Origin of the sequence: Pseudomonas sp. G34 (assembly GCF_031119625.1) — a bacterium.
Taxonomy (GTDB): Bacteria; Pseudomonadota; Gammaproteobacteria; order Pseudomonadales; family Pseudomonadaceae; genus Aquipseudomonas.
Genome location: NZ_JAVHZV010000017.1, coordinates 1 through 56,424 on the forward strand (window position 1 = coordinate 1; position 56,424 = coordinate 56,424).

Consider the following 56,424-nt stretch of genomic DNA (forward strand, 5'->3'; position numbering starts at 1 on the left):
GCCTGGCTCGGCGCACCACTTTAAGGGTTGTCCCCATTTGTGGGAGCGCGCCATGCGCGCGACGATCACGGGCATGGCCCGTTCCCACATGAGATAAGCGGCGCCTTCCACGACGCAGGATGGGCTTTAGCCCACAGCCGGCTCAACTTCTCTACTTGGCGTCCCGGCGGCGGCGCAGCAGTGCCCAGCCGGCGAGCAGGCTGCAGAGGATGATCAGCGGCCACGAGCGCCATTGCAGGTAGGGCGTCAGGTGCTGCATGGGCTGCACCTGGCCGTACAGCGTGGCCTGTTCGAATTGCGCCAGGCGCTCGGTGATGCGCCCGAACGGGTCGATCAGCACGGTCACGCCGTTGTTGGTGGCGCGGATCATCCAGCGACCGGCTTCCAGGGCGCGCATCTGCGCCATCTGCAGGTGCTGCAGCGGGCCGATCGATTTGCCGAACCAGGTGTCATTGCTGACCGTCAGCAGCAGGTCGCTCTGCGCGGCCATTTCAGCGGCGAACTCCGGGTAGACCACTTCGTAGCAGATGAAGGTCGCGATGCGATGCCCTTTGGCTTCCAGCAGCGGCTGGCCGTGTTCACCACGGGCGAAGTCGGACATCGGCAGGTCGAAGAAGGCGATCAGCCCGCGCAGCATGTCCTGCAGCGGTACGTACTCACCAAACGGCACCAGGCGCTGCTTGAGGTAGTCACCGCTGCCCTGGCCGACCACGCTGACAGCGTTGTAATAGCGCATCTCGCCCTCGGCGTTGGGCTGGCGGATCGGCACCCCGGTGATCAGCGCACTCTGCCGGTCGCTGGCGAAGCGATCCATCATGCTCAGGTAGCCGATGGCCTGCTCCTTGAGCACCGGCACCGCGGTTTCCGGCCACACCAGGATGTCCACCGGCTTGCTGGCGAAGCTCATGTCGCGGTACAGCGCCAGCTGGGCATTGAGCTGGGCCGGGTCCCACTTGAGGTTCTGCTCCACGTTGCCCTGGATCGCCGCGACGCTCAGCGGCTCGCCGGCCGGAGCGGTCCAGGGGTGATCCTTGAACGCCGCGCCGAGCAGCCAGGGGGCGATCAGCAGCACCAGCGCCTCGGCCAGTTGCGGCTTGTTGCCGTACAGGCGCGGCAGGTTGACCAGCAGCGCCGCGCTCAGCGCCAGGGCGAACGACAGCAGCCACACGCCGCCGATCGGCGCCAGGCCGGCCATGGGGCCGTCGAGCTGGCTGTAGCCGGCATAGAGCCACGGAAAACCGGTAAGGAACCAGCCGCGAAACGCCTCCTGCGCCACCCACAGTGCGGCGAACGCCAGGGCATCAGCCAGTGGCGCGCTGTCGCGGCGCAGGCACAGGGCCCACAGCCAGGCGGCGAGTGCGAAGAGCAGGCCAAGGCCGGCGACGAAACCCAGGGTCAGGAACGCCGCCAGCGGCGGCGATGCCGCGCCGTAGTCGTGAATGCTCACATACACCCAGCTGGTGCCCGACGCGAACAGGCCGAAGCCGTACCACCAGCCGCGCCAGGCGGCCTGGCGTGGGGTCAGCGCGCGCAGGCCGCGGTAGAGCAGGGCGATCGACAGCAGCGCCAGCGGCCAGATGCCGTAGGGCGCCAGTGCCAGGGTGGTCAGCGCGCCCGCCAGCAGGGCGATCAGGTTGCCGGGCCAGCCGGGTTGGAACAGTCGGTTCATCGAGGGACTCACAATCGAAACAAGCAAACACCCCGCCGGAGGGCGGGGTGTCAGGTCAGCGGGCCAGCGGTGTCAGGCGCAGCAGATGCACCCGGCGGCTGTCGGCATTGAGCACGCGAAAGCGGAACTCGCCGATCACCGTCACTTCGTTGCGCTTGGGCAGGTGGCCGAAGGCGCTCATCACCAGGCCGCCGACGGTATCGAACTCGTCGTCGGAGAAATCGGTGGTGAAGGTTTCGTTGAAGTGATCGATGGGCGTCAGCGCCTTGACCAGGAAGTCGCCACTGGGCAGCGGCTTGACGTAGCTGTCTTCCTCGACGTCGTGCTCGTCTTCGATATCACCGACGATCTGCTCGAGCACGTCCTCGATGGTCACCAGGCCGGCGACGCCACCGTATTCGTCGATCACCACCGCCATATGGTTGTGGTTGGCGCGGAATTCGCGCAGCAGCACGTTGAGGCGCTTGGACTCGGGCACGAAGGTGGCCGGGCGCAGCATGTCGCGGATGTTGAAGTCGGGCTGGTCGGCCAGCAGCAAGGGCAGCAGATCCTTGGCGAGCAGAATGCCGAGCACGTCGTCGAGGGTTTCGCCGATCACCGGGTAGCGCGAGTGCGCCGCTTCGATGATGACGGGCAGGAATTCCTTGGGGGACTGGCTGGCCTTGATGGTCACCACCTGGGAGCGCGGCACCATGATGTCGCGAACCTGCAGGTCGGCGACCTGGATGGCGCCTTCGACGATGGCCAGGGCCTCGCTGTCGAGCAGTTTGTTCTGGTGGGCATCGCGCAGGACTTCCAGCAGTTCCTGGCGGTTTTTCGGCTCATGAGCAAAAGCCTGGGTCAGTTTGTTCAACCAGGACTTCTGCTCGTTGCTCGATCGGTCTTCGCTCATGGCGTTTTACTCGGGATCCCTATAGTCATTCGTCGCCGGCATACGGGTCGGGGTGACCCAGCTCGGCGAGCAATAATCGTTCCAGCGCTTCCATTTCCTCGGCTTCCTCATCGTCGATGTGGTCGTAGCCCAAGAGATGCAAACAGCCGTGAATCACCAGATGCGCCCAGTGCGCCTCCGGGGTCTTGCCTTGCTCGACAGCCTCGCGCTCGACCACTGGCACACAGATCACCAGGTCGCCGAGCAGCGGGATATCGAGGAGCGGAATGCCGCCCACTTCATCCGGTACGTCGGCTGGAAAGGACAGCACGTTGGTGGCGTAGTCCTTGCCGCGCCAGGTGCGATTGAGTTCGCGCCCTTCGCCTTCGTCCACCAGGCGGATGGTCAGTTCCGAGTCGGCGCTGCGCTGGCGCAGGGCGATGGCGCACCAGGCCTGGAAATTGGCCAGCGTGGGCAGGTGGCCAGCCTCGCTGGCGACCTGCAGATCCAGTTCGATCATGGCTCGGAGCGTGCTCCCGGATCGTTGTCCGCCGGGCGGCGATCGAAGGGCTGGCGCTCGGCATCGAAGCGCTCGTAGGCTTCGACGATGCGCTGCACCAGCGGATGGCGCACCACGTCCTTGGGCTTGAAGTGGGTGAAGCTGATGCCCGGCACGCCCTTGAGCACGTCGATGACGTGGGTCAGGCCGCTCTTGGTGCCGCGCGGCAGGTCGACCTGGGTGATGTCGCCGGTGATCACCGCGGTGGAGCCGAAGCCGATGCGGGTCAGGAACATCTTCATCTGTTCCATGGTGGTGTTCTGGCTTTCGTCGAGAATGATGAAGCTGTTGTTCAGCGTGCGGCCGCGCATGTAGGCCAGCGGCGCGACCTCGATCACCTGCTTCTCGATCAGTTTGGCCACCTGCTCGAAGCCGAGCATCTCGTACAGGGCGTCATACAGCGGGCGCAGGTAGGGGTCGATCTTCTGCGACAGGTCGCCGGGCAGGAAGCCGAGTTTCTCGCCCGCCTCGACCGCCGGGCGTACCAGCAGGATGCGGCGGATCTGCTCGCGCTCCAGGGCATCCACGGCGGCGGCCACGGCAAGATAGGTCTTGCCGGTACCGGCCGGGCCGATGCCGAAGTTGATGTCGTGGTCGAGGATCGCCTTGACGTACAACTGCTGGTTGGCACCACGCGGACGGATCATGCCCTTGCGAGTACGCAGGGCAATGTTGAGGTTGGCGCTGGGGCTGTTGAGCTCCTCGATACCGGATTCCTGCAGGAACAGGTGCACCATGTCCGGCGACAGCTCGGTGGCGTCGGTTTCACGGTACAGGCGGCGCAGCAGGTTCTCGGCAGAAGTGGTCTGCCCGGGCTCGCCCAGCAGTTCGAACTGGTTGCCGCGGTTGCGGATCTCGATGCCCAGGCGCGATTCGATCAGGCGCAGGTGCTCGTCGAATTGCCCGCTGAGGTTGGCGAAGCGCTTGGCTTCGAAGGGTTCGAGGGTGAAACGATGAGGTGTCGAGGTGATATTCAAGGTCGTTTTGTGGCCGCCGTCGGCTGATATGGAAGGGAGAGAATAGCGCTAGCCAGGGATGAGTGAAAGCACGGCCGACAGCCGCGCTCAGAGCAAATATTGGGATGATCTTGCGAGCTAGAGCCATGCAAGGCAAAAACAGGCGAGGAACGGTCGGAGTCGCGGGCGACTTTACGTGCTTGTAAATGAGCATTACTCGCTTCGCTCGCCCTTCGGGCCGCACTGAAGTGCGTTAGCCGCAAGCGGCTTGCCGAGCCTGTTTTTAACGCAGCAGGGCCGACGCGCAGCTGATCATGGGTTATCAATGGCGCTCGATCAGGGTGCCGCGCAGCGAATGCGGCATCGCCTCGTCGATATGCACGTCGACGAACTGGCCGATCAGGCGCGGGTTGTCGCACGGGAAGTTGACGAAGCGGTTGTTCTCGGTCTTGCCCTGCAGCTTGCCGGGATCCTTTTTCGAGAAATCGCTGACCAGGATGCGCTGCACGCTGCCGACCATGCGCCGGCTGTTCTCGAAACCCTGCTGATTGAGGCGATGCTGCAGACGCTGCAGGCGTTCCTTCTTCACTTCTTCCGGGGTGTCGTCATGAATATCCGCGGCCGGTGTGCCGGGGCGCGAGCTGTACATGAAGGAGTAGGAGAAGTCGAAACCGACGTCCTCGACCAGTTTCATGGTCTGCTCGAAGTCTTTTTCGGTCTCGCCGGGGAAGCCGACGATGAAGTCCGAGCTGATCACGATATCCGGCACGGCAGCTCGCAGTTTGCGGATCCGCGACTTGTACTCCAGCGCCGTATGGTTGCGCTTCATGGCGGCAAGGATACGGTCGGAGCCGGACTGCACCGGCAGGTGGAGAAACTTCACCAGCTCCGGAATGTCGGCGTGGGCCTTGATCAGGGCGTCGGAAAACTCCAGCGGGTGGCTGGTGATGTAGCGAATACGGTCGATGCCCTCGACGGCGGCCACCAGATACAGCAGCTCGGCGAAATCGGCGATGCCGCCGTCGCGCGTTTCACCGCGGTAACCGTTGACGTTCTGGCCGAGCAGGGTCACTTCACGCACGCCGTTTTCGGCCAGGTGAATGATCTCGCCGAGCACGTCGTCCAGCGGCCGGCTGACTTCCTCGCCCCGGGTGTAGGGCACTACGCAGAAAGTGCAGTACTTGCTGCAGCCTTCCATGACCGAAACCATGGCGCTGGGGCCGTCGACCCGTGGCTCGGGCAGGCGGTCGAACTTCTCGATCTCGGGGAAGGAGATGTCCACCTGGGCGGTCTTGGTCAGCCGCGCGGCATCGATCATTTCCGGCAGGCGGTGCAGGGTTTGCGGGCCGAACACCACGTCGACGTAAGGCGCGCGGTCGCGGATCGCCGCACCTTCCTGGCTGGCCACGCAGCCGCCGACGCCGATCACCAGATCCGGGTTCTCCAGTTTCAGCTCACGCCAGCGGCCGAGCTGGGAGAACACCTTGTCCTGGGCCTTCTCGCGGATCGAGCAGGTGTTGAGCAGGATGACGTCGGCGTCCTCCGGACGATCGGTGACCTCCAGAGCCTGATGCTCGCCCAGCAGGTCGACCATGCGCGAGCTGTCGTACTCGTTCATCTGGCAACCGTGGGTTTCGATATAGAGCTTCTTGGTCATGGCGATTCGTCGGCGGTTAAAAAATGACCGCGGATTATAGGAGGGTTGGCCCCGTGAGGCCACAGGTGCTGGACGGGAGGGGCGCGGTGGGGGGCTTCACGTGCAGCTTCTGACCTTGTGCTATCCTGCGCGCCCCGTTTTTGCTGACTTCGAGTTTCATGACCAAGCGCGACCCCATCTACAAGGTGATCTTTCTCAATCAGGGCCAGGTGTACGAGATGTACGCCAAGCAGATCTTCCAGAGCGATCTGTGGGGCTTTCTGGAAATCGAGGAATTCGTGTTCGGTGAGCGTTCGCAGCTGGTGGTCGACCCCAGCGAGGAGAAGCTCAAGGCGCAGTTCGATGGCGTGGTGCGCAGCTTCGTGCCGATGCATTCGATCGTGCGCATCGACGAGGTGGAGCGCCTCGGCACGCCAAAGATCAGCGAAGCCAAGGGCGGCAGCAACGTGATGCCGTTCCCGATGCCGCCCATCCCTGAGAAGTGAGCGCTACGCAACGGCGGCGCTGATTACTTGAGCGGCGCGAACGGCGACAGGCTGTCGGCGGCCTGCAGTTCCTGCAGGTAGTTGCGGAAGATCTGCCCCAGTACCTGGGTGGCGACTTCCTGTTCGGCCCGGGGCATCTGCATGGCCACCTCGTCGGCACCATCCATCGCTTCATCCGAGCCGTTGACCGCGGCCATCTTCAGCACGATGTAGGCCTGCACGTTATTGGCCGCCACGCCTTCGCCACGGAAGAACATCATGCCCAGGCGATACTGCGCCTGGGCGTGGCCCTGCAGAGAGGCGTGTTCGAACCAGTTCAGCGCCTGGGGCAGGTCACGCTCGCCGGCGCGGCCTTCGTAGTAGAACTCGCCGAGTTCGTACTGGGCCTGGGCATCGCCACCGTCTGCGCTCTGTTGGCAGGCTTGCAGGGCGGCGGGCAGGTCTTCGGCGGCGACATTGAGCGAGCAGCTCCCGGTCGCCGGGATCAGCAATGAGTTTCCATCCGCCACGCCGAGCGTTGGCAGCAGGAGCAACAGGCAGCCCAGAGACAGGGTGCGGCCGGTGCGCTTCATGAAGATCCGGATACCTCGACAGGCTGACAGGTGGGAGGATGACGAGGCCAAATGGGCTCGGCATCACATTATGAAATAAGCAGCACTGTTCTTACAAAGTCTTTGCCGGCTTTTCTGCCTCAACCTTGCGCAAAAGTGTCACCAGATGGTCGGTTTGTGTGCGGCGGGTGGTTTCACAGAGATCTGCCCAGGCCTCCCGCCGTTCACCTCAGGCGCCGAACGGCACCGCTTCGATCACGCCTGCTTGAGGGCGGCGAAGGCGCGCTCGGCCGCATCCAGGGTCAGTTTCAGCTCGGTTTCGCCATGGGCGATGGAGGTGAAGCCGGCCTCGAAGGCGCTTGGTGCCAGGTATACACCACCTTCGAGCATCAGGTGGAAGAAGCGCTTGAAACGCTCGGCGTCGCTGGCCATCACGTCGTCGAAGGTGACGATATCGTCGGCGCCACTGAAGTATAGGCCGAACATGCCACCTGCCTGGGTGGTGACGAACGGGATACCGGCGGCATCGGCGCGATCCTGCAGGCCCTGCAGCAGGCGGCTGGTGTAGTCGGCGAGCTCGGCGTGAAAGCCCGGGCGGCTGATCAGCTTCAGGGTGGCCAGGCCGGCGGCCATGGCCAGCGGGTTACCCGACAGGGTGCCGGCCTGGTAGACCGGGCCGAGCGGGGCGATGTGCTGCATGATCGCGCGCTTGCCGCCAAAGCAGCCGACCGGCATGCCGCCGCCGACGATCTTGCCGAAGGTCGACAGATCCGGGGTGACGCCGTAGTGCGCCTGGGCGCCGCCGAGGGCAACGCGGAAACCGGTCATCACCTCATCGAAGATCAGCACCACGCCATGTTTGTCGCACTGCTCGCGCAGGCCTTCGAGGAAGCCCGGTGCCGGCGGCACGCAGTTCATGTTGCCGGCCACCGGCTCGACGATGATGCAGGCCACGCTCTGGCCAACGTCGGCCAGGGTCTGCTCGACCGCGTCGATGTCGTTGAACGGCAGCGTCAGGGTGTGCTTGGCGAAATCCGCCGGCACGCCCGCCGAGCTGGGCACGCCCTGGGTCAGCAGGCCGGAGCCGGCCTTGACCAGCAGGCTGTCGGAGTGGCCGTGGTAGCAGCCTTCGAACTTGATGATCGCGTCACGGCCGGTGTAGCCACGGGCCAGGCGGATGGCGCTCATGGTCGCCTCGGTGCCCGAGCTGACCATGCGCACCATTTCCATGGACGGCACGATCGAGCAGACCAGGTCGGCCATCTCGGTTTCCATGGCGGTCGGCGCGCCGTAGGAGAGGCCGTGGTCGAGCTGCTTGCGCACCGCATCGAGCACCTCCGGGTGGCTGTGGCCGAGAATCATCGGGCCCCAGGAGCCGACGTAGTCTACGTAGCGCTGGTCATCTTCGTCGGTGACGTAGGCGCCCTCGGCGTGCTTGAAGAACAACGGCGTGCCACCCACGCTCTTGAAGGCGCGGACCGGCGAGTTGACGCCGCCGGGGATGTGTTTCTGGGCGTTGGCGAACAGCGTTTCGGAGCGGGACATGGGGGTCTCCTAAGGTCAGTCAGTTCGCGTCGAACAGCGCGCTGAAGGCGCGCGCGCGGCGCTCGACCTCGGCGGGCGATTCGGCGGCGAACAGGGCATGGATCACGGCGATCATGCTGGCGCCGTGTGCGATCAGTGGTGCGGCGTTGCGCAGGTCGATGCCGCCGATGGCGACGATCGGCAGCGCCACGCGGGCCCTGGCGGTCGTCAGCAGGTCGAGGCTGGCGGCCGGGGCGCCGGGTTTGGTCAGCGAATTGAAGAAGCGGCCGAAGGCCACGTAGCTGGCGCCTTCGCCGGCCGCCTGTTCGGCCAGGGCCAGCTGGGCGTGGCAGGTCGCGCCGATGATCGCCTGGCGGCCAAGCAGGGCACGGGCCGCCGCCAGCGAGCCGTCTTCCTGGCCGAGGTGCAGGCCGACGCCGAGGCGGGCGGCCAGCTCGGCATCGTCATTGATGATCAGGGTGGCACCATGGCTCTCGCATAGCCTGCGCAGGGCTTCGGCCTCGCGCAGGCGACGGGCCTCGTCGGTGGACTTGTCGCGGTATTGCAGCAGGCGTGCGCCACCGGCCAGGGCCGCTTCCACGTAGGGCAGCAGCTTGCCACCGGCGAGCAATTGGCTGTCGGTGATCGCGTAGAGGCCGCGCAGGTGGCCGGGCGTCGCCATCAGCTGAGGTCCAGTGGCAGGCGGCGCGGCACGAACTGGCCACGGCCGGGTTGCTCGGCGTCGCGCAGGGTGCGCCAGGTGTAGTCCAGGGCGGTCTGTACCGCGCCGATCAGGTCCTGGCCCAGGGCCAGGCGCCCGGCCAGGGTGCTGGCCAGGGTGCAGCCCGAGCCATGGTAGCTGCCAGGCAGGCGCGCGCAGGTAAAGTCATGGCGGCTGCCATCGCGCAGGTACAGGCGGTTGTGGACGTCGCTTTCGTCGCCATGGCCGCCGGTGATCAGCAGGTACTCGATGTACGGCAGCAGCTTTTCGGCGCACTGGTCCGCGCTGCCATCCGGCAGCTCGGCGAGGATGCGCGCCTCGGGCAGGTTCGGGGTGGCGATGGTGGAAGCGGCGAACAGCCGTTCGCGCATGGCGAAGCCGACGTCCTCCTTGCCCAGGGCGCCGCCGCCACCGGCACGCAGCACCGGGTCGCAGACCAGCGGTACACCGGGCAGCTTGGCCATGATCATCAGCACGGTGTCGACCATTTCCACCGAGCCGAGCATGCCCAGCTTGACCGCGGCCACCGGCATGTCGGCGATCACCGCATGGGCCTGGGCCAGTACCCAGTCGCGATCCAGGACCCGGAAGTCGCTGACGTCGACGGTGTCCTGCACGGTCAGCGCGGTGACCGTCGGGGCCGCGTGGCAGCCCTGGGCGAGCAGGGCTTCGATGTCGGCCTGCAGGCCGGCGCCGCCGCTCGGGTCGTGGCCGGACAGGCACAGCACCACCGGGCGCGACGGGGCGAGGCGGGCGGTACTGCGGGGGTAATCGGGAAGGCCAAAGTCGATCATCTGTGTCGCGGGTTCCGGTTTACGGGTACGGCGGTGGCCGCGGTACCGGGTTGATCGGGCTCGCACCGGCACATGGCAGGCGGCATTTGCTGTGGCGCGAGCTTAACATTTTATGGGCGACGATGAGGCCGGGCCGGTTCGAGGGGCGGGGCATGGCTGGGGTAGCCGGCACCCCCAGGGGCTGTCGATGAGCGGTCAACAGAACCTGGGGCCTTGAGCCCCGCCAGGGGTGTTTGTACGATGGCCCTGCCTCGCGGTCGCGAGGCGTGCACGTTCCTTATCGGCAGGGCAGAAGGCGCCTGGCATGAACAATCTGTTGCGTTGTGTCGCGGTGCTGCTGTGCCTGCTGGCTGGCCTGGCCCAGGCCGAGCCGCGGGTGGTGGCGCTGAGCTGGGAGGCCACCGAGCACCTGCTCAAGCTCGATATCACGCCGATTGCCGTGGCCGATGCCGATCAGTACCGAACCGAGGTGGCGCGCCCGCCATTACCGGCCCAGGTGCCCAGCGCGGGCTCGCGGCGTGCGCCGGACCTCGAGCAATTGGCCGCACTCAAGCCGGACCTGATCGTCATCGGCGAGGCGCAGGCGGGCATGCGCGCGCAACTGGCACGCATTGCCCCGGTCACCGCCTATGGCAGCCTGTCCCAGGAGCACGACAGTTACCTGGTCGCCCGTGACGACTACCTGGCCCTGGCCCAGCGCTTCGGCCGCGAGGATCATGCGCTGCGCGAGCTGGCCGCGATGCAGGTGCAGGTCGATGAGCTGCATCGCCAACTGGTCGAGCATTTTCGCGGGCAGTTGCCGAAGGTCGTGGTGATCCGCTTCACCTCGCCGAACACGGTGCGCGTCGATGGCGGTGATTCGATGATCGAGCATGCCCTGCAGCAGTTGCACCTGCAGCCCGCCTACCCGCAGCCGCGCGAGGCGGTGGTGCCGGTGCAGGCCCTGGCCGGCATCGAGGAGGGTGTGGTGCTGTATGTCGAGCCGTTTGCCGGCCAGGCGCAGCTGTTCGCCACGCGCGAGTGGCGGGCCATGCCGTTCGTGCGTGCCGACCGTTTCGCGGCGATGCCCGGTACCTGGGCCCACGGCGGGGTGTTTTCCATCCAGTACCTGGCCGAGGCCATCACCAAGGCGTTGTTGAGTCTGCCGGCGCCCTGAGTCGAGGTTTGCTCGTCATGGCCCTTGCGATGTGCGATCACCCTCCCTAGAGTTGCCGGCATTCATACATATGTCGTGCCGTGAACGGCCGCATCACTTCCAAGGCGTGGGGCCTTGCGATGCGGCACAACAGGGCCATCTGCGGGGCTGCATGGGTTTTTTCCTGATCCTTCTTCTGGCGCTATGCCCATTGCTGGCCAGTGCCGCCGATCCGGCGGTATTCGACGAGCGCACCCGCGTGTTGCCGCTCGGCGAACACATGGCGGTGTTCGAAGACGTGCGCGGTGACAAGAGCATCGACGACGTCACGTCCAGTGCCCTGCAGGGCAGCTTCCGGCAGCATGACAAGGCGGTGTTGAACGCCGGCTATTCACGCTCGGCGTTCTGGTTGCGCATCGACCTGCAGTTTCGCCCCCGCGGCACTGCCAGCGCCAATCCGCAGAGCTGGCTGCTGGAACTCGCCTATCCGCCGCTGGATCACCTGGAACTCTACGAAGAGGGCGCCGATGGCCGCTTTCACCTGAGCCATCGCACCGGCGATGCGCTGCCGTTCTCCAGCCGCGAAATTCGCCAGAACAACTACCTGTTCACCCTCGACTTCCAGCCCGAGCAGGTGCGCCGCATCTACCTGCGCCTGGAAAGCCAGGGTTCGATCCAGGCGCCGCTGAGCCTGTGGTCGCCGGCCGCCTACCTGGAGGAGCAGCCGGCGCGCATCTACGTGCTGGGCATCATCTACGGCGTGTTGCTGGTGATGCTGATCTACAACCTGTTCATCTTCATCAGTGTGCGCGACACCAGCTACCTCTATTACATCCTCTACATCGCCTCGTTCGGCCTGTATCAGGTGTCGGTCAATGGCGCCGGCATCGAGTTCCTGTGGCCTGACAACCCCTGGTGGGCCAACGCCGCCACGCCGTTCCTGATCGGCGCGTCGGCCCTGTTCGGCTGCCAGTTCGCGCGCAGCTTCCTGCACACCCGCGGGCACAGCCCCTGGGTGGATCGCAGCCTGCTGCTGCTGATGCTCTGGGGCGTGCTGGTGATGGTACTGGCACTGTGCGCCAGCTACGCCCTGTCGCTGCGCCTGGCCACTGTGCTGGCCCTGGTGTTCACCCTGGTGGTGCCGATAGCCGGTGCGCTGGCCTGGTGGCGCGGCATGCGCGTGGCGCGTTACTTCCTGATCGCCTGGGCGGCGTTCCTGCTCGGTGGCGTGGTCAACACGCTGATGGTGCTCGGCTACCTGCCCAACGTGTTCCTGACCATGTACGCCAGCCAGATCGGCAGTGCCATCGAGGTGGCGCTGCTGTCCCTGGCCCTGGCCGACCGCATCAACGCCATGAAGGAAGAGCGCGCGCGCATCCTGCAGAGCGCCAGTGCCAAGCTGGAGGCGCTCAATCACCAGTTGGCCGATAGCAATCGCCTCAAGGACGACTTCCTGGCCACCGTGACCCATGAGCTGCGCACGCCAATGAATGGCGTGATCGGTTCGCTGGAACTGATGCAGACCCTGCGTCTGGATCCCGAGGTGGAGCAGTACCAGAAGACCGCGACCCGCTCGGCGCGGGACATGATGCAGATGGTCAACGACATCCTCGCCCTCACCGAGCTGCAGGCCGGCCGGCTCTATCCGCGCCGGGAAACCTTCAGCCTGCGCGGCTTGCTCGACGGCTTGTGCGCCAATTTCGAGGGCCGCGCCCGCGACAAGGGGCTGGATTTCAGCCTGGACCTCGACGAGCGCCTGCCCGATACCGTGGAAGGCGACGGCCAGAAGCTGGCCCAGGCACTGGGCTACCTGCTCGACAATGCCGTCAAGTTCACCGCCGTGGGCAAGGTACAGCTGCGCGTGCGCGGCACCGCCCAGTCAGCCGTGGACAGCCTGCCGCTGAGCTTCGAGGTGATCGACGCCGGTATCGGCCTGGAGAACGTCCGGGAAACCGACCTGTACCGCCGCTTTCATCAGCTCGACACCTCGATGACCCGCCAATACGGTGGTTTGGGCATCGGCCTGAGCATCTGCCGCCAGTTGGTAGACCTGCTCGGTGGCAGTCTCGCCTACGAGCCCAATCGCGCCGGAGCGGGTGGCAGCATCTTCCGTCTCGACCTGACCCTGGCGCTGCCGGTGCAGAGGCCCGCCGAGCAGCCGGCGGTACGGCGCAGCAGCGGTACCGCGCTACGCGCTGCCGAGCAGTGCACGGTGCTGGTGGTCGAGGACAATGCCATCAACCAATTGGTGATCCGCGGCATGTTGCTCAAGCTCGGCTACCGGGTGCGCACCGCCGACAATGGCAACGAAGCGCTGGAATGCCTGCAGCGCGAGCCCATCGACGTGGTGCTGCTCGATTGCCAGATGCCGGTGATGGACGGTTTCGCCACCTGCCGTGCCCTGCGCCAGCTGCCGGCCTGCGCCGAACTGCCGGTGCTGGCGATCACTGCCCACAGCCAGTCGGGTGACCGCGAGCGTTGCCTGGCAGCAGGCATGAGCGATTACCTGGCCAAACCGGTGAAATTCGACGAGTTGCGGGTATTGCTCCACGAATGGGTGCTGTGCCGCCCGGCCTGACCGAGGGGGCGATGCGGGGCTATGAGTAGCGCGCCAGCTCGCGGGCATCGTGGCTGCAGAAGATGGCCAGCTGCGGCTGCTGTAGTGACAGCGCACGCAGGCGGTGCTGGTTGAGCATCCGCTGGTGGTGGTCGGTGTCCATCAACCGCTGATACAGGCGCAGCCCGGGCGGGCATCGGCGCGCCGCCTGGCCGATCTCGTCGCGAAAGAAATAGGCGTCACCGGCGTGCAGCGCCCAGCCGTCTTCACCACGTACGGCGATACCCGCGTGACCGGCAGTATGGCCGCGCAGCGGAATCAGCAGGATGTCGTCGACCACGCTGCGCACCGACTGGAACCCGAACCACTGATCACCTTCCTCACGGTACAGTCGCCAGCGACTGACTCCATGCCATTGGACCGGGACGAAGCGTCGGCGCGGCAGAAATCCTCTCAGCTGTTGGACCGCAGCGTGCTCATCCTGCATCAGGTGAACGGTGGCGTTGGGAAAGTCGCCCAGGCCACCGGCGTGATCGAAGTCCAGGTGGGTGAGCAGGATGTGCTGCACGTCCGCCGCTTGAAAGCCCAGCTTGCGAAGCTGCGCAACGGCCGTGCGTGCGGGATCGAACTGGATATTGTTGAACAGCCGAAAAAACCGGCTCAGCCGCGTCGGGTCGCGCACGTCAGCTTCACCAAAACCGGTGTCGACCAGCACCAGTCCGTCACCATCGGTCTCCAGCAGCAGGCAGTGGCAGCACAGATGAGCCCTGGGGCCTTTGCTGAACCCGTCGAACAGCGCGCCGCCAAACGGGCACATGCAGCCGCAATCGAGATGATGGATCTTGATCATGGTTATTCCCGTGGCGCCGGGCATGCTGCGCCCGTCGGTCGCAAGGCAGCATGGCGAGACGGCAGGTCAATGATGCACGTGGGCACCAGTGGGGTCTTCGATCTGAAACACCTTGCCCTTCTGCCAGGCATCGGCGCCGGGCTGAACGGCGGGGCGTTCGATGTCGGCGCGGTTCCGGCGTTTTTTCGCGCTGTCGATGCCCAGGCGCTGGTCGCGCTCGTCGACCATGCGTGGATCCACCTGGCCATCGGCAGTGAAGCCCATCATCAACTGCGGCACGCCGAGCGGCAGGCTCTTCTGCTGATCGGTATGCCAGGTGTGCCAGGTCTTGCCGTAGGTGCGCACCAGCTTGCGCATCAGCGCATGCTCGGCGACCTCGGGAATGCCGGGGGCCACCAGCTGGCCGGATTTCACCTCATGCACGTGACTGTGCCACAGCGCCTTTTCGTCATCGGGCAGGGTCTTGAACAGCCGTTCGCTGATGATGTACTCGACTCCCATCAGCTTGGCGTCCCTGACGTTGCCGTCGTAGATCACGCACTGAATCAGCTCTTCGCTGAGGATGGAGCAGTAGTGGTGGGCTTCCATCTGGGCGTCCGGTCTGCCGTTGTAGAAGTGAAAACCGTCGAGGTAGGCGTTCAGTGCAGCGATGGGCGGTTGGGATTGCAAGGCGGCTGCGCCGGCTTCAAGCAATCGGGTGTCGGCTTTGCTGGGAGCGCCCTCGGTGCCGACATTGGAGTGGCTTGCGGTGCCGAGGCAGGCGCTCAAGGGCAGGGTCGCCAGCAGCGGCAACAGCGTCAGGCGGATTCGCATAAGCACGGCCGTCCTTCGTCATGACCAGGCTCGACAGGTGCCGAGCCTGGCGTTGAAATTACTGGCGAGTCTTGCTTTGCAGCTCTTTGGCCATTTCCAGGTGATGCTCCAGTTTGGGCAGGGTCTTCTTGGCCCAGGCGCTCACCTCGGTGTCGTCGGAGGCTGCGGCTTGCTGATACAGCTCGATGGCCTGCTCATGGGCGACGACCTGGTTGTTGGCGTAAGCCTCGTCGAAGTTCTCGCCATCGCGAACCTGCAGGATCATGGCCTTGGCCTTGTTCATCAGTTCGGCGTCATCGGAGACCTCGAGGTTTTTCTTCTCGGCCAGTGCCTTGAGCTCATCGTTGGCACGGGTGTGATCATCGATCATCGTCTGGGCGAATTTCTTCACCTCGGCATGGCTACCTTTCTCGAGCGCCAGTTTGCTGGTCTCGATCTCGGCGATGCCCTTGGCCGATGCTTCCTCGGCGAAGTCGTTGGCGCTGACCTTGTCGGCGGCCTGGACGAGGCCGGCGAAAGCGAAAATCAGTGCGGCGGTTGCGCCGATCAATACAGCTGTGCGTTTCATGATGACTCCTTGATAAGTCGAGTGACCGGGTGCCAACACCAGTTGTGGTAATCGCCGGGACCCGCTGTCGGTTGGCGTAGGTTGATAAAAAGCACCTGGAATTAACGAAGCGGTCTTTGTACAGGCCGCTTCGTTAATTAGTTTAAAACGGGAGGGTTATAGCCCTCCCGTTCTCCAGGCTTAGCGTCCGCCATGGCTGTTGGAACCACCTTTACGGCCCGCTTCGGATGCCTTTTCACGATCATTGGCAAAGTTGCCGCCAGAGTGCTGGCCGCCTTTTTTGCCGGCTTCGCTGGCTTTCTCACGGTCATTGGCGAAGTTGCCTGGGTTGTTATTTCCGGTATTAGCCATTTCTCTATCCTCTTGGTGTGGCCTGCCCTCAGCGGCAGGTAAAAGTTCGAGGCAGTGGTGAAGCGGAATGTTCGAATAAAAAAGTGCTGGTGGCGATGAATGGTAGAAGTGATGGTGTTGTGATAGTAAGTTGTATAAGTGTTGTATATAACGTTGTCTGTTTCGCTTGCTGTCAGTGTGCTGCTATTTCTTTCTTTGATTTTTTGCGCGTGGCGAACGCCATGGTTCATATGCAGTCAATTTTGGTGGGCGTGTTGTATGTGACACGCGATGAACCTAACGCCGCCAAGCGCTTTGCGCCATTGCACCGCGCAGGGCCTAGTCCGATAGCGAGGCATCACCATGAAAGGGCAGATATTTCTGATCAATTACATATGCGATAACCAGCCGATGCATCTCGAAGTGTCGTCCGATGCCGAGAGCATGACGGTCGAGCAGGCGCAACAGCATGTGCATGATGAAGGCGCCAGGGGCAAGATCACCGATGTGCAGGTCAGCAAGATCACCCGCACCCATGAGCCGGGTACCACGCCTGGGCATTATCAGCAGCCCTGAGCCCTGACGCAGAAAGCCGGCGCATGCGCCGGCTTTCTGTGGGGTGTGACAGGCAGCGCCTGGCGCTTAGCGCTTGGCCTCCAGGCCCGGGGTGTCAGAGCGGTCCAGGAAGGCCTGGCTCAATTCCGGCAAGTGCTCGCGCAGCCAATCGGCCATGGCGATTTCCTGTTGCAGGATCGTTTCGCAGTCCTGCTGGGTCTGTGTGTCGCCCACGGCTTTGGCGGCCGCGATCAGCACCGTGTAGGACGCGATCTCGAGGGTTTCGAATACATAACCCGACATGGCGCCCTTGACCACTTCATCGCTCATGGCCATGCCGCCCACGGCCTGACCGAAGGCCATCAGTTTGCCGCTCAGGTCCTTCATTGTGGAAGGCTCGCTGTCCAGGCGTAGCAATGCCTGCTCCAGCGTCTGGCGCTGGCCGATGGTTTCTTCGATATGTTTTTCAATGCGTGTGCGTAACTTCGGATAATTATGCAGTCGCTCTTTTTGTGCCGTCAGCATGCGTTCCGCTTGTTGTTCCATGGCATGCGCATCGCGCAGCCAGTTCATCAGGTGTTCAGGTTTAGTGGTCATGATCGACTCCGCCGTTTATGAGCAAGTCATGTTCCGAGGCGGTGACGGATACCAAGGTTCATTGCTTTTCGCCAATGGTATTAAACGAAGCGCTAATAAGCGAAACGGCTCGGTGGCGGAATGCCTGGACATTACCGTTTCGCTTAATTGTAAAGAGTGTTTTTCCTTGAACTTGGTGCGCACTTTTGCATTCGCTTATTACAAGCCCGAACAGGGCAAGGAGCAACTCCAAGCAGGGAATTATTATCGGTGAGGAGAACAGTTCATGTTCGTACATAACAAGCGATTGCAGTACACGGTACGCGTTGCCGGGCCCAATCCGGGGTTGGCAAATCTGCTGCTCGAGCAATTTGGCGGCCCGCAAGGCGAGTTAGCGGCGGCCATGCGTTATTTCACCCAGGGCTTGGCCGAAGACGATGCAGGCCGCAAGGATCTGCTGCTGGATATCGCCACCGAAGAACTCAGCCATCTGGAGATCATCGGCTCCATCGTCGGCATGCTCAACAAGGGTGCCAAAGGCGATCTGGCCGAGGCGGTGGAGGAGGAGGCCGAGCTGTACCGTTCACTGACCGAGGGCGGTAACGACTCGCACATCACCTCCCTGCTGTACGGCGGCGGCCCGGCCCTGACCAACTCGGCTGGGGTGCCCTGGACGGCGGCCTATATCGATACCATCGGCGAGCCGACGGCGGATTTCCGTTCGAACATCGCCGCCGAAGCCCGTGCCAAGATCATCTACGAGCGACTGATCAACGTCACCGATGATCCGGGCATCAAGGATGCACTGGCCTTTCTGATGACCCGCGAGCTGGCGCACCAGAAGTCCTTCGAGAAGGCGCTGCATGCCATCCAGCCGAATTTCCCGCAGGGCAAGCTGCCGGGCGTACCGGAGTTCACCAGCCTGTACTTCAACATGTCCCAGGGCGAAGAGGATCGCCGTGGCCCCTGGAACGAGGGCGATCAGTGGGAGTTCGTCGCCAGTCCGCAGCCCGCGGTCGACGGTGGCGATGGTACTGCGCAGGTGATGTTGCCGGCCAAGCAGGCTGAAACCTTGCTGCAGATGGCCAAGCGCACCGCATCGGATCCGACCCTGGATTCGATCACCGGTGCCGACCTCGGCTCTGGCGCCGCGCGTAAACCCGAGTAGAACCTGCCCCGACAGCCGTAGGGCAGGGCAACCGATCAGCCAGGCGAGCGATGCTCGGCCTGGCTTTTTTGTGCCTGAGCCTCGCCGGCCCTGGCCCGTGATTGCCGGTTACCGCTGATCCTTCGGGTTGAATCTTTTCCGGCGCAGGCTTCTCCCAATTGCATAAGGCCATGGGGGCGCACCCGCCATGGCCAAGCCAAGAATCAATGAGCGCCGTATCGCTTGGCGGGTGCTCCTGAACTGCCCACGCAAGGCTCCGACCATGACCACTTTGATGCCGATCTTCACCACATCCAGCCAAAGCTGTGATTTTCTCCAGGCCGGCCCGGCCCGCACGCTGTACGAGCGTCTGCTGCGCCCCGAGCTGGACGAGGGCGCGCTGAGCGAGGCGCGCAGCTTCCTGGACGGCCAGCTGGCCAAGGCCCAGGCGCTGCCCTGCGACGTGCCTGCGCAGCCCGAAGCGCTGCTGGACTGGATGCGCGGCGCCGCGCTGCGCACCACCGAGGCCTATGGGCAGTATCTGCAGGAGCGGCGCCAGGGTGCGCCACGGCGCTATTTCCAGAATCGCGGCCATGCGCTGTATTTCCTGCGCCATGTCGCCCCCACCAAACTGGTGGACGGCGCCTGGCTGTACGGGCTGCTCAAGCACTGGCAGGAGCTGCGTCTGCGCCCCTTGCTGCGCACCTACCTCGAGGAGTTGGGTGACGGCGTGCCGGCCATGAATCATGTGCTGCTCTACAAGCAGCTGCTCGCCCAGCATGGCTGTGACGAACTGGCCGAACTGGAAGACCAACACTTCCTGCAGGGGGCCCAGCAACTGGCGCTGGGCCACCTGGCCGAGGATTACCTGCCCGAAGTGATCGGCTACAACCTGGGCTACGAACAGCTGCCGCTGCACCTGCTGATCACCAGCTACGAGCTCACCGAGCTGGATGTCGACCCCTACTATTTCCAGTTGCACGTGACCATCGACAACGCCAGCACCGGCCACGCCCAGAAGGCCGTGCAGGCGGTGCTGGAAAACCTGCCGGTGATGGGCGATCGCGACGCGTTCTATCGCCGCGTGATGCGTGGTTATCAGCTCAACGACCTGGGTATCGGCTCCACTGCGGTGATCGGCGCCTTCGACCTCGAAGACGAAGTTTGCGCCATGCTCGAGCGCAAGCGCGAGGTGGCCACCCAGGTGCACTCCGATTACTGCCGAATCGAAGGGCGCACCGTCAATGAATGGCTGAGTGAGCCTGGCCAAGTGCGCGCCTTTCTCGATGCCTTGCAAAAGCGTGGCTGGATCCGCCGCGACCAAGACCCGCAGAACAGTCGTTTCTGGCAACTGGTGCAAGGGGATCGCGCCGCCATGTTCGGCGTGTTCAGCAGCTATGAGCTGCAGCTGCTGCATGACTGGATTGCCGGTAGCTGGGCACCGGCGCGTAGCCGTGGCCGTCCACGCCGGCGCCCCGCCGCAGCGGCCGGCGAACAGGCCGTGGGCCTGGATGACGAAGCCCAGGCGCTGCATGGGGCACTTCGGGCAATGCCGGCTCAGCAGCAGGCCGGCAAGCTGATCGAGCTGATGTCGCCCGCCAGCCACTTCACCCCGGCGGGGCTGCTGGCCACGCGCCTGTTCAATGCCTATCTCCAATAATCATGTCCGGGGCACCGATGCATAGCGAGCAAAACACTGCACGACAACAGGCGCTACTGGACCTTGGCCAGGCACTGGAGCGGCAAGGTTATCGATTCATCACCGCCACACCCTTGACCCATGAACGGGTCAACGCACGTGCCGAAAACCAGCAGGCGCGAGACCTGGCCGGCGTATTTGGCTGGAGCCGGCCGTTCGCGGCGCCGGTGGTAGGCGACGAACTGCTCGAATTGATGCGTGCAGGCGGCGTGCTTGTGCAGCAGGGCCAGCAGCTGGCCAGCGCGGTGCGCTGGTCCAGCCTGGGTGGCAAGCTGTTCGTGCATTCCGGCTACCCGACCGTGCAGACCGACGCCGTGTTCTTCGGCCCCGATACCTACCGCTTCGTGCGCGCCATCGACGCCTTTCTCGGCACGCCCGCGACCTCCAGGGTGTCGCGAGCGGTGGATATCTGCTGTGGTGCCGGCCCGGGTGCCCTGTGCATTGCCCAGGCAAGGCCCGCCGCCCAGGTGCTGGCGGTGGACATCAACCCACGGGCGCTGGAGTTCACGCGCATCAACGCGGCGCTGGCCAGGCTCGACAATGTCGAGGCGCACTACAGTGATCTGCTGAAAAACCTCGACGGCGAGTTCGACCTGATCGTCGCCAACCCGCCCTATATGCTCGATGCCGACAGCCGTGCTTACCGCGATGGCGGTGGCGAGCTCGGTGCCGGCCTTTCCGAAGCCATCGTCGAAGCGGCGATCGGCCGCCTGGCTCCCGGTGGCAGCCTGCTGCTGTATACCGGCGTGGCGATGACTGCAGCCGGGGATCCGTTTCTGGCCTACGTCAAACGTACCCTGAGCGATGCGTCGCTGGCCTGGCGCTACGAGGAGATGGATCCCGACGTGTTTGGCGAGGAATTGCTCAAGCCGGGCTATGAGCAGGTCGAACGCATCGCCGCGGTGGTGCTGACGGTTACCCGAACCGCAGCATGAGTCTGAGGGCGGTGGTCCGCCCTCAGCGCCCAGGCTTCAGGCGCTTTCGATAAAGCGGCGAATGCGCTGCGCCGCTTCCACGCATTCTGCCAGCGGTGCGACCAGCGCCATGCGTACGCGCCCGGCGCCCGGGTTGAAGCCCGCCACCTCGCGGGACAGGTACGAGCCCGGTACCACGGTCACGTGCTCCCTGGCGAACAGTGCGCGGGTGAACTCGGCATCATCGCCCGGTGTCTTGGCCCACAGGTAGAAGCCACCGTCCGGGCGTTGCACGTCCATCACGCCTTGTAGAATCGCCAGCACGGCGTCGAACTTCTCGCGATACAGGTCGCGGTTGGCGCGTACGTGCTCTTCGTCCTGCCAGGCGGCGATGCTGGCCAGTTGGGTCTGCACCGGCATGGCGCAACCATGGTAGGTGCGGTACAGCAGGAAGGCCTTGAGAATCTCCGCATCGCCGGCCACGAACCCGGAACGCAGGCCCGGCAGGTTGGAGCGCTTGGACAGGCTGTGGAACACCACGCAGCGTTTGAAATCGCTGCGGCCCAGCTCGGCGCAGGCGCTCAGCAGGCCGGCCGGCGGGTTTGCCTCGTCGAAATACAGCTCGCTGTAGCATTCGTCGGCGGCGATCACGAAGTCGTACTGGTCGGCCAGGGCGATCAGCTTCTTCAGGGTAACCAGCGGAATCAGCGCGCCGGTGGGGTTGCCCGGCGAGCACAGGAAGAGGATCTGGCAGCGTTGCCAGACCTCCGGTGCCACGGCGTCGAAGTCCGGGTTGAAGCCATGCTCGGCCAGGCATGGCAGGTAATGGGGCTGGGTGCCGGCGAGCAGGGCCGCGCCCTCGTAGATCTGGTAGAACGGGTTGGGGCTGACCACCAGGCCGTCGACGTCGCGCTGCGCCACGGTCTGGGTGAAGGCGAACAGCGCCTCGCGGGTACCGTTGACCGGCAGCACATGGCGGGCAGCGTCCAGCCAGCCGGCGGGTACCTTGAAGCGTCGCGTGCACCAGCTGGCGATAGCCTCGCGCAGCGCCGGGATACCCTGGGTGGTCGGGTAGACGGCCATCTGGTCGAGGTTGTCGGTCAGGGCCTGGGCAACGAATGCCGGCGAGCGGTGCTTGGGCTCGCCGATCGACAGGGCGATGGGCGAGCGATCTGCGGCGGGAGAGACGCCGGCGAGCAGGGCGCGCAGTTTCTCGAAGGGGTAGGGCTGCAGCTGGGCGAGGGCGTGGTTCATGATGATCCGACGGGTCCTTTGTGGGGCGGCGACAAAGCTGGCGACACTAGCACGTGAGCGGCCCCAGGAAAATTGCTTATCGGCGCCGAGCCGCCAGTGGTCGCGAAAATACCCAGCCTGCTGGCCAGCAGCGGGCCGATCCATGCGCCGCCTTTAAAGGCATGCCGAAAAGTGCCCCTGCAGCGCTCAAGCAGGCGCGTTTGCGCGCCATTCAGCGGGCTGACGTATCGTTCAGATTTTTTGTAAAGGCGCTAAAGACGCACCGCTTTGGGTCGATAGCCTGAGGGTAATTCCTCCGGCATCCCTACAAGCGAGAGCTCATTCATGCGCACCCTCAAGTTCAGCCACAAGATCATGCTGGCTGCTTCCCTGGTGGTCATTGCGGCCTTCGCATCCTTTGCGCTGTACAACGATTATCTGCAGCGCACGGCGATTCGCGACAACCTGGCCAACTACCTCCACGATGTCGGTCAGGTCTCGACCGGCAACATCCAGCACTGGCTCTCCGGGCGCATGCAGCTGCTGGATAACCTGGCCGAGTCGGTGCAGGACGATAGCTCGCCGGCGCCATTGGCCAGAAACCTGCAGCACCGCAGCGTGGCGTCCGCCTTCCTGTATGCCTACTACGGGCAGAACGACGGCACCTATACGCAGTTCCCACCCAGCGAGCTGCCGGCCGGCTACGATCCGCGCCAGCGCCCCTGGTACAAGAGCGCCGCTGGCGCCAGCGGCCCAGGCCTGACCGAACCTTACCTGGCGGCCGACCCGCGCGATGGCCTGCTGATCACCATCACCCGGCCGGTCAGTGTCGGCGGCACCCTGCAGGGCGTGGTGGGAGGTGATCTCAAGCTGCAGACCATCGACGACATCCTCAACTCCTTCGACCTCGGCGGCATGGGTTACGCGTTTCTGGTCGACGACAAGGGCACGGTATTCGTGCACCCGGACAAGAGCCTGGTGCTGAAGAAGCTCGGCGACCTGTTCCCGGGTGGCGCGCCGCGCCTTGAGGCGGGGCTGCAAAACGTCGCCGCGGCCGATGGCAGTGCGCGCATCGTCAGCTTCCTGCCAGTGCAGGGCCTGGCCGGGGTGCGTTGGTACGTCGGCCTGTCGGTGGACGAAAGCAAGGCCTTCGCGGCGCTGCGCGAATTCCGTATCTCGGCGCTGACCTCCACGGTCATCGGGGTGATCGCCATCCTGCTGCTGCTCGGCGCGCTGATCCGCATCCTGCTGCGCCCGCTGCACGTGATGAGCGATGCCATGAGTGGCATCGCCGAAGGCGAGGGCGACCTGACCCAGCGTCTGAAGATCGATTCCGGTGACGAGTTCGGCCAACTGGCCGGGGCCTTCAACCGCTTCGTCGAGCGTATCCACGAGTCGATCCGCGAAGTGGCTTCGACCACCCGCGAAGTGCATGCCCGGGTCAGCACCGTGGTGCAGGCCTCCAATGCCTCCATGGGCAACTCCAGCGAGCAGGCTGCGCGCACCGACAGCGTGGCCGCGGCGATCAACGAACTCGGCGCCGCGGCCCAGGAAATTGCCCGCAATGCCGCCGATGCCTCGGTGCAGGCCAGCGAGGCCCGCCGCGATGCCGAGGAAGGCCAGGGCATGGTCGAGCGCACACTGGGCTCGATGGGCGACCTGTCGGACAAGATCCAGGCCTCGGGCAACCATATCGAGCTGCTCAGCGAGAAGAGCAACGACATCGGCCAGATCCTCGACGTGATCAAGGGCATTTCCGAGCAGACCAACCTGCTGGCGCTCAACGCCGCCATCGAGGCCGCGCGTGCCGGTGAGGCGGGGCGCGGGTTTGCCGTGGTGGCCGACGAAGTGCGCAACCTGGCCCAGCGCACCCAGAGCTCGGCCCAGGAAATCCAGCAGATGATCGAGCAGCTGCAGGCCGGCGCCCGTGATGCGGTGGCGACCATGGGCGAGAGCCGCCGCTTCAGTGACGACAGCGTGCGCATTGGGGGGCAGGCCGGTGAGAACCTGCGTGGCGTGACCCGCCGCATCGGCGAGATCGACGGCATGAACCAGTCGGTGGCCACCGCCACCGAGGAGCAGACCTCGGTGATCGAAAGCCTGAACATGGACATCACCGAGATCAACACGCTGAACCAGGACGGGGTGCGCAACCTGCAGGCCAGCCTCAGCGCCTGTACCGAGCTGGATCAGCAGGTCGGGCGGCTCAAGCAGCTGGTCGACAGCTTCCGCATCTGACCCCCACAGCACGGGCCCCGAATGGGGCCCGTGCTGCATTCAGATGCTGATCTGCAGCGGGCTTGGGCTGCTGCTCGCCGACAGCTTGGTGATGATGGTCTGCTGCAGGCGCGCGCACAGCTCGGGGTCGGACAGCGGCTGGTTGTTGGCATCGGTGACGAAGAACACGTCTTCCACCCGCTCGCCCAGCGTGGCGATCTTGGCGTTCTGCACGGACAGGTCGAAATCCAGGAAGATGCGCCCGATCTTGGCCAGCAGGCCCGGGCGATCCGGGGCGGTCAGCTCGACTACGGTGACCGGCCGCTGGGCGTCGTTGTGAATGGTCACCTGGGGAGCGAAGGCGAAGTGCTTGAGCTGCCGTGGCACGCGGCGCTGGATGATGTTCGGGTACTCGTCCGGGTGCATCAGGGTATCGACCAGGCTCTGGCGGATCTGCTGGATGCGCTTGGGGTTGTCACCGATCGAGCCGCCTTCGGCTTCGAGCACGATGTAGGTGTCGAGGGTGAACTGGCTGGTCGAGGTGAGAATCCGCGCGTCGTGAATGTTCAGGTTCAACTGCGCCATGGCCGCCACCGTTACCGCGAAGAAGTCGTGCTGATCCGGTGCGTAGATGAAGATCTGCGTGCCGCCTTCGAACTCGCGCTGGGTGGTTTCCTTGATCAGTACCAGTGGGCCGCCGTCAACCGGCTGCTGGAGGATCGCATTGGTATGCCAGGCCACGTCCTCGGCGCTGTGGCGCAGGAAGTAGTCATCGCCCAGCTGCGACCAGAGCTGCTCGACATCATCCGGGTCGGTGCCGCCATTGACCAGGGTATCGAGCGCGGCGCTCTGGGTCAGGCGAATCTGCTCCTCGCGCTCCACCGGATTTTCCAGGCCGCGCTGCAGTGCGCGCTTGGTCTCGGTGTAGAGCTGGCGCATCAGGCTGGCGCGCCAGGAGTTCCATAGTGTCGGGTTGGTGGCGTTGATGTCGGCCACGGTCAGCACGTAGAGGTAATCCAGATGCGTCTGGTCGCCCACGAAGGCGGCGAAGTCGTTGATCACCTGCGGGTCGGACAGGTCCTTGCGCTGGGCGGTGGTCGACATCGCCAGGTGGTTCTGCACCAGCCAGACGATCAGCCCGGTGTCCCAGGCGGGCAGGTGGTGGCGCTGGCCAAAGGCCTCGGCATCCAGGGCGCCGAGCTCCGAGTGGTCGCCACCGCGGCCCTTGCCGATGTCGTGGTAGAGGCCGGCCAGGTAGATCAACTCGGGCTTGGGCAGCTTGTCGATGAGCTGGCTGGCCAGGGGGAATTTCTCCGCCAGCTCCGGCCATTTGAACTTGCGCAGGTGCTTGATCAGGTTGAGCGTGTGGGCGTCGACCGTATAGATGTGGAACAGGTCGTGCTGCATCTGCCCGACGATATGGCCGAACTCCGGCAGGTAGCGACCGAGGATGCCGTAGCGGTTCATGCGCCTCAGGTTGCGGTGGATGCCTTCCTTGCACTTGAACAGCTCGATGAACAGGCTGGTGTTGCGAATGTCGCGGCGGAATTCGTCGTCGATCAGGTAGCGGTGATCACGCAGCAGGCGGATGGTGTCGGCGCACACGCCATTGAGCTCAGGGTGCTGGGCCATCAGCACGAAGATCTCGAGGATGGCGAACGGCGTGCGCTTGAAGACGTTGGCGTGGGTCACCTCGATATAGCCGTCACGCACCTGGAAGCGGCTGTTCAGCTGCTTGGCCGGCGTGCTGTCGTCAGCACGGAGGATTTCTTCCTCGAAGTGCTGGTTGATCAGGTCGCTCAGCTCGGCGATGCCCATCACCACGCGGTAGTACTTCTGCATGAAGCGTTCGATGGTGCGCTTGGTATCGCTTTCGTTGTAGCCGAGCAGCTCGGCGACCTTGCTCTGGTGATCGAACAACAGCCGATCCTCGGCACGCCCGGCCAGCATGTGCAGGGCGTAACGCACCTTCCAGAGAAACTCCTGGCTGGAGGCAAGCAGGGCGTATTCGCTTTCCAGCAGGAAGCCCTGGCCGACCATCGCATGCAGGTTCAGGGTGCCGAAATGCCGGCGCGCCACCCACAGGATGGTCTGGATATCGCGCAGCCCACCGGGCGAGCCCTTGACGTTGGGTTCCAGGTTGTATTCGGTGTCGTTGTACTTGGCGTGGCGGGCCTTCTGCTCGTCGCGCTTGGCCAGGTAGAAGGCCTTGCTCGGCCACATCTGGGCGGTGGACGTGACCTCCTGCATGCGCGCGCGCAGGTGCTCGGGCCCGGCGATGGTGCGGCTTTCCATCAGGTTGGTGATGACCGTCAGGTCGGCGCGCGCCTCGACGCCGCATTCGGCCACCGAGCGCACGCTCTGGCCGACTTCCAGGCCGATGTCCCAGAGCAGGGTGAGAAAGCCTTCGATCGATTCGCGGAAGGTTTCCTGGTCATCGCTGCCAAGCAGGATCAGCAGGTCGATATCCGAATAGGGGTGCAGTTCGCCGCGGCCGTAGCCGCCCACCGCCAGCAGGGCGATCTCCGCCTCGCTGCTCCAGTTGAAGCGCTTCCAGGCTTCGAGCAGGATCTGGTCGGTGAAGCGTGCGCGGTCCTCGACCAGGCGGCGCACGTCGCGCTTGTCGCGAAAGCGCGCATCGAGCACCTCGTGGGCGCGGCGAATGGCTTTCTTGAAGGCGCCGATGGGGCTGGACTTGAGTGCCAGTTCCGCCTGGAACTGACCGCGATCGAACAACTCGGCGTCTAGCAGCGACATGCGGCGGCCTTCCTTCATCTATAGAGTGATGCTCGTATCAGGCTGAGGTGCGGGCGATGGTGTCGTCGCTGCGCAGGGTGAAGATCTCGTAGCCGTCGGCGGTAACCAGCAAGGTGTGCTCCCACTGGGCGGACAGCTTGCGATCCTTAGTGATGGCGGTCCAGCCATCGCCCAGTACGCGGGTTTCCGGGCGGCCCTGGTTGATCATCGGCTCGATGGTGAAGGTCATGCCTTCCTTGAGCTCCATGCCGGTGCCGGCGCGGCCGTAGTGCAGGACCTGCGGGTCTTCGTGGAACACCGAGCCGATACCGTGGCCGCAGAATTCGCGCACCACCGAGAAGCCGTTTTTCTCGGCATGCTTCTGGATCACTTCACCGATGTCACCCAGGCGCGCGCCCGGGCGAACCACCTCGATGCCCTTGTAGAGGCATTCCTGGGTGACGCGCGACAGGCGTTCGGCCCACTCCGGCACCTTGCCGACGTGGAACATGCGGCTGGTGTCGCCGTAGTAGCCGTCCTTGATCACGGTGATGTCGATGTTCATCACATCACCTTCCTTGAGCGGCTTGTCGTTGGGAATGCCGTGGCACACCACGTGGTTGAGCGAGGTGCAGATGGATTTTGGAAAGCCTGGGCGGCCCGGCGCTGCGCCGTAGTTGAGCGGGGCGGGAATGGCCTTCTGCACATCGACGATATAGTTGTGGCAGATGCTGTTGAGTTCGTCCGTGGTGACGCCGGGTTTGACGTGCTCGGCGATCATCTCCAGTACGTCGGCGGCCAGGCGACCGGCGATGCGCATTTTCTCGATTTCGTCGGGCGTCTTCAGGGTGACGGTCATGGTGATCTCGGTAGTTCTGTAAAGAGCGGCATGGTAACAGTTTGCGCCGGCAACCTTGAAGCGCTGGCGCGCAGCGGGGCTGGCGAGCAAGAGTGTGTCGGCATATAGCCTAAGGCCGGTTTGTGTGGTATAAAACGCGCCGCTTTACGGGGTAGCCCCCGAAAGCCTAACCCCACACACGTATCGACACGATTTCCTGGGTGCCCGCAAGGGTTGGAAATTGGGATGCGTGGAGGCCTAACCCGACTTATCAAGGAACTATCATGTCCCAAGTCAATATGCGCGATATGCTGAAGGCCGGTGTGCACTTCGGCCACCAGACCCGTTACTGGAACCCGAAAATGGGCAAGTACATTTTCGGCGCGCGCAACAAGATTCACATCATCAACCTGGAAAAGACCCTGCCGATGTTCAACGACGCCCTGTCGTTCGTTGAAAAGCTGGCTGCTGGCAAGAACAAGATCCTGTTCGTCGGCACCAAGCGTTCCGCTGGCAAGATCGTTCGCGAAGAAGCGGCTCGTTGCAACTCGCCGTTCGTCGATCACCGCTGGTTGGGCGGCATGCTCACCAACTACAAGACCATCCGTGCCTCGATCAAGCGTCTGCGCGATCTGGAAGTACAGTCCCAGGACGGTACCTTCACCAAGCTGACCAAGAAAGAAGCGCTGATGCGTACCCGCGATCTGGAAAAACTGGATCGCAGCCTGGGTGGTATCAAGGACATGGGCGGCCTGCCGGACGCTCTGTTCGTCATCGACGTTGATCACGAGCGCATCGCGATCACCGAAGCCAACAAGCTGGGCATCCCGGTCATCGGCGTTGTCGATACCAACAGCAGCCCGGAAGGCGTTGACTACATCATCCCGGGTAACGACGACGCCATTCGCGCCATCCAGCTGTACATGGGTGCCATGGCCGACGCCGTGATCCGTGGTCGCAGCAACACCGGCGGCGCTACCGAAGAGTTCGTCGAAGAAGCACCGGCTGCCGAAGCTGCCGAAGGCTAAGCGGTAACGCAGAGCATCTAGTGTTATGCGCTGCGCAAAAAGGGGGCTAGGCCCCCTTTTTGTCACTCACAGATTTGATTGCCCGCTAGCGGGTGATGGTTGAAGACCTACCAAGAGGATTTTCAAGATGGCAGAGATTACTGCAGCACTGGTCAAGGAACTGCGCGAGCGTACCGGCCAAGGCATGATGGAGTGCAAGAAGGCCCTGGTTGCCGCTGGTGGCGACATCGAGAAAGCCATTGATGACATGCGCGCCTCGGGCGCCATCAAGGCCGCCAAGAAGGCGGGCAACATCGCCGCTGAGGGCGCTATCGCCGCTCGCGTCGAAGGCGGCCGTGGGGTAATCATCGAAGTCAACTCGCAGACCGACTTCCTGGCCCTGCAGGACGACTTCAAAGGCTTCGTAAAAGACAGCCTGGATGAAGCCTTCACCCAGAACCTGACCGACGTCGCTCCGTTGATCGCTTCGCGCGAATCCGCTCGTGAGGCGCTGGTCGCCAAGTGCGGCGAGAACGTCAACATTCGTCGCCTGACCGCTGTTTCCGGTGAGACCGTTGGTGCTTACCTGCACGGCCACCGCATCGGTGTTCTGGTGGTTCTCAAGGGCGGTAACGACGAGCTGGCCAAGCACGTTGCCATGCACGTTGCTGCCTCCAACCCGGCCGTCGTTTCGCCGGATCAGGTCTCCGAGGAGCTGGTTGCCAAGGAAAAGGAAATTTTCCTGCAGCTCAACGCCGACAAGATCGCCGGCAAGCCGGAAAACATCGTCGAGAACATGATCAAGGGCCGCATCAACAAGTTCCTGGCTGAAGCCAGCCTGGTTGAGCAAGCCTTCATCATGGACCCGGAAGTCAAGGTCGGTGACCTGGTCAAGAAAGCCGGTGCTGAAATCGTTTCCTTCGTGCGTTACGAAGTGGGCGAGGGTATCGAGAAGGCCGAGAACGACTTCGCTGCCGAAGTTGCTGCTCAGGTTGCTGCCAGCAAGCAGTAACGGCATGCCGCTCAGCTAGTGCCCCAGAAGAGGCTGCCCGCTCACGCGCGCGGCCTCTTTTTCAAAGGGGATTTTTTTCGAAGCGATGGTCGGTGCCGGTGGCACTCACGGTCGTGAGCGCTGTCGAAGCGCTCGATATGACGTGCCACTTGGCGCGCACATTTTTCTTACGCCGCAGGAGAGAATGGTAATGGCTCAGCAGGTGAGTGGTCGTCAACCGCGCTACAAGCGCATTCTGCTCAAACTCAGCGGCGAGGCCCTGATGGGCTCGGAAGATTTCGGCATCGATCCCAAGGTGCTCGATCGCATGGCGCTGGAAGTCGGCCAGCTGGTCGGTATCGGCGTGCAGGTCGGGGTGGTGATTGGCGGTGGCAACCTGTTCCGTGGTGCAGCGCTCAGCGCCGCCGGCATGGATCGGGTCACCGGTGACCACATGGGTATGCTGGCCACCGTGATGAACGCCCTGGCCATGCGCGACGCCCTGGAGCGCTCGAATATCCCGGCCCTGGTCATGTCGGCCATCTCCATGGTCGGCGTCACCGATCACTACGATCGCCGCAAGGCCATGCGCCACCTGAAGACCGGTGAGGTGGTGATTTTCGCCGCTGGCACTGGTAATCCGTTCTTCACCACCGATTCGGCAGCCTGCTTGCGCGGTATCGAGATCGACGCCGATGTGGTGCTCAAGGCAACCAAGGTGGATGGTGTGTACACTGCCGATCCGTTCAAGGATCCGCATGCGGAGAAATTCGATCGTCTCACCTATGACGAGGTGCTGGATCGCAAGCTGGGCGTGATGGATCTGACGGCTATCTGCCTGTGCCGTGATCACAACATGCCGCTGCGTGTTTTCAATATGAACAAACCGGGTGCCCTGCTCAATGTGGTGGTGGGCGGCGCCGAAGGTACTCTGGTCGAGGAAAGTAAAGAATGATCAACGAAATCAAGAAGGACGCCCAGGTTCGTATGCAGAAGAGCCTGGAATCGCTGGCTCACGCATTCAGCCGCATTCGTACCGGCCAGGCTCACCCCAGCATCCTCGGCGGCGTGATGGTGCCGTACTACGGCGCGGACACCCCGCTTAACCAGGTCGCCAGCGTAACCGTCAAGGATTCGCGCACCCTGCAGGTCGTGGCCTTCGAGCGCAGCATGCTGAGCGCCGTCGACAAGGCCATCCAGAGCTCCGGGCTGGGCTTCAACCCCACCAACCTGGGCGAGCTGCTGCTGGTGACCATGCCGGCGCTGACCGAGGAGACCCGCAAGGGCTTCACCAAGCAGGCCCGTGATGCCGCCGAAGACGCCCGTGTAGCGGTGCGCAACATCCGTCGCGACGCCATGAGCCAGCTCAAGGATCTGGTCAAGGAAAAGGAAATCAGCGAGGACGAAGAGCGTCGCGCCGCTGACGACGTGCAGAAGCTGACCGACAAGTTCGTGGCCGAGATCGACGTCGCTGTGAAGCAGAAAGAAGCGGACCTGATGGCCGTCTGACGGCCAGGAAGTCGCCATGGACAATTCCAAAGTCGGTGCCGTGATGGCCGTTCCACGGCACGTGGCGATCATTATGGATGGTAACAACCGCTGGGCGCGCAAGCGCCTTATGCCCGGTGTCGCCGGGCATAAGGCGGGCGTCGATGCGGTGCGCGCGGTCATCGAGGTGTGCGCCGATTCCGGCGTGGAAGTGCTGACCCTGTTCGCCTTCTCCAGCGAGAACTGGCAGCGCCCGGCCGACGAGGTGGGGGCGTTGATGGAGCTGTTCCTCAGCGCCCTGCGCCGTGAGGCCCGCAAGCTCGACGAGAATCGCATCAGCCTGCGCATCATCGGTGACCGTTCGCGGTTCCACCCCGAGTTGCAGGCCGCCATGCGCGAAGCCGAAGCGGCCACCGCCGGTGTGGCGGGCGAGAAGCGCTTCATCCTGCAGATCGCCGCCAACTATGGCGGCCAGTGGGATATCGCCCAGGCCGCGCAGCGCCTGGCGCGTGAAGTGCAGGGTGGGCATCTGCAGCCCGAGGACATCACCCCGCGCCTGCTGCAGGGCTGCCTGGCCACCGGTGAATTGCCGCTGCCCGATCTGTGCATTCGCACCGGCGGCGAGCACCGGGTCAGCAATTTCCTGCTCTGGCAGATGGCCTACAGTGAACTGTACTTTTCCGACCTGCTGTGGCCGGACTTCAAGCACGACGCCATGCGCGCAGCGCTGGCGGATTTCGCCAAGCGTCAGCGGCGTTTTGGCAAAACCAGTGAACAAGTCGAAGCCGAGGCCCGCGCCTGATGCTCAAGCAACGAATCATTACGGCGCTGATCCTGCTGCCGATCGCCCTGGCAGGATTCTTCTTGCTCGAAGGTGGCGCGTTCGCGCTGTTCATCGCCGTAGTGGTCGTGCTCGGTGCCTGGGAGTGGGCGCGCCTGGCGGGTTTCGACGCCCAGCCGCTGCGTATCGCCTATGCGGCGCTGGTGGCGGTGCTGATTTATCTGCTTTACAGCGCGCCCGCGCTGGCCCCATGGCTGCTGGCAATCGGTGTGCTGTGGTGGGCGTTCGCGACCTTTCTGGTGCTCAACTACCCGGATAGCAGCCGCTACTGGGGTGGCCTGCCGGGGCGCCTGCTGATCGGCCTGCTGATTCTGCTGCCGGCCTGGCAGGGGCTGGTGGTGATCAAGCAGTGGCAGCTGGCCAACTGGCTGATCCTGGCGGTGATGGCGCTGGTCTGGGTGGCGGACATCGGCGCCTACTTTTCCGGCAAGCGCTTCGGCAAACGCAAGCTGGCGCCGCGGGTCAGCCCTGGCAAGAGCTGGGAAGGGCTGATCGGCGGTCTGCTGCTCAGCCTGCTGCTCACCGTGGTGGTCGGGCTGTACCGCGACTGGTCGTTCGGTGTATTCCTGCTGGCGTTGCCGGCCGCTGCGCTGGTGGTGCTGATTTCGGTGGTCGGTGACCTCACCGAAAGCATGTTCAAGCGCCAGTCCGGTATCAAGGACAGCAGCAACCTGCTGCCAGGCCATGGCGGTGTGCTCGATCGTATCGACAGCCTGACGGCGGCGGTGCCGGTGTTCGCCATGCTGCTGTTGCTGGCTGGCTGGGGCACATTGTGAGTCAGGTTCAGCAGATCACCGTGCTCGGTGCTACCGGCTCCATCGGCCTTAGCACCCTCGATGTCATCGCGCGCCACCCCTCGCGCTACCAGGCATTCGCCCTGAGCGCCTTCACTCGCCTGGCCGAGCTGGAGGCGCTGTGCGTCATCCATCGCCCGCGTTTCGCGGTGGTCGCCGATGCAAAGGCGGCCAGCGAGCTGCAGGCGCGCTTGCAGCATGCCGGGCTCGCTACCCGGGTGCTGTCGGGCGAGGCCGGGCTGTGCGAGGTCGCCGCCCATGCCGAGGTGGATGCGGTGATGGCCGCCATCGTCGGTGCGGCAGGTCTCAAGCCGACCCTGGCGGCGGTCGAGGCCGGCAAGAAGGTGCTGCTCGCCAACAAGGAAGCCCTGGTGATGTCCGGCGCGCTGTTCATGCGTGCGGTTCGTCAGAGTGGCGCCGTGCTGCTGCCCATCGACAGCGAGCACAATGCGATCTTCCAGTGCCTGCCGCAGGATTACGCGCGGGGCCTGCAGCCGGTTGGCGTGCGGCGCATCCTGCTCACCGCATCCGGTGGGCCGTTTCGTGAGGCTTCGCCCGAGTCTTTGCACGCGGTGACGCCCGAGCAGGCCTGCGCCCATCCGAACTGGTCGATGGGCCGCAAGATTTCCGTGGACTCGGCCAGCATGATGAACAAGGGCCTGGAGCTGATCGAAGCCTGCTGGCTGTTCGATGCGCGCCCCGAGCAGGTCGAGGTGCTGATCCATCCGCAGAGCGTGATCCATTCGTTGGTCGATTATGTCGACGGCTCGGTGCTCGCCCAGTTGGGCAACCCGGATATGCGCACGCCCATCGCCCATGCACTGGCCTGGCCGCAGCGCATCGACTCGGGCGTTGCGCCGCTGGATCTGCTCGCCGTGGCGCGCCTGGATTTCCAGGCGCCCGACGATATTCGTTTTCCCTGCCTGCGCCTGGCGCGTGAGGCTGCCGAGGCCGGCGGCAGCGCGCCGGCGATGCTCAACGCCGCGAACGAAGTGGCGGTGGCGGCATTTCTCGAGCGGCGGATTCGCTTTACCGATATCGCGCGTATCATTGGCGGCGTTCTCGAGGCAGAGCCGGCCGTTGCGGTGAACTGCCTCGATGCCGTGCTCGAAGCTGACCGCCGCGCGCGGGAGCTGGCCGGGCAGTGGTTGAATCGTGGAGAGGTGGCATGAGCGCACTATATATGATCGTCGGCACCCTGATCGCCCTCGGCGTGCTGGTGACCTTTCATGAATACGGTCATTTCTGGGTGGCGCGCCGCTGTGGCGTCAAGGTGCTGCGCTTCTCGGTAGGCTTCGGCACGCCGCTGGTGCGCTGGCATGATCGCCAGGGCACCGAGTTCGTGATCGCCGCCATTCCGCTCGGTGGCTACGTGAAGATGCTCGACGAGCGCGAAGGCGACGTGCCGCCGGAGCTGGCCGAGCAGTCGTTCAACCGTAAGACCGTCAAGCAGCGCTTCGCCATCGTCGCCGCCGGGCCCGCTGCCAACTTCGCCCTGGCCCTGCTGTTCTTCTGGCTGGTGGCGATGCTCGGCAGCCAGCAGGTGCGCCCGGTCATCGGCGCCGTGGAGGCTGGCAGCCTGGCCCAGGTCGCCGGGTTGCAGGTGGGCGAGGAAATCGTTGCGGTCAACGGCAAGGCTACCACTGGCTGGTCGGCGGTCAACCTGCAGTTGGTGCGCCGTCTCGGTGAAAGTGGCGAGCTGCTGATTACCACCCGTCCTGTGGAGGGCGGCGCCGATACCCTGCATCGGGTCGAACTGAATGATTGGCTGCGCGGTGCCAACGAGCCTGATCCGATCGCATCGCTGGGGCTTCGCCCTTGGCGCCCGAGCCTGGCGCCGGTGCTCGCCGAATTCGACCCTGAAGGCCCGGCCCAGGCTGCCGGCCTGCGCATTGGCGACCGCCTGCTGGCGCTGGATGGGCAATCCCTGACCGACTGGCAGGATCTGGTCGACCGCGTGCGTGAATTGCCGGGCAAGTCGGTATCCATTGCCCTGGAGCGCGATGGTCAGCGTCTGGACATTCCCGTCACCCTGGCGTCGAAAGGTGAGGGCGAGGCAGCGACCGGCTACCTTGGTGCGGGCGTGGCGCCGGCGCAGTGGCCGCCACAGATGCTTCGCGAGGTCAGCTACGGGCCGCTGCAGGCGGTCAGCGAAGCGGGCGCGCGAACTTGGACGATGAGCGTACTGACTCTCGATTCCCTGAAAAAAATGCTCTTCGGTGAGCTCTCGGTAAAAAACTTGAGCGGGCCGATAACCATTGCTAAAGTGGCGGGCGCTTCGGCCGAGTCAGGCCTTGGGGACTTTTTGAATTTCCTCGCCTACCTGAGTATCAGCCTGGGCGTTCTCAATTTGCTGCCCATTCCGGTTCTGGATGGCGGACATCTGCTTTATTACCTGGTCGAGTGGGTGCGTGGCCGCCCACTGTCCGAACGGGTGCAGGGTTGGGGGATGCAGATTGGTATCAGCCTGGTGATCGGGGTGATGCTGCTGGCTCTGGTCAACGACCTTGGTCGCCTGTGAGCGCAGCTGAATTATATATCTTTCGTCTCGAACGACTGATTTCTTATCGTTAGTTGGAATAAGAAAGGACTTCATGAAACGTCTGCTGCTACCTGCGGTTCTTTCCGCATTGATGATCGCCGAAGTTCACGCCGAGTCCTTCACCATCTCCGATATTCGCGTTAACGGCTTGCAGCGCGTCTCCGCGGGCAGCCTGTTTGGCGCGCTGCCGCTCAACGTCGGCGAGGCGGCCGACGATCGCACGCTTACCGAAGCGACCCGTGAGCTGTTCAAGACCGGTTTCTTCCAGGACATTCAGCTGGGCCGCGACGGCAACGTGCTGGTCATCACCGTGGTCGAGCGCCCGTCGATCTCCAGCATCGAGATCGAAGGCAACAAGGCCATCAGCAGTGACGACCTGCTCAAGGGCCTGAACCAGTCCGGCCTGGCCGAAGGCGAGATCTTCCAGCGTGCGACCCTGGAAGGCGTGCGTAACGAGCTGCAGCGCCAATACGTGGCCCAGGGCCGCTACTCTGCCGAGATCGACGCCGAAGTGATTCCCCAGCCGCGCAACCGCGTGGCGCTGAAGATCAACATCAACGAAGGCAGCGTCGCCGCCATCCAGCACATCAACGTGGTCGGCAACAAGGTTTTCGCCGATGAAGACCTGCAGGACCTGTTCGAGCTGAAGACCACCAACTGGCTGTCGTTCTTCCGCAACGATGACAAGTACGCCCGCGAAAAACTCTCCGGTGACCTGGAGCGCCTGCGTTCCTATTATCTGGACCGCGGCTACATCAACATGGATATCACCTCCACCCAGGTATCCATCACCCCGGACAAGAAGCACGTCTACATCACCGTCAACATCGATGAAGGCGAGAAATTCACCGTTCGCGACGTGAAGCTCTCCGGCGACCTCAAGGTGCCGGAAGACGAAGTTCGCGCGCTGCTGCTGGTCAAAGAGGGCCAGGTGTTCTCCCGCAAGGTGATGACCACCACCAGCGAGCTGATCACCCGGCGCCTGGGTAACGAGGGTTACACCTTCGCCAACGTCAACGGCGTGCCCGAGCCGCACAACGACGACAACACCGTATCCATCACCTTCGTCGTCGATCCGGGCAAGCGTGCCTACGTCAATCGCATCAATTTCCGCGGCAACACCAAGACCGAAGACGAAGTACTGCGTCGCGAGATGCGCCAGATGGAAGGCGGCTGGGCATCGACCTACCTGATCGACCAGTCGAAGACCCGTCTGGAACGTCTGGGCTTCTTCAAGGAAGTCAACGTCGAGACCCCGCAGGTGCCGGGCACCGACGACCAGGTCGACGTCAACTACAGCGTCGAAGAGCAGGCCTCGGGCTCGATCACCGCCAGCGTGGGCTTCGCCCAGAACGCCGGCCTGATCCTCGGGGGCTCGATCACCCAGAACAACTTCCTGGGTAGCGGTAACCGCGTCAGCCTCGGCCTGACCCGCAGTGAGTACCAGAGCCGCTACAACTTCAGCTTCACCGATCCGTACTGGACCGAGGACGGCGTGAGCCTGGGCTACAACGCCTTCTACCGCACCACCGACTACGACGAGCTCGATGTCGATGTGTCCAGCTACTCGGTCGACAGCCTCGGCGCCGGCATCAACATCGGCTACCCGATCAGCGAGACCTCGCGCCTGAGCTACGGGCTGACCGTACAGCAGGACGAAATCAACACCGGTCGCTACACCGTCGACGAAATCTTCGACTTCACCCGTCAGGAAGGCGAGAAGTACGTCAACTTCAAGGCCTCCGTCGGCTGGTCCGAATCGACCCTCAACCGTGGCGTGCTGGCCAACCGCGGTCATTCCCAGAGCCTGGTGTTCGAGACCACCGTGCCGGGCAGCGACCTGTCGTTCTACAAGCTCGATTATCGCGGTCAGGTGTTCAAGCCGCTGACCGATACCTACACCATGCGTTTCCACACCCAGCTGGGTTATGGCGGCGCCTTCGGTTCGACCGGCAAGCTGCCGTTCTACGAGAACTACTACGCTGGCGGTTTCAACTCGGTACGCGGCTTCGAGGACAGCAGCCTGGGCCCGCGCAGTACGCCGAGCACCGGCAACAACCCGGGAACGCTGCGTGACCCGGACCAGGATCCGCTGCCGTTCGGTGGTAACGTATTGATCCAGGGTGGCGCCGAATTGCTGTTCCCGCTGCCATTCGTCAAGGATCAGCGTTCCCTGCGTACCGCCTTGTTCTGGGATGTCGGTAACGTCTTCGACACCGACTGCAGTGCCGGCCAGAAGCGCCGCGGCGACAGCTGCGACATCGATTTCGGCAACCTGGCCAGCTCGGTAGGTGTCGGCGTTACCTGGATCACCGCGCTCGGCCCGCTGAGCTTCAGCCTGGCGATGCCGGTCAAGAAGCCGGACGACGCCGATACCCAGGTCTTCCAGTTCTCCCTCGGCCAGACGTTCTAAGCGTCTGCTCACGAATCACCAAGACAGTTTTTCTGCAGGAGTTGCACCGTGCGTAAGTTGACTCAATTGGTTCTGTTAAGCGTCACCCTGCTGGCCACCCCGGCCTTCGCGGAAATGAAGATTGCCGTGCTCAACTACCAGATGGCCCTGCTCGAATCCGACGCGGCCAAGCGCTACGCGGTCGACGCCGAGAAGAAGTTCGGCCCGCAGCTGAACAAGCTGAAGACCCTGGAAAGCGACGCCAAGCGCATTCAGGATCGCATCGTCAAAGACGGCGAGAAGATGCAGACCGCCGAGCGTGAGCGCCTGGAGCTGGACTTCAAGCAGAAGGCCCGTGATTTCCAGTTCCAGTCCAAGGAGCTGAACGAAGCCAAGGCGGTTGCCGATCGCGACATGCTCAAGAAGCTCAAGCCCAACCTGGACAAGGCCGTTGAAGAAGTCATCAAGAATGGCAACTTCGACCTGGTGCTCGAGCGCGGCGCGGTCATCGATGTCAAACCGCAGTTCGACATCACCCGCCAGGTCATCGAGCGCATGAACCAGATGCGTTGATAATGTCCACACCGGTATTCACGCTCGGCCAATTGGCCGAACAGCTGGGCGCCACCTTGCGTGGCGCGGCTGATCAGACCGTCGACGGGCTGGCAACCTTGCAGGATGCCGGCCCGTCTCAGCTGACGTTCCTGTCCAACGCGCAGTATCGCAAGCACCTCGGCAGTTGCCAGGCCGCTGCGGTATTGCTGACCGCGGCGGATGCGGAGGGCTTTGCCGGCAACGCGCTGATCGTCGCCAACCCCTACCTCGCCTACGCGTCGCTGTCCCATCTGTTCGATCGCAAGCCCAAGGCTGCGGCGGGGGTACATCCTACCGCGGTGGTGGCCGAGGGCGCGCAGGTCGATCCGAGCGCCGCTATCGGCCCCTACGTGGTCATCGAGGCCGGGGCGAAAATTGCCGCCGGCGTGTCGCTGGGCGCGCATTGCGTGATCGGCGCACGCTCGGAAATCGGTGAGGGCGGCTGGTTGGCACCGCGGGTCACCCTGTACCACGACGTGCGCATCGGCAAGCGGGTGGTGATCCAGTCCGGTGCGGTGATCGGTGGCGAAGGCTTCGGCTTCGCCAACGAGAAGGGCGTCTGGCAGAAGATCGCCCAGATCGGCGGCGTGAGCATCGGCGACGACGTCGAGATCGGTGCCAATACCACCCTCGACCGGGGTGCACTGTCCGATACGCGTATCGGCAACGGCGTGAAGCTGGATAACCAGATCATGATCGCGCACAACGTGCAGGTCGGTGACAACACGGCGATGGCTGCCTGTGTCGGTATTTCCGGCAGCACGTCGATCGGCAAGAACTGTATGATCGCCGGCGGCGTTGGCATGGTTGGCCATATCGATGTCTGCGATGGCGTATTCGTGACCGGTATGACCATGGTCACGCGCTCGATTACCGAGCCCGGTGCCTATTCCTCGGGCACTGCCATGCAACCTGCAGCCGAGTGGAAGAAAAGCGTGGCGCGCATCCGCCAGCTGGACGACATGGCGCGGCGTGTGAAGCAGTTGGAAAAACAGCTCGCTGCCGTGACCTCGAGCGGGAATGCCTCATCTGATGCCTGAGCCGATGGCCGGCTCTCTTCTTTTTATTACAGGCTTCTCTGGAAATGATGGAAATCAACGAAATTCGCGAGTACTTGCCGCACCGTTACCCGTTCCTGTTGGTGGACCGGGTCACGGATCTGGATCTTGAGGGCAAGAGCGTTCGTGCCTATAAGAATGTCAGCGTCAATGAGCCATTCTTCAACGGCCATTTTCCCGAGCATCCGATCATGCCTGGCGTACTGATCATCGAGGCCATGGCCCAGGCCGCCGGTATCCTCGGCTTCAAGATGATGGGCGTGAAGCCTGCCGATGGCACCCTCTACTACTTCGTCGGCTCCGATAAGCTACGCTTCCGTCAACCGGTGGTACCGGGTGACCAGCTGATCCTCGAGGCCAAGTTCCTCAGCAGCAAGCGCAGCATCTGGAAGTTCGAATGCAAGGCCACGGTCGACGGTAAAGAAGTGTGCTCGGCCGAAATCATCTGTGCGGAACGCAAGTTATGAGTTTGATTGACCCTCGCGCCATCATCGATCCCAGCGCCAAGCTGGCAGACGACGTCGTCGTCGGCCCTTGGTCGATCATTGGGCCCGACGTAGAAATTGGCGAGGGCTGTGTGCTGGGTCCCAATGTGATCATCAAGGGGCCTACCCGTATCGGCAAGCACAACAAGATCTATCAGTTCGCCTCCCTGGGCGAAGACACCCCGGATCGCAAGTACAAGGGCGAGCCTACGCGCCTGGTCATCGGTGACCACAACATCATCCGTGAAGGCGTGACCATGCATCGCGGCACCATTCAGGACCGTGACGAAACCACCATCGGTGACCACAACCTGATCATGGCCTATGCCCACATCGGTCACGACAGCGTGGTGGGCAATCATTGCATCCTGGTCAACAACGTGGCCCTGGCCGGTCATGTGCACATCGGCGACTGGGCGATTCTGTCCGGCTACACCCTGGTGCACCAGTTCTGTCATATCGGCGCGCATGCCTTCGCCGGCATGGGCGCGGCGATCGGCAAGGACGTTCCGGCTTACGTCACCGTTTCCGGCAACCCCGCGGAAGCGCGCAGCATGAACTTCGAAGGCCTGCGTCGTCGCGGCTTCAGTTCCGAGGCGATGCAGGCGCTGCGCCGTGCCTACAAGATCGTCTACCGCCAGGGCTTCACCATCGAGGAAGCGCTGGTCGAGCTGGAAGACGTGGCGGCGCAGTTTGCCGAAGTGGCGGTGTTCCGCGATTCGATCCTGACCTCCAGCCGCGGCATCACCCGCTGACCCATGGCTGAGGTATTGCGTGTCGCGCTGGTTGCCGGCGAGGCATCCGGCGACATTCTCGGCGCGGGCCTGATGCAGGCACTCAAGGTGCAGCGCCCGAACGTCGAGTTCATCGGGGTCGGTGGCCCGCGCATGCAGGCCGAAGGGCTGGTCAGCGATTTTCCCATGGAGCGCCTGGCGGTCATGGGCCTGGTCGAAGTGCTGGGTCGGCTGCCCGAGCTGCTGTCGCGGCGCCGCCGCCTGATCGCCAGCCTGATCGAGCGCCAGCCGGATGTGTTCATCGGCATCGATGCACCGGACTTCACCCTGGGCGTCGAACTCAAGCTGCGCCAGGCCGGCATTCGCACCGTGCACTACGTCAGCCCTTCGGTCTGGGCCTGGCGGCAGAAACGCGTGTTGAAGATTCGCGATGCCTGCGACCTGATGCTTACCCTGTTTCCCTTCGAGGCGCAGTTCTACGAGGCGCACCAGGTACCGGTGTGTTTCGTCGGCCATCCGCTGGCCGATGCCATCCCGTTGCAGGCCGACCGCGCGGCGGCGCGCGAGCTGCTGGGCCTGCCGGGCGATGCGCCGGTAGTCGCCTTGTTGCCAGGCAGTCGCGGCGGTGAAGTGGCGCGACTCGGTAGCCTGTTTCTCGACGCGGCCGAGCGCCTGCGGGCGTTGCGCCCCGGCGTGCGCTTCGTGCTGCCCTGTGCCAGCGCCGAACGTCGCCAGCAACTCGAGCAGATGCTCGGTGGCCGTGACCTGCCGCTGACCCTGCTCGATGGTCGCTCCCACGACGCCCTGGCCGCCTGCGACGCGGTGCTGATCGCCTCCGGCACCGCCACCCTTGAAGCGCTGCTCTACAAGCGGCCGATGGTGGTGGCTTATCGCGTTGCGCCGATGACCTTCCGCATTCTCAAGCGCCTGGTGAAAAGTCCCTATATCTCGCTGCCCAATCTGCTCGCCCAGCGGCTGCTGGTTCCCGAGCTGATCCAGGAGGCGGCGACTGCCGAAGCGCTGGCGCAGACGCTGTCGCCACTGCTGGTCGACGGTGAGGTGCAGACCGAAGGCTTTGATGCCATTCACCGCACCCTGCGCCGCGGCGCTTCCGAGCGGGCCGCTGCCGCGGTGCTCGATCTGCTGGGGCGCAACTGATGCAGCTGGGCCTGGATTTCGCCACCGTCGAGGAGCTGGTCGCCGGTGTCGACGAAGTGGGCCGCGGGCCACTGTGTGGCGCGGTGGTGACCGCCGCGGTGATTCTCGATCCGGCGCGGCCGATTGTCGGCCTCAACGATTCCAAGAAGCTCAGCGAGGCGCGGCGCGAGAAGCTGTTCGACGAGATCCGCGAAAAGGCCCTGGCCTGGTGCATCGCCCGCGCCGAGGTGGAAGAGATCGACCGCCTGAATATCCTGCATGCCACCATGCTGGCGATGCAGCGTGCGGTCGAGGGCCTCAGCGTGCAGCCGAAACTGGCGCTGATCGACGGCAACCGCTGCCCGAAACTCTCGGTGCCCAGCGCACCGGTGATCGGTGGCGACGCCCAGGTACCGGCGATTGCTGCGGCCTCGATTCTCGCCAAGGTCAGTCGTGATCGCGAAATGCGCGAGCTCGACGCCCTCTACCCGGGCTACGGCATCGCCCTGCACAAGGGCTATCCGACCCCCGTTCACCTCGAGGCCCTGATTCGTCTGGGCCCGACTCCGATTCACCGGCGCTCCTTCGCGCCGGTGCGCCGTTTGCTGGAAGCCGCCACCTTCGGTTGAGTGCAACGACTCGCTGTCGGGCTTGCCAGTTACGGTACAATCCGCGTTTTGTCGCTTTTCCTGCAGGGCTTCTTCATGGCTGTTTCCTTCGTTCATCTTCGCCTGCACACCGAATACTCCCTGGTCGATGGCCTGGTCCGCGTCAAGCCGCTGGTCAAGGCGGTGGCCGGGGCTGGCATGCCGGCCGTGGCGGTCACCGACATGAGCAACATGTGCTCGCTGGTGAAGTTCTACAAAGCCGCCATGGGCGCCGGCATCAAGCCGATCTGCGGTGCCGACATCTGGCTGGCCAGCGCCTACGAAGACGGCCCGCTGACCCGCATGACCCTGCTGGCGATGAACCCCAAGGGCTATCGCAACCTCACCGAGCTGATCTCCCGCGGTTGGAGCGAAGGGCAGAGCAACGACCTGGTGATAATCCAGCGCGACTGGGTGAAGGAGGCCAGCGAAGGCCTGATCGCCCTGTCCGGCGCCAAGGAAGGTGAAATCGGTCATGCGCTGCTCGATGGCGAGCCGGCCAAGGCCGAAGCCCTGCTGCAGGAATGGCAGGCCGTGTTCCCGCAGCGTTTCTACCTGGAAGTGCAGCGCACCAGCCGGGTCAATGACGAAGAGCACGTGCATGCTGCCGTGGCGCTGGCCGACAGAGTCGGCGCCCCCCTGGTGGCCACCAACGACGTGCGTTTCCTCAAGCAGAGCGATTTCGAGGCCCACGAAACGCGCGTGTGCATCGGTGAGGGGCGGATTCTCGACGACCCGCGGCGGCCGCGGATCTATTCCGACCAGCAATACCTCAAGTCGCCGGAAGAGATGGCCGAGCTGTTCAGCGACCTGCCCGATGCCCTGCAGAACAGCGTCGAGATCGCCAAGCGTTGCAACATCGACGTGCAGCTGGGCAAGTACTTCCTGCCGGATTTCCCGGTGCCCGAAGGCATGACCATCGACGAGTACTTTCGCAAGGTGTCGTTCGATGGCCTCGAGGAGCGCCTGCAAGTCCTGCTGCCCAAGGACACCCCGGATTACGATGCCAAGAAGCAGGTGTACATCGACCGGCTGAATTTCGAGCTGGATATCATCATCCAGATGGGCTTCCCCGGTTACTTCCTGATCGTTATGGACTTCATCCAGTGGGCCAAGAGCAATGGCGTGCCGGTCGGTCCCGGTCGTGGTTCAGGTGCCGGCTCGCTGGTGGCCTACGTACAGAAGATCACCGACCTCGACCCGCTGGCCTACGACCTGCTGTTCGAGCGCTTCCTCAATCCCGAGCGGGTATCGATGCCCGACTTCGACGTCGACTTCTGCATGGACGGCCGCGACCGGGTCATCGATTACGTGGCCGAGAAGTACGGCCGTAATGCGGTGAGCCAGATCATCACCTTCGGTTCCATGGCGGCCAAGGCGGTGGTGCGTGACGTGGCGCGGGTGCAGGGCAAGTCCTACGGCCTGGCGGATCGTCTGTCGAAGATGATCCCCTTCGAGGTCGGCATGACCCTGGAGAAGGCCTACGAGATGGAGGAGCCGCTGCGCGACTTCCTCAAGGTCGATGAAGAGGCCGCCGAGATCTGGGAGATGTCGCTCAAGCTCGAAGGCATCGTGCGCGGCACCGGCAAGCACGCCGGGGGCGTGGTGATCGCCCCGACCAAGCTGACCGACTTCGCGCCGATCGCCTGTGACGAGGAGGGCGCCGGCCTGGTGACCCAGTTCGACAAGGACGACGTCGAGCAGGCCGGCCTGGTCAAGTTCGACTTCCTCGGCCTGCGCACCCTGACCATCATCAAGTGGGCGCTGGAAACCATCCATCGCGACCAGCGTGCTGCCGGCGAGCCGGAAGAGAACCTGGTCAACATCGACTTCATCCCGCTCGATGACAAGCCGACCTACCAGATGCTGCAGAAGGCCGAGACCACTGCGGTGTTCCAGCTTGAATCGCGCGGCATGAAGGAGCTGATCAAGAAGCTCAAGCCCGACTGCCTGGAAGACATGATCGCCCTGGTGGCGCTGTTCCGTCCCGGCCCGCTGCAGTCCGGCATGGTGGACGACTTCATCAACCGCAAGCACGGCCGTGCCGAGCTGTCCTACCCGCACCCGGATTACCAGTACGCCGGCCTGGAACCGGTGCTCAAGCCGACCTACGGGATCATCCTCTACCAGGAACAGGTCATGCAGATCGCCCAGGTCATGGGCGGTTATACCCTCGGCCAGGCGGACATGCTGCGCCGCGCCATGGGCAAGAAGAAGCCCGAGGAGATGGCCAAGCAGCGCGGTGGCTTCATCGAGGGCTGTGCCAGCAATGGCATCGATGCCGAACTGGCGGGCAACATCTTCGACCTGGTGGAAAAGTTCGCCGGCTACGGCTTCAACAAATCCCACTCCGCCGCCTACGGCCTGGTGTCCTACCAGACCGCCTGGCTGAAGGCCCATTACCCGGCGCCCTTCATGGCGGCGGTGCTGTCGGCGGATATGCACAACACTGACAAGGTGGTGATCCTCATCGAGGAATGCCGCAACATGAAGCTGCGCATCGACCCGCCGGACGTGAACGCCTCGGAGTTCAAGTTCACGGTCAGCCACGATGCCAAGCAGACCCAGCGAATCCTGTACGGCCTCGGTGCGGTAAAGGGCGTGGGCGAGGGCCCGGTGGAGGCCATCGTCGAGGCGCGCCAGGACGGCCCGTTCAAGGATCTGTTCGACTTCTGCTCGCGGGTCGACCTCAAGCGCATCAACAAGCGCACCATGGAGGCGTTGATCCGCAGCGGCGCGCTGGATCGCCTGGGCCCGCATTTTCACGACGAGCTCAAGGCCTACCAGGCCAATATCGACCGCAACCGTGCGGTGCTGCTGGCCGCGATGGAGGAGGCGGTGCAGGCTGCCGAGCAGACCGCACGCAGCCACGACAGCGGCCATATGGACCTGTTCGGTGGCGTGTTCGCCAGCCCCGAAGCGGACGTTTATGCCAATCATCACCGGGCCAAGGAGCTGTCGCTCAAGGAGCGCCTCAAGGGCGAGAAGGACACCCTGGGCCTGTACCTGACCGGCCACCCGATCGACGAGTACGAAAGCGAGGTGCGGCGTTTCGCCCGTCAGCGCATCGTCGACCTCAAGCCGGCCCGCGACACCCAGACCATCGCCGGTCTGATCGTCAACCTGCGGGTGATGAAGAACAAGAAGGGCGACAAGATGGGCTTCATCACCCTGGACGACCGTTCCGGGCGTATCGAAGCCTCGCTGTTCGCCGAAGCCTTCGCCAACAACCAGGCGTTGCTGCAGAGCGATGCCCTGGTGGTGGTGGAAGGCGAGGTCAGCAACGACGATTTCTCCGGCGGCATGCGCCTGCGTGCCAAGCGGGTGATGAGCCTGGAGGAGGCGCGCACCGGCCTGGCCGAAAGCCTGCGGGTCAAGGTGCAGGCCGCGGCGCTCAAGGGCGACCGGCTGCGCTGGCTGGGCGAGTTGTGCCAGCGCCACCGTGGTGCCTGCCCGATCACCCTGGACTACACCGGCGCCGATGCCAAGGCCTTGCTGCAGTTTGGCGAGCAGTGGCGTATCGACCCGGCCGACAGCTTGATTCAAGCGTTACGTGACCAGTTCGGGCGAGAAAACGTCTTCCTGCAATACCGCTGAAATAGCGGCGCTGAAAAGCAGTGGCTCAGGCCGCTCTTTTCGGCCCTGACACTGCATGTTTGCCCCTGGTGCGAGCAGATCCTATGATTTGCTGCCGTGCGAATGCCTGGCGCATTTGCCGGCATTTTCGCCGGAAGTGCATTGCAGGTGTCGACCTGAAGGCGCCTGTTCCTATAAGGTAGGCGCCAATTGGATACACGCTCCCCGGCCCTTTTGGCCGTCGACGCATGACGGATGCCTATGAACCCGAATTATCTCGATTTCGAACAGCCGATTGCCGACCTGCAAGCCAAGATCGAAGAGCTTCGTCTGGTTGGTAACGACAACTCCCTGAACATCGGCGACGAAATCGCCCGCCTGCAGGACAAGAGCAGCACGCTCACCGAGAGCATCTTCAGCAATCTGACCAGCTGGCAGATCGCTCGCCTCGCGCGTCACCCTCAGCGTCCATACACCCTGGACTACCTGCAGCACATCTTCACCGAATTCGACGAACTGCATGGCGACCGCCACTTCTCCGACGACGCGGCCATCGTTGGCGGTGTCGCGCGCCTCAACGGCCAGCCGGCGATGGTCATCGGCCATCAGAAAGGCCGTGAAGTGCGTGAAAAGGTGCGCCGCAACTTCGGCATGCCGCGCCCGGAAGGCTACCGCAAGGCCTGCCGTCTGATGGAAATGGCCGAGCGCTTCAAGATGCCGATCCTGACCTTCATCGACACCCCCGGTGCCTACCCGGGTATCGACGCCGAAGAGCGTGGGCAGAGCGAGGCGATCGCCTGGAACCTGCGGGTCATGGCGCGCCTGAAGACGCCGATCATCTCCACCGTGATCGGTGAGGGTGGTTCCGGCGGCGCACTGGCCATTGGCGTGTGCGACAACCTCAACATGCTCGAGTACTCGACCTATGCGGTGATCTCGCCGGAAGGTTGCGCCTCGATTCTGTGGAAGACCGCCGAGAAGGCGCCGGAAGCTGCCGAGGCCATGGGTATCACCGCCGAGCGCCTGAAAGGCCTGGGCATCGTCGACAAGGTGATCGCCGAGCCGCTGGGTGGTGCACACCGCGACCCGGGCGCTGCTGCCGAATCGATCCGTCAGACCCTGGTCGCGCAGCTCGAGGAGCTGAGCAAGCTCGATACCGACGCGCTGCTCGCCCGTCGCTACGAGCGCCTGATGAGCTACGGCATCGCCTGATGCCGCTTCACCCCGCAAGCAGGCCAATCGCCCCGATGGCCGTCATGCTTGCGGGGGCGCTTCACTGACCCCATGTCTCTCGAATCCGCCGTGCTGGCACGCCTTGCGGCGTGGCGTGATGCACCGCTCTGGCGGGTAGCCTATTCCGGCGGGCTCGATTCTTGTGTGCTGTTGCACCTGCTTGCCAGGGCGGCCCAGCACCATGAGCTGCCGCCAATCCGCGCCGTTCACGTCCATCATGGCTTGCAGGCCGCTGCCGAAGGCTGGCCTGCGCACTGTCGGCAGCTGTGTGACGAGCTGGGCGTTGCCCTGGATGTGCAGTACGTGCAGGTCGCCCCGGGTGCCAGCCTGGAGCGCGCCGCCCGCGAGGCACGTTACGCGGCGTTTGCCGGGCTGATGGTGCCGGGTGAGGTGCTGCTGCTGGCCCAGCACCAGGATGACCAGGCGGAAACCTTGCTTTATCGCTTGCTGCGTGGCGCCGGGGTAAGCGGCCTGGCGGCGATGGCGCATAGTCGTCGCCTGGGGCCGGGGCATGCCGTCAGGCCGCTGCTGGATGTGCCACGCAAGACGCTCGAGGCCTACGCGGCCAGCCAGGGGCTGCGCTGGGTGGAAGACCCTTCGAACGGCGACACCGGCTTTGCCCGCAATTTTTTGCGCCAGGACATCCTGCCGCGCCTGGCCGCTCACTGGCCCGCTGCATCCGCGGTGCTGGCCCGTGCGGCGGCTCATCAGGCCGAGGCCCAGGCCTTGTTGCAGGAGCTCGCCGAAATCGACCTGCAGCGCTCGCGGCGGCGCTTGGCCGTTTCATGGTTGAACATTCCCTGCCTGGATCTGCCGGCGCTGCGCCAGTTGTCCGAGGCGCGCCAGCGCAATGTGCTCAGGCACTGGCTGGGCGACCAGACGCGCATGCCGGACAGTCGCCATTGGCAGGGTTGGACGGATCTGCGTGATGCCGCCCCTGATGGCACGCCGCTGTGGCGCCTGGAAAGCGGCGAGCTGCGCCGGCATGGCGATCGGTTGCTGTGGCTGGGCGCTGGGTGGCACACGCCCTGGTCGAGTCATGAGCAGCCCTGGCCAACGGTGCGCCAGCCCCTCGAGTTGCCTGGCAATGGCGTCGTTAGGTTGGTCGGGCAGGTTCCCGATGGGCGACTGAGCATCGGTTATCGGCAGGGTGGGGAAGTGCTCGATGTGCCGGGGCGAGGTCGGCGTGATCTCAAGCGTTTGTTGCAGGAAGCCGGTGTGCCCGAGTTCATCCGTCCGCGGCTGCCGCTGTTGCGCCGCGACGGTCAGGTGGTGGCGGTCGCCAACCTGCCACTCGACCCGGCCATCGGTGAGCTGCATTGGCAATTCTCTACGCTGGTGCGACCAGTTCCGCCTGGGTGACTGCCGTAGCGCTGACGCTTGCATCTAACCTACGGATTTGCAAGGTATTTGCAGGGCTGGCGGAATTCTGCCGGCAAGCGCTTTGTTGCCTTGCGGGCTTGCCGTTCTTCCCCACTCAAGACGTTTCCGGTAGACTACGCTCCCGTCTCTATTCAGGTATTCGCTGCTTCTTTCAGAAGCGGTGGATGTTTGCTATTTGCCGGCATGGTTCGCCATGTTTGCTAAGGTGAACCAAGGCCTTCTCTGCTCCCCGGCGGCTTGACCGTCACTGCTGACTTCTTAGGGTTTTTCATGACGCGCTTCATCTTCGTCACGGGTGGTGTTGTTTCTTCATTGGGGAAAGGCATCGCCTCGGCATCCTTGGCGGCAATCCTGGAGGCGCGGGGCCTGAAGGTCACGATGCTCAAACTGGATCCGTACATCAACGTCGATCCGGGCACCATGAGCCCGTTCCAGCATGGTGAGGTGTTCGTCACCCACGATGGCGCCGAGACTGACCTCGATCTGGGTCACTACGAGCGTTTCATCCGCACCACCATGACCAAGAGCAACAACTTCACCACCGGCCGCGTGTACGAAGACGTACTGCGCAAGGAGCGCCGTGGTGACTACCTGGGTGCCACCATCCAGGTCATCCCGCACATTACCGACGAGATCAAGCGCCGCATCATCAAGGGTGCCGGTGACGCCGATGTCGCCATGGTCGAAATCGGCGGCACGGTCGGCGACATCGAGTCGCAGCCGTTCCTCGAGGCCATCCGCCAGCTGCGTTTCGAAGTGGGCGCCAAGCGCGCCATGCTGATGCACCTGACCCTGGTGCCGTACATCGCTACCGCCGGCGAAACCAAGACCAAGCCGACCCAGCACTCGGTCAAGGAACTGCGCTCCATCGGCCTGCAGCCGGACGTGCTGGTGTGCCGCTCCGATCACCCGATCGACCTGTCGTCGCGCCGCAAGATCGCCCAGTTCACCAACGTCGAAGAGCGCGCGGTCATCGCCCTGGAAGACGCCGACACCATCTACAAGATCCCCGGCATCCTGCACTCGCAGGGGCTGGATGATTTCGTCGTCGAGCGTTTCGCCCTCGAATGCCGCGGTGCCGATCTGTCCGAGTGGGATCGCGTGGTCGATGCCAAGCTGAACCCGGAAAAAGAAGTCAACATCGCCATGGTCGGCAAGTACATGGAGCTGCTGGACGCCTACAAGTCGCTGATCGAAGCGATGAGCCATGCCGGTATCAGCAACCGCACCAAGGTCAACCTGCGCTACATCGATTCCGAAGACATCGAGAACAACGGCACCGACCTGCTGCAGGGCGTCGATGCCATCCTGGTGCCGGGCGGCTTCGGCCTGCGTGGCGTGGAAGGCAAGATCAAGACCGTTCAATACGCTCGTGAGAACAAGATTCCTTACCTGGGTATCTGCCTGGGCATGCAGGTGGCGGTCATCGAATTCGCCCGTAACGTGCTGGGCTGGAGCGACGCCAACTCCACCGAGTTCGACATCGCCAGCAAGCACCCGGTGGTCGGCCTGATCACCGAATGGCAGGACGCGACCGGTGCCACCGAGCTGCGCACCGAAGCTTCCGACCTGGGCGGCACCATGCGCCTCGGTGCTCAGGATTGCCAACTGCAGGCCAACTCCAAGGTTCACGACTGCTATGGCAAGGACGTGATCGTCGAGCGCCATCGCCACCGCTATGAAGTGAACAACAACCTGTTGCCGCAACTGATCGAAGCTGGCCTCAAGGTCACCGGTCGCTCCGGCGATGGCGCATTGGTCGAGGTGGTGGAGAGCGCCGATCACCCGTGGTTCGTGGCCTGCCAGTTCCACCCCGAGTTCACCTCCACGCCCCGTGACGGCCACCCGCTGTTCAGTGGTTTCGTCAACGCCGCGCTCGCGCACCAAGCTAAGAAGGCCTGACCCATGACCCAGAAGACCGTTCGTGTCGGCAACATCGACATCGCCAACGACAAGCCTTTCGTGCTGTTCGGCGGCATCAACGTGCTGGAGTCCCGCGAGCTGGCCATGCGCGCCTGCGAGGAATATGTGCGGGTGACCGACAAGCTCGGCATCCCTTACGTATTCAAGGCCAGCTTCGACAAGGCCAATCGCTCCTCGGTCAGCTCCTTCCGCGGCCCCGGCCTGGAAGAGGGCATGAAGATCTTCGAGGAAGTGAAGAAGACCTTTGGCGTGCCGGTGATCACCGATGTGCATGAACCCCACCAGGCCCAGGCGGTGGCCGATGTCTGTGACATCATCCAGCTGCCGGCCTTCCTGTCCCGGCAGACCGATCTGGTGGTGGCCATGGCCAAGACCGGTGCGGTGATCAATATCAAGAAGGCGCAGTTTCTGGCTCCCCAGGAGATGAAACATATTCTCGCCAAGTGTGTCGAAGCCGGGAACGATCAGTTGATCCTCTGCGAGCGTGGCTCCTCCTTCGGGTACAACAACCTGGTGGTGGACATGCTGGGCTTCGGCATCATGAAGGCCTTCGAATACCCGGTGTTCTTCGATGTCACCCATGCCCTGCAGATGCCGGGTGGCCGTTCGGATTCCGCGGGCGGGCGTCGTGCCCAGGTCACCGAGCTGGCCAAGGCCGGCATGAGCCAGGGCCTGGCAGGCTTGTTCCTCGAGGCCCATCCGGATCCGGAAAACGCCAAGTGCGACGGCCCCTGTGCACTGCGCCTGGACAAGCTGGAGCCGTTCCTCGCCCAGCTCAAGCAGCTGGATGATCTGATCAAGAGTCAGGATCCGATCGAAACCGCCTGAGGGCGTTTCCCGGTCTCGTCTGTTTCACCGCCCGGCCCGTTGGCCGGGTTTGTCTGTCCGCCTGGCCACCCTCGAGCGTGGCCGGTAGCGGTCGCCGAATGCTGCAGTGCGTTTTCGACAACTTCTGGAGAGCTTACAAGAATGGCAAAGATCGTCGACATCAAGGGTCGTGAGGTTCTCGACTCCCGTGGCAACCCCACCGTGGAAGCGGACGTAATCCTCGACAACGGCATCGTTGGCAGCGCCTGTGCGCCGTCGGGTGCCTCCACCGGTTCGCGCGAAGCGCTGGAACTGCGTGATGGCGACAAGAGCCGTTACCTGGGCAAGGGCGTGCTGAAAGCCGTGGCCAACATCAATGGCCCGATCCGCGACGCGCTGCTGGGCAAGGACCCGGTTGACCAGAAGGCCCTCGACAAGACCATGATCGAGCTCGACGGTACCGAGAACAAGGCCAAGCTGGGCGCCAACGCCATCCTCGCCGTGTCCCTGGCTGCCGCCAAGGCCGCTGCCCAGGATCAGGATCTGCCGCTGTACGCGCACATCGCCAACCTCAACGGTACCCCGGGTCAGTACTCCATGCCGGTGCCGATGATGAACATCATCAACGGCGGCGAGCATGCCGACAACAACGTCGATATCCAGGAGTTCATGGTTCAGCCGGTTGGCGCCAAGACCTTCTCTGACGGCCTGCGCATGGGCACCGAAATCTTCCACCACCTCAAGGCCGTGCTCAAGGCCCGTGGCCTCAACACCGCCGTGGGTGACGAAGGCGGTTTCGCGCCGAACCTGGCCTCCAACGAAGACGCTCTGTCCGCGATTGCCGAAGCCGTGGCCAATGCCGGCTACAAGCTGGGCAGCGATGTGACCCTGGCCCTGGACTGCGCGGCTTCCGAGTTCTATGAAGACGGCAAGTACAACCTCTCCGGTGAAGGCAAGTCGTTCGACGCCGAAGGTTTCGCCGAGTACCTGAAAGGCCTGACCGAGCGTTTCCCGATCATCTCCATCGAAGACGGCCTGGACGAATCCGACTGGGCGGGCTGGAAGATCCTCACCGACAAGATCGGCGCCAAGGTGCAGCTGGTTGGCGACGACCTGTTCGTGACCAACACCAAGATCCTCAAGGAAGGCATCGACAAGGGCATCGGTAACTCGATCCTGATCAAGTTCAACCAGATCGGCTCGCTGACCGAAACCCTGGAAGCCATCCAGATGGCCAAGGCGGCCGGCTTCACCGCGGTGATCTCGCACCGTTCGGGCGAAACCGAAGACAGCACCATCGCCGACCTGGCCGTGGGTACTGCCGCTGGTCAGATCAAGACCGGTTCGCTGTGCCGTTCCGACCGCGTGTCCAAGTACAACCAGCTGCTGCGTATCGAAGAGCAGCTGGGCGCCAAGGCGCCGTACCGCGGTCGCGCCGAGTTCCGCGGCTGAGTCAGGTGCGTGCGGCAGGGTTAAACAATCCTGCCGCGCGGCCTTCCTGGAGCACCGCCAGGCGCACTGGTGGCCTTGCCGGATACCGATGACGCAGGGAGAATCCACGGATGTCCGCCGCCGCGACCCTTTCCTACCCGAGTGCCTCACCTGTCATGCGTAGTCCTTACTGGCTATTTCTCGCTCTGATCCTCGTACTTGCAGGCCTGCAGTATCGCCTGTGGGTGGGCGAGGGCAGCCTGGCCCAGGTGGCCGAGCTGCAGCAGCAGATTGCCGAGCAGCAGGGTGAGAACGAGCGGCTGCTGGAACGCAACCGCATCCTCGATGCCGAGGTGATGGAGCTGAAGAAGGGCATGGAAACCGTCGAGGAACGTGCCCGCCATGAGCTGGGCATGGTCAAGGACGGCGAAACCCTCTATCAGTTGGCTGAATGAACACACCTGATCTGCCGTCGTTCTGGGCGGTGATTCCCGCCGCCGGTATCGGCAGCCGCATGCGCGCCGACAAGCCCAAGCAATACCTGCAGCTGGCCGGCAAGAGCATTCTCGAACACACCCTCAACTGTTTTCTCGATCACCCCTGCCTGCGTGGCGTGGTGGTCAGCCTGGCCGAAGACGATCCCTTCTGGCCCTCCCTCGCCTGTGCCCGCGATGGGCGAATCCATACCGCCGCCGGCGGTGCCGAACGTGCCGACTCGGTGCTCAACGCCTTGCTGCGCCTGGCAGAGCTGGGTGCCGGCGAGCAGGATTGGGTACTGGTGCATGATGCCGCACGGCCCAACCTGGCGCCGTCCGACCTTGATCTTCTGCTGGCCGAATTGGCCGATGATGAAATAGGCGGGCTGCTGGCGGTGCCAGCTCGCGATACCCTCAAGCGCGTGGGCCGCGATGGCCGTGTGCGTGAAACCATCGACCGCTCGGTTATCTGGCAAGCCTATACACCGCAGATGTTTCGCCTCGGCGCCTTGCATCAAGCCCTGGCGGAAGCGCTGGTATCGGACGTCGCAGTGACCGACGAGGCCTCGGCCATGGAATGGGCCGGGCGGTCGCCGCGCCTGATCGAAGGCCGGGCGGACAACCTCAAGGTCACCCGCCCGGAAGACTTGCATTATCTGGAGCGCCTCTGGCGAGGCCGCCACTGAGTCACCGGCTCAGTGAATCCACTTCTTGGCGTTCTTGCCGATGTTTCGTTCCAGCACCGACGTCAGCTTGTCCATCGCGCCATCGATGGCCTGCTGCAGTTCGCTGGCGTCGTAGGACACCGACATGGGGTCGCGGCCCTTCATGCGTGCCTCGACCTTGCAGCGCTTGTCCTGGGGGCCGCTCTTCAGGGCGTTCTCGTCGGAGAGGTGGATTTCCACCCGGGTGAGGTGCTCTTCGTAGCGCTGCAGTTTGTCGCGCACTCGACCGCGAATGTCAGTCTTGAATGCCATGGAGGTGTCGACGTGCTTTCCGCTGTTGACCATGACCTGCATAACCCTGTTCTCATGCTGGTGGATTCACAACGACCCGAACGGGGCCTCATGGGTTACGACGAGGCATGGGCGGGTGGGTTCGCGGGTGGTTGTGACATTCTATGAGCGCCAGGCCGGCCGATCGCCGCCCTCAGGCGTATTCAGGCGTATTCAGGGCGTTGCGCGAGACCGTAACGTAATGCGTCGATCAGTTGCCGGACCTTTGGCGACAGGTGTCGCTGCTGCGGGTACAGCGCCCACACCGCGGTATTGGGCGGCTGATGATTGTCGAGCAGCGACACCAGGGCGCCGCTGCGCAGGTGCTCGAGCACGTAGTAGTCCGGCAACTGGCACAGACCGAGCCCGGCCAGGGCGGCGTCCAGTACGGCCTGGCCGCTGTTGCAGCGCCAGTTGCCATTGACCCGTTGCGAGGCTTCGCGGCCTTCGAGCTGGAAGGTCCAGACGTCGCTGCTGCCGATCAGGCAGTTGTGCCGGGCCAGTTCCGACAGGCTGTGCGGGCGGCCATAGTGCTGCAGGTAGTCAGCCGACGCGCACAGGTACATGCGCCGAGGTGCCAGGCGGGTCGCCAGCATGCGTGAGTCCGGCAGGCGGCCGAGGCGAATGGCGATGTCGAAGCCGTCCTGCACCAGGTCGAGGGTGCGATTGCTCAGCTCGATGTCCACCGACAGTCGCGGGTGGCGCGCCATGAACGCGGTGACCAGCGGCACGATGAAGCGCTCGCCATAGGCCACTGCGCAGGTCATGCGCAGCAAGCCCTTGGGCTCGCTGCCCAGGTCGCCAATGGCGTTCAGCGCCTCCTCGCGGGCGTCCTGCAGGCGCTGGCAGTGCTGCAGGAATGTCTGGCCGGCCTCGGTCAGCGCCACCTTGCGCGTGGTGCGGTAGAACAGGCGAGTGTGCAGGCGTTCCTCGAGGCGCGCGATCTGCCGGCTGACCTGTGACGATGACAGGCCCAGGCGCTCGGCGGCGGCGCTGAACTGGCCACATTCTGCAACGGCCACGAATTCATCCAGCCCTTCCCAACGATTCATGGTGCCTCGCGCATGACGGCTAATTATCCCTGTAGAGCAATAATGTTTTGCATTCTGCCTGATTATTTCGGTTGATGGCTCTACTACACTGCTTGCCATCGCAATTCACCTGGAGAGCCCAGCATGATCAAGTCGCGCGCCGCCGTAGCCTTTGCCCCCAACGAGCCGCTGAAAATCGTCGAGGTGGACGTCGAGCCGCCAAAGGCTGGCGAGGTGCTGGTGCGCATCGTTGCCACCGGCGTCTGCCATACCGATGCCTACACCCTGTCCGGTGCCGATTCCGAAGGTGTGTTCCCGTCCATTTTGGGCCATGAGGGTGGGGGCATCGTCGAGGCCATCGGCGAAGGCGTGACCTCCGTGGCCGTCGGTGATCACGTGATTCCGCTGTACACCGCCGAATGCGGCACGTGCAAGTTCTGCCTGTCCGGCAAGACCAACCTGTGCAGCTCGGTGCGTGCCACCCAGGGCAAGGGCCTGATGCCCGACGGCACCACGCGCTTCAGCTACAACGGCGAGCCGATCTATCACTACATGGGCTGCTCGACCTTCTCCGAGTACACCGTGCTGCCGGAAGTCTCCCTGGCGGTCATTCCCAAGGAGGCCCCCCTGGAAAAGGTCTGCCTGCTCGGGTGTGGCGTGACCACCGGCATCGGTGCCGTGCTCAACACTGCCAAGGTGGAAGAGGGCGCTACCGTGGCGATCTTCGGCCTGGGTGGCATCGGCCTGGCGGCGATCATCGGCGCCAAGATGGCCAAGGCCTCGCGGATCATCGCCATCGACATCAATCCGGCCAAGTTCGACGTGGCCCGTGAGCTGGGCGCCACCGACTTCGTCAACCCGAAGGATCACGACAAGCCGATCCAGGAGGTCATCGTCGAGATGA

General features: G+C 63.8%; 51 protein-coding genes and 2 pseudogenes (1 of these 53 only partly in view). 34 read left to right on the top strand and 19 right to left on the bottom strand.

Annotated features, from left to right (window positions below; all coding sequences use genetic code 11):
* Nucleotides 1–151 precede the first annotated feature (151 nt).
* From lnt to miaB, 5 genes are all read right to left on the bottom strand, one after another.
* Nucleotides 152–1,669, bottom strand: coding sequence for an apolipoprotein N-acyltransferase (gene lnt, locus QYS36_RS11490; protein ID WP_308839609.1), 1,518 nt, complete (start codon nt 1,667–1,669; stop codon nt 152–154).
* Between the two features lie 55 nt (nt 1,670–1,724).
* Complete coding sequence (locus tag QYS36_RS11495; RefSeq protein WP_073261719.1) at nt 1,725–2,561, bottom strand: HlyC/CorC family transporter; 837 nt, start codon at nt 2,559–2,561, stop codon at nt 1,725–1,727.
* A 25-nt stretch (nt 2,562–2,586) separates the two neighbouring features.
* Entirely contained in the window at nt 2,587–3,060 is a 474-nt protein-coding gene (gene ybeY, locus QYS36_RS11500; protein ID WP_308839610.1) for an rRNA maturation RNase YbeY, read from the bottom strand.
* On the bottom strand, nt 3,057–4,076 hold the full coding sequence (locus QYS36_RS11505) for a PhoH family protein (protein ID WP_308839611.1): 1,020 nt from the start codon (nt 4,074–4,076) through the stop codon (nt 3,057–3,059). The genes ybeY and QYS36_RS11505 overlap by 4 nt, the downstream gene beginning before the upstream one ends.
* 301 nt (nt 4,077–4,377) lie before the next feature.
* Entirely contained in the window at nt 4,378–5,712 is a 1,335-nt protein-coding gene (gene miaB / locus QYS36_RS11510; RefSeq protein WP_308839612.1) for a tRNA (N6-isopentenyl adenosine(37)-C2)-methylthiotransferase MiaB, read from the bottom strand.
* A 158-nt stretch (nt 5,713–5,870) separates the two neighbouring features.
* Here miaB and QYS36_RS11515 point away from each other — a divergent pair, with 158 nt between their 5' ends.
* Complete coding sequence (locus QYS36_RS11515) at nt 5,871–6,197, top strand: DUF1820 family protein (RefSeq protein ID WP_308839613.1); 327 nt, start codon at nt 5,871–5,873, stop codon at nt 6,195–6,197.
* Between the two features lie 23 nt (nt 6,198–6,220).
* Here QYS36_RS11515 and QYS36_RS11520 read toward each other — a convergent pair whose 3' ends face one another.
* From QYS36_RS11520 to QYS36_RS11535, 4 genes are all read right to left on the bottom strand, one after another.
* Nucleotides 6,221–6,769, bottom strand: coding sequence for a tetratricopeptide repeat protein (locus tag QYS36_RS11520; protein ID WP_308839614.1), 549 nt, complete (start codon nt 6,767–6,769; stop codon nt 6,221–6,223).
* A 234-nt stretch (nt 6,770–7,003) separates the two neighbouring features.
* Nucleotides 7,004–8,293, bottom strand: coding sequence for a glutamate-1-semialdehyde 2,1-aminomutase (gene hemL, locus QYS36_RS11525; protein WP_308839615.1), 1,290 nt, complete (start codon nt 8,291–8,293; stop codon nt 7,004–7,006).
* 19 nt (nt 8,294–8,312) lie between these two features.
* Nucleotides 8,313–8,954, bottom strand: a complete 642-nt coding sequence (thiE, locus tag QYS36_RS11530; RefSeq protein WP_308839616.1) for a thiamine phosphate synthase — start codon at nt 8,952–8,954, stop codon at nt 8,313–8,315.
* On the bottom strand, nt 8,954–9,787 hold the full coding sequence (locus QYS36_RS11535; protein ID WP_308839617.1) for a bifunctional hydroxymethylpyrimidine kinase/phosphomethylpyrimidine kinase: 834 nt from the start codon (nt 9,785–9,787) through the stop codon (nt 8,954–8,956). Before QYS36_RS11535 ends, thiE begins: the two co-directional genes overlap by 1 nt.
* 304 nt (nt 9,788–10,091) lie before the next feature.
* Here QYS36_RS11535 and QYS36_RS11540 point away from each other — a divergent pair, with 304 nt between their 5' ends.
* Both QYS36_RS11540 and QYS36_RS11545 read left to right on the top strand, forming a co-directional pair.
* Nucleotides 10,092–10,943 carry an ABC transporter substrate-binding protein gene (locus QYS36_RS11540; protein ID WP_308839618.1) on the top strand — a complete coding sequence of 284 codons (852 nt, stop codon included), beginning with the start codon at nt 10,092–10,094 and terminating at the stop codon, nt 10,941–10,943.
* A gap of 151 nt (nt 10,944–11,094) precedes the next feature.
* The gene (locus QYS36_RS11545; protein ID WP_308839619.1) at nt 11,095–13,500 is read left to right on the top strand and encodes a 7TM diverse intracellular signaling domain-containing protein; all 2,406 of its coding nucleotides are present in this window, start codon (nt 11,095–11,097) and stop codon (nt 13,498–13,500) included.
* Between the two features lie 19 nt (nt 13,501–13,519).
* On the opposite strand, the gene QYS36_RS11550 is transcribed toward QYS36_RS11545, so the two are convergent.
* From QYS36_RS11550 to QYS36_RS11565, 4 genes and pseudogenes are all read right to left on the bottom strand, one after another.
* Nucleotides 13,520–14,326 (bottom strand): MBL fold metallo-hydrolase, encoded by an 807-nt coding sequence (locus tag QYS36_RS11550; protein ID WP_308839768.1) that lies wholly within the window; start codon nt 14,324–14,326, stop codon nt 13,520–13,522.
* Between the two features lie 69 nt (nt 14,327–14,395).
* Nucleotides 14,396–15,142: an OBAP family protein gene (locus QYS36_RS11555; RefSeq protein ID WP_308839769.1), complete on the bottom strand. Its 747-nt coding sequence runs from the start codon at nt 15,140–15,142 to the stop codon at nt 14,396–14,398.
* Between the two features lie 58 nt (nt 15,143–15,200).
* On the bottom strand, nt 15,201–15,710 hold the full coding sequence (locus tag QYS36_RS11560) for a DUF4142 domain-containing protein (RefSeq protein WP_308839620.1): 510 nt from the start codon (nt 15,708–15,710) through the stop codon (nt 15,201–15,203).
* Between the two features lie 180 nt (nt 15,711–15,890).
* Nucleotides 15,891–16,049 (bottom strand): annotated as a pseudogene (locus QYS36_RS11565) (general stress protein); the annotation flags it as partial.
* 354 nt (nt 16,050–16,403) lie between these two features.
* On the opposite strand from QYS36_RS11565, the gene QYS36_RS11570 reads away from it, so the two are divergent.
* Nucleotides 16,404–16,616 (top strand): hypothetical protein, encoded by a 213-nt coding sequence (locus QYS36_RS11570; RefSeq protein ID WP_308839621.1) that lies wholly within the window; start codon nt 16,404–16,406, stop codon nt 16,614–16,616.
* A 66-nt stretch (nt 16,617–16,682) separates the two neighbouring features.
* Here QYS36_RS11570 and QYS36_RS11575 read toward each other — a convergent pair whose 3' ends face one another.
* Nucleotides 16,683–17,192 (bottom strand): ferritin-like domain-containing protein, encoded by a 510-nt coding sequence (locus QYS36_RS11575; protein WP_308839622.1) that lies wholly within the window; start codon nt 17,190–17,192, stop codon nt 16,683–16,685.
* On the opposite strand from QYS36_RS11575, the gene QYS36_RS11580 reads away from it, so the two are divergent.
* The 4 genes from QYS36_RS11580 to QYS36_RS11595 all read left to right on the top strand — a co-directional run bounded on the left by QYS36_RS11580 (nt 17,191) and on the right by QYS36_RS11595 (nt 20,952).
* Nucleotides 17,191–17,445, top strand: coding sequence for a hypothetical protein (locus QYS36_RS11580; RefSeq protein WP_308839623.1), 255 nt, complete (start codon nt 17,191–17,193; stop codon nt 17,443–17,445). The genes QYS36_RS11575 and QYS36_RS11580 overlap by 2 nt on opposite strands.
* Nucleotides 17,446–17,457: 12 nt before the next feature.
* The gene (locus QYS36_RS11585) at nt 17,458–18,339 is read left to right on the top strand and encodes a manganese catalase family protein (RefSeq protein ID WP_308839624.1); all 882 of its coding nucleotides are present in this window, start codon (nt 17,458–17,460) and stop codon (nt 18,337–18,339) included.
* A gap of 262 nt (nt 18,340–18,601) precedes the next feature.
* Entirely contained in the window at nt 18,602–19,978 is a 1,377-nt protein-coding gene (locus QYS36_RS11590; RefSeq protein ID WP_308839625.1) for an iron-containing redox enzyme family protein, read from the top strand.
* Nucleotides 19,979–19,995: 17 nt separating this feature from the next.
* On the top strand, nt 19,996–20,952 hold the full coding sequence (locus tag QYS36_RS11595) for a class I SAM-dependent methyltransferase (RefSeq protein WP_308839626.1): 957 nt from the start codon (nt 19,996–19,998) through the stop codon (nt 20,950–20,952).
* Between the two features lie 36 nt (nt 20,953–20,988).
* On the opposite strand, the gene dapC is transcribed toward QYS36_RS11595, so the two are convergent.
* On the bottom strand, nt 20,989–22,185 hold the full coding sequence (gene dapC / locus QYS36_RS11600) for a succinyldiaminopimelate transaminase (protein ID WP_308839627.1): 1,197 nt from the start codon (nt 22,183–22,185) through the stop codon (nt 20,989–20,991).
* A 354-nt stretch (nt 22,186–22,539) separates the two neighbouring features.
* Between dapC and QYS36_RS23990 the strand changes: the two are divergent.
* Both QYS36_RS23990 and QYS36_RS23995 read left to right on the top strand, forming a co-directional pair.
* Nucleotides 22,540–23,547 (top strand): annotated as a pseudogene (locus QYS36_RS23990) (cache domain-containing protein); the annotation flags it as partial.
* Nucleotides 23,548–23,637: 90 nt separating this feature from the next.
* Nucleotides 23,638–24,402 carry a methyl-accepting chemotaxis protein gene (locus QYS36_RS23995; protein ID WP_371923670.1) on the top strand — a complete coding sequence of 255 codons (765 nt, stop codon included), beginning with the start codon at nt 23,638–23,640 and terminating at the stop codon, nt 24,400–24,402.
* A 39-nt stretch (nt 24,403–24,441) separates the two neighbouring features.
* Here QYS36_RS23995 and QYS36_RS11610 read toward each other — a convergent pair whose 3' ends face one another.
* Together QYS36_RS11610 and map are read right to left on the bottom strand one after the other, a co-directional pair.
* Nucleotides 24,442–27,138, bottom strand: a complete 2,697-nt coding sequence (locus tag QYS36_RS11610) for a [protein-PII] uridylyltransferase (protein ID WP_308839628.1) — start codon at nt 27,136–27,138, stop codon at nt 24,442–24,444.
* A gap of 37 nt (nt 27,139–27,175) precedes the next feature.
* Nucleotides 27,176–27,976 (bottom strand): type I methionyl aminopeptidase, encoded by an 801-nt coding sequence (gene map / locus QYS36_RS11615; protein ID WP_308839629.1) that lies wholly within the window; start codon nt 27,974–27,976, stop codon nt 27,176–27,178.
* Nucleotides 27,977–28,239: 263 nt separating this feature from the next.
* Between map and rpsB the strand changes: the two genes are divergently transcribed.
* The 23 genes from rpsB to ispD all read left to right on the top strand — a co-directional run bounded on the left by rpsB (nt 28,240) and on the right by ispD (nt 54,180).
* Entirely contained in the window at nt 28,240–28,983 is a 744-nt protein-coding gene (gene rpsB / locus QYS36_RS11620; protein ID WP_308839630.1) for a 30S ribosomal protein S2, read from the top strand.
* A 127-nt stretch (nt 28,984–29,110) separates the two neighbouring features.
* Nucleotides 29,111–29,974, top strand: a complete 864-nt coding sequence (gene tsf, locus QYS36_RS11625; RefSeq protein WP_308839631.1) for a translation elongation factor Ts — start codon at nt 29,111–29,113, stop codon at nt 29,972–29,974.
* A gap of 190 nt (nt 29,975–30,164) precedes the next feature.
* On the top strand, nt 30,165–30,908 hold the full coding sequence (gene pyrH / locus QYS36_RS11630; protein ID WP_042555172.1) for a UMP kinase: 744 nt from the start codon (nt 30,165–30,167) through the stop codon (nt 30,906–30,908).
* Nucleotides 30,905–31,462: a ribosome recycling factor gene (frr, locus tag QYS36_RS11635; RefSeq protein ID WP_075929928.1), complete on the top strand. Its 558-nt coding sequence runs from the start codon at nt 30,905–30,907 to the stop codon at nt 31,460–31,462. Before pyrH ends, frr begins: the two co-directional genes overlap by 4 nt.
* Before the next feature lie 16 nt (nt 31,463–31,478).
* Nucleotides 31,479–32,243, top strand: a complete 765-nt coding sequence (uppS, locus tag QYS36_RS11640; protein ID WP_308839632.1) for a polyprenyl diphosphate synthase — start codon at nt 31,479–31,481, stop codon at nt 32,241–32,243.
* Nucleotides 32,243–33,058: a phosphatidate cytidylyltransferase gene (locus QYS36_RS11645; RefSeq protein ID WP_308839633.1), complete on the top strand. Its 816-nt coding sequence runs from the start codon at nt 32,243–32,245 to the stop codon at nt 33,056–33,058. The genes uppS and QYS36_RS11645 overlap by 1 nt, the downstream gene beginning before the upstream one ends.
* On the top strand, nt 33,055–34,248 hold the full coding sequence (ispC, locus tag QYS36_RS11650) for a 1-deoxy-D-xylulose-5-phosphate reductoisomerase (RefSeq protein WP_308839634.1): 1,194 nt from the start codon (nt 33,055–33,057) through the stop codon (nt 34,246–34,248). Before QYS36_RS11645 ends, ispC begins: the two co-directional genes overlap by 4 nt.
* A complete protein-coding gene (gene rseP / locus QYS36_RS11655; RefSeq protein WP_308839635.1) occupies nt 34,245–35,597 on the top strand; it encodes a sigma E protease regulator RseP in 1,353 nt (450 codons plus the stop codon). Before ispC ends, rseP begins: the two co-directional genes overlap by 4 nt.
* Nucleotides 35,598–35,670: 73 nt before the next feature.
* The gene (bamA, locus tag QYS36_RS11660; RefSeq protein ID WP_308839636.1) at nt 35,671–38,031 is read left to right on the top strand and encodes an outer membrane protein assembly factor BamA; all 2,361 of its coding nucleotides are present in this window, start codon (nt 35,671–35,673) and stop codon (nt 38,029–38,031) included.
* Between the two features lie 48 nt (nt 38,032–38,079).
* The gene (locus QYS36_RS11665) at nt 38,080–38,583 is read left to right on the top strand and encodes an OmpH family outer membrane protein (protein ID WP_070884108.1); all 504 of its coding nucleotides are present in this window, start codon (nt 38,080–38,082) and stop codon (nt 38,581–38,583) included.
* On the top strand, nt 38,583–39,644 hold the full coding sequence (gene lpxD, locus QYS36_RS11670) for a UDP-3-O-(3-hydroxymyristoyl)glucosamine N-acyltransferase (protein WP_308839770.1): 1,062 nt from the start codon (nt 38,583–38,585) through the stop codon (nt 39,642–39,644). The genes QYS36_RS11665 and lpxD overlap by 1 nt, the downstream gene beginning before the upstream one ends.
* 44 nt (nt 39,645–39,688) lie before the next feature.
* Nucleotides 39,689–40,129, top strand: coding sequence for a 3-hydroxyacyl-ACP dehydratase FabZ (gene fabZ / locus QYS36_RS11675; RefSeq protein ID WP_073261661.1), 441 nt, complete (start codon nt 39,689–39,691; stop codon nt 40,127–40,129).
* The gene (gene lpxA / locus QYS36_RS11680; protein WP_308839637.1) at nt 40,126–40,902 is read left to right on the top strand and encodes an acyl-ACP--UDP-N-acetylglucosamine O-acyltransferase; all 777 of its coding nucleotides are present in this window, start codon (nt 40,126–40,128) and stop codon (nt 40,900–40,902) included. The genes fabZ and lpxA overlap by 4 nt, the downstream gene beginning before the upstream one ends.
* A gap of 3 nt (nt 40,903–40,905) precedes the next feature.
* A complete protein-coding gene (lpxB, locus tag QYS36_RS11685) occupies nt 40,906–42,039 on the top strand; it encodes a lipid-A-disaccharide synthase (RefSeq protein WP_308839638.1) in 1,134 nt (377 codons plus the stop codon).
* Nucleotides 42,039–42,647, top strand: coding sequence for a ribonuclease HII (rnhB, locus tag QYS36_RS11690; protein WP_308839639.1), 609 nt, complete (start codon nt 42,039–42,041; stop codon nt 42,645–42,647). The genes lpxB and rnhB overlap by 1 nt, the downstream gene beginning before the upstream one ends.
* Nucleotides 42,648–42,722: 75 nt before the next feature.
* Entirely contained in the window at nt 42,723–46,262 is a 3,540-nt protein-coding gene (gene dnaE, locus QYS36_RS11695) for a DNA polymerase III subunit alpha (RefSeq protein ID WP_308839640.1), read from the top strand.
* A 240-nt stretch (nt 46,263–46,502) separates the two neighbouring features.
* Nucleotides 46,503–47,453, top strand: a complete 951-nt coding sequence (locus QYS36_RS11700) for an acetyl-CoA carboxylase carboxyltransferase subunit alpha (RefSeq protein WP_308839641.1) — start codon at nt 46,503–46,505, stop codon at nt 47,451–47,453.
* Nucleotides 47,454–47,525: 72 nt separating this feature from the next.
* Entirely contained in the window at nt 47,526–48,836 is a 1,311-nt protein-coding gene (gene tilS, locus QYS36_RS11705) for a tRNA lysidine(34) synthetase TilS (RefSeq protein ID WP_308839642.1), read from the top strand.
* A 291-nt stretch (nt 48,837–49,127) separates the two neighbouring features.
* The gene (locus tag QYS36_RS11710) at nt 49,128–50,759 is read left to right on the top strand and encodes a CTP synthase (RefSeq protein WP_308839643.1); all 1,632 of its coding nucleotides are present in this window, start codon (nt 49,128–49,130) and stop codon (nt 50,757–50,759) included.
* A gap of 3 nt (nt 50,760–50,762) precedes the next feature.
* The gene (gene kdsA, locus QYS36_RS11715; protein WP_308839644.1) at nt 50,763–51,608 is read left to right on the top strand and encodes a 3-deoxy-8-phosphooctulonate synthase; all 846 of its coding nucleotides are present in this window, start codon (nt 50,763–50,765) and stop codon (nt 51,606–51,608) included.
* 141 nt (nt 51,609–51,749) lie between these two features.
* Nucleotides 51,750–53,039, top strand: a complete 1,290-nt coding sequence (gene eno / locus QYS36_RS11720) for a phosphopyruvate hydratase (RefSeq protein WP_308839645.1) — start codon at nt 51,750–51,752, stop codon at nt 53,037–53,039.
* Between the two features lie 155 nt (nt 53,040–53,194).
* Nucleotides 53,195–53,473, top strand: coding sequence for a cell division protein FtsB (ftsB, locus tag QYS36_RS11725; protein ID WP_308839771.1), 279 nt, complete (start codon nt 53,195–53,197; stop codon nt 53,471–53,473).
* On the top strand, nt 53,470–54,180 hold the full coding sequence (gene ispD, locus QYS36_RS11730) for a 2-C-methyl-D-erythritol 4-phosphate cytidylyltransferase (protein WP_308839646.1): 711 nt from the start codon (nt 53,470–53,472) through the stop codon (nt 54,178–54,180). The genes ftsB and ispD overlap by 4 nt, the downstream gene beginning before the upstream one ends.
* Nucleotides 54,181–54,189: 9 nt before the next feature.
* Here the strand turns inward: ispD and QYS36_RS11735 are convergent, their stop codons facing one another.
* Together QYS36_RS11735 and QYS36_RS11740 are read right to left on the bottom strand one after the other, a co-directional pair.
* The gene (locus QYS36_RS11735) at nt 54,190–54,513 is read right to left on the bottom strand and encodes an HPF/RaiA family ribosome-associated protein (protein ID WP_308839647.1); all 324 of its coding nucleotides are present in this window, start codon (nt 54,511–54,513) and stop codon (nt 54,190–54,192) included.
* 140 nt (nt 54,514–54,653) lie between these two features.
* The gene (locus tag QYS36_RS11740; RefSeq protein ID WP_308839648.1) at nt 54,654–55,541 is read right to left on the bottom strand and encodes a LysR substrate-binding domain-containing protein; all 888 of its coding nucleotides are present in this window, start codon (nt 55,539–55,541) and stop codon (nt 54,654–54,656) included.
* 123 nt (nt 55,542–55,664) lie between these two features.
* Here QYS36_RS11740 and QYS36_RS11745 point away from each other — a divergent pair, with 123 nt between their 5' ends.
* On the top strand, nt 55,665–56,424 hold the 5' portion of the coding sequence (locus QYS36_RS11745) for an S-(hydroxymethyl)glutathione dehydrogenase/class III alcohol dehydrogenase (RefSeq protein WP_308839649.1). The gene runs 353 nt beyond the window's last position; 760 of the gene's 1,113 nt are visible here — the first part of the coding sequence; the start codon lies at nt 55,665–55,667; its stop codon lies off the right edge, out of view.

Coding starts and splice junctions, on each gene's coding strand:
- lnt (WP_308839609.1), bottom strand. CDS start 1,669: ATGAACCGACTGTTCCAACCCGGCTGGCCCGGCAACCTGATCGCCCTG.
- QYS36_RS11495 (WP_073261719.1), bottom strand. CDS start 2,561: ATGAGCGAAGACCGATCGAGCAACGAGCAGAAGTCCTGGTTGAACAAA.
- ybeY (WP_308839610.1), bottom strand. CDS start 3,060: ATGATCGAACTGGATCTGCAGGTCGCCAGCGAGGCTGGCCACCTGCCC.
- miaB (WP_308839612.1), bottom strand. CDS start 5,712: ATGACCAAGAAGCTCTATATCGAAACCCACGGTTGCCAGATGAACGAG.
- QYS36_RS11515 (WP_308839613.1), top strand. CDS start 5,871: ATGACCAAGCGCGACCCCATCTACAAGGTGATCTTTCTCAATCAGGGC.
- QYS36_RS11520 (WP_308839614.1), bottom strand. CDS start 6,769: ATGAAGCGCACCGGCCGCACCCTGTCTCTGGGCTGCCTGTTGCTCCTG.
- hemL (WP_308839615.1), bottom strand. CDS start 8,293: ATGTCCCGCTCCGAAACGCTGTTCGCCAACGCCCAGAAACACATCCCC.
- thiE (WP_308839616.1), bottom strand. CDS start 8,954: ATGGCGACGCCCGGCCACCTGCGCGGCCTCTACGCGATCACCGACAGC.
- QYS36_RS11535 (WP_308839617.1), bottom strand. CDS start 9,787: ATGATCGACTTTGGCCTTCCCGATTACCCCCGCAGTACCGCCCGCCTC.
- QYS36_RS11540 (WP_308839618.1), top strand. CDS start 10,092: ATGAACAATCTGTTGCGTTGTGTCGCGGTGCTGCTGTGCCTGCTGGCT.
- QYS36_RS11545 (WP_308839619.1), top strand. CDS start 11,095: ATGGGTTTTTTCCTGATCCTTCTTCTGGCGCTATGCCCATTGCTGGCC.
- QYS36_RS11555 (WP_308839769.1), bottom strand. CDS start 15,142: ATGCGAATCCGCCTGACGCTGTTGCCGCTGCTGGCGACCCTGCCCTTG.
- QYS36_RS11560 (WP_308839620.1), bottom strand. CDS start 15,710: ATGAAACGCACAGCTGTATTGATCGGCGCAACCGCCGCACTGATTTTC.
- QYS36_RS11570 (WP_308839621.1), top strand. CDS start 16,404: ATGAAAGGGCAGATATTTCTGATCAATTACATATGCGATAACCAGCCG.
- QYS36_RS11580 (WP_308839623.1), top strand. CDS start 17,191: ATGATCGACTCCGCCGTTTATGAGCAAGTCATGTTCCGAGGCGGTGAC.
- QYS36_RS11575 (WP_308839622.1), bottom strand. CDS start 17,192: ATGACCACTAAACCTGAACACCTGATGAACTGGCTGCGCGATGCGCAT.
- QYS36_RS11585 (WP_308839624.1), top strand. CDS start 17,458: ATGTTCGTACATAACAAGCGATTGCAGTACACGGTACGCGTTGCCGGG.
- QYS36_RS11590 (WP_308839625.1), top strand. CDS start 18,602: ATGACCACTTTGATGCCGATCTTCACCACATCCAGCCAAAGCTGTGAT.
- QYS36_RS11595 (WP_308839626.1), top strand. CDS start 19,996: ATGCATAGCGAGCAAAACACTGCACGACAACAGGCGCTACTGGACCTT.
- dapC (WP_308839627.1), bottom strand. CDS start 22,185: ATGAACCACGCCCTCGCCCAGCTGCAGCCCTACCCCTTCGAGAAACTG.
- QYS36_RS23995 (WP_371923670.1), top strand. CDS start 23,638: ATGGGCAACTCCAGCGAGCAGGCTGCGCGCACCGACAGCGTGGCCGCG.
- QYS36_RS11610 (WP_308839628.1), bottom strand. CDS start 27,138: ATGTCGCTGCTAGACGCCGAGTTGTTCGATCGCGGTCAGTTCCAGGCG.
- map (WP_308839629.1), bottom strand. CDS start 27,976: ATGACCGTCACCCTGAAGACGCCCGACGAAATCGAGAAAATGCGCATC.
- rpsB (WP_308839630.1), top strand. CDS start 28,240: ATGTCCCAAGTCAATATGCGCGATATGCTGAAGGCCGGTGTGCACTTC.
- tsf (WP_308839631.1), top strand. CDS start 29,111: ATGGCAGAGATTACTGCAGCACTGGTCAAGGAACTGCGCGAGCGTACC.
- pyrH (WP_042555172.1), top strand. CDS start 30,165: ATGGCTCAGCAGGTGAGTGGTCGTCAACCGCGCTACAAGCGCATTCTG.
- frr (WP_075929928.1), top strand. CDS start 30,905: ATGATCAACGAAATCAAGAAGGACGCCCAGGTTCGTATGCAGAAGAGC.
- uppS (WP_308839632.1), top strand. CDS start 31,479: ATGGACAATTCCAAAGTCGGTGCCGTGATGGCCGTTCCACGGCACGTG.
- QYS36_RS11645 (WP_308839633.1), top strand. CDS start 32,243: ATGCTCAAGCAACGAATCATTACGGCGCTGATCCTGCTGCCGATCGCC.
- rseP (WP_308839635.1), top strand. CDS start 34,245: ATGAGCGCACTATATATGATCGTCGGCACCCTGATCGCCCTCGGCGTG.
- bamA (WP_308839636.1), top strand. CDS start 35,671: ATGAAACGTCTGCTGCTACCTGCGGTTCTTTCCGCATTGATGATCGCC.
- fabZ (WP_073261661.1), top strand. CDS start 39,689: ATGATGGAAATCAACGAAATTCGCGAGTACTTGCCGCACCGTTACCCG.
- lpxA (WP_308839637.1), top strand. CDS start 40,126: ATGAGTTTGATTGACCCTCGCGCCATCATCGATCCCAGCGCCAAGCTG.
- lpxB (WP_308839638.1), top strand. CDS start 40,906: ATGGCTGAGGTATTGCGTGTCGCGCTGGTTGCCGGCGAGGCATCCGGC.
- rnhB (WP_308839639.1), top strand. CDS start 42,039: ATGCAGCTGGGCCTGGATTTCGCCACCGTCGAGGAGCTGGTCGCCGGT.
- dnaE (WP_308839640.1), top strand. CDS start 42,723: ATGGCTGTTTCCTTCGTTCATCTTCGCCTGCACACCGAATACTCCCTG.
- QYS36_RS11700 (WP_308839641.1), top strand. CDS start 46,503: ATGAACCCGAATTATCTCGATTTCGAACAGCCGATTGCCGACCTGCAA.
- tilS (WP_308839642.1), top strand. CDS start 47,526: ATGTCTCTCGAATCCGCCGTGCTGGCACGCCTTGCGGCGTGGCGTGAT.
- QYS36_RS11710 (WP_308839643.1), top strand. CDS start 49,128: ATGACGCGCTTCATCTTCGTCACGGGTGGTGTTGTTTCTTCATTGGGG.
- kdsA (WP_308839644.1), top strand. CDS start 50,763: ATGACCCAGAAGACCGTTCGTGTCGGCAACATCGACATCGCCAACGAC.
- eno (WP_308839645.1), top strand. CDS start 51,750: ATGGCAAAGATCGTCGACATCAAGGGTCGTGAGGTTCTCGACTCCCGT.
- ftsB (WP_308839771.1), top strand. CDS start 53,195: ATGCGTAGTCCTTACTGGCTATTTCTCGCTCTGATCCTCGTACTTGCA.
- ispD (WP_308839646.1), top strand. CDS start 53,470: ATGAACACACCTGATCTGCCGTCGTTCTGGGCGGTGATTCCCGCCGCC.
- QYS36_RS11735 (WP_308839647.1), bottom strand. CDS start 54,513: ATGCAGGTCATGGTCAACAGCGGAAAGCACGTCGACACCTCCATGGCA.
- QYS36_RS11740 (WP_308839648.1), bottom strand. CDS start 55,541: ATGAATCGTTGGGAAGGGCTGGATGAATTCGTGGCCGTTGCAGAATGT.